The following is a 50,176-nucleotide window of genomic DNA, read 5'->3' as shown; positions in this document are numbered from 1 at the left end:
GGTCGTAATATATTTGTCAGCCTATCAGGATCTTCGAGAAATGTTTTTGCAGATAAACAATAACAGTTATAATCAGATTTAAAGCCATTATCTTTCATAAACTCATCTGTTATATTCTTAAAATCATTATACTTTTTATATAATTCCTTAAAATTATCTCCGGAAATTATTGCTCTTCTTAAAGCTTCATTTTTTCTTATCTCATAAGCCATTGTATAGACATCATTTGTAATCACCGATGTTTTATTATCTAAGTCCCAATAAAAATCAAACGATGAATAATTGCTATTTACTTTTTTTATTATTTTGGTAAATTTCTTGCTATTTAATACTGATGGAAATAAGGCATACTTAAATCTATCATAAGCAAGCTTTTGCAAAAGAGCATAACTTTCTTCTAAAAAATTTCCACAATCAGTTAATGTCATATTTTCAAAATTTAAGTGTTTGATTTCTTCTATTTTAGTTTCATATATATTCATAAAATCTTTGCACTTCTTATAACAGAACTCAAAATCTTTCATGTTCTTTAAGATATTAAAAAAATTGAAAATATTCTTTCCAATTCGCTTTCCTTCATCAGAAAAAGTTTGTATACCATCATCATCTATAATTGGATTTCTTGGTAAAATAATCCCACCTTCTGATAAAATGTTTACTTTCTGATCATTGATTGCCATCAAATAATCGAATTCAAGAACTCTATGTGCAAAAGGCATTTTTTCTAAAAAGAATGACATTACTTCTCGTGTATCCTTTTTGATTTTTTTGCCCTTTATATACTTCTCTATTAAATCATTGCCAATTATATCATTTTCAGAATTTTTTAATGTGGTAATCGCTCTCGCCTGTAAAATATATACAATATCATTTTTGATTGCCCATTCAATATCCATAGGCATACGATAATGTTTTTCAATCTTTAAACCACACTTCATAAGTTCAAGTAGTTCTCTATCATTTAATACACGAGTTTTTCTTTTATCAGAGCTTACTGCTACCTCAACAGTTTCCTTATCCCCATATATAATCTGTGTTTCCTTACTTCCAATATTTACTTGGGCTATTTTCCCTAATTTATCAATAATGTAGCTATCAGCTGTAACTCTTCCGCTTACAACGCTTTCTCCTAATCCAAAGCTTGCATTTATTTGCATTTCATTTTCTTTTTTGTTTACTGGATTTACGGTAAATAAAATTCCTGATTTTTCACTCTCTATCATTTCTTGAATAACAACTGCAATAGAAACTGAAGTTTGATCATAATCTTGATGAAATCTATAACTTACAGCTCTATTTCCCCAAAGCGAAGCATAACAATTACGCACTGCATTCAATACACTTTCAATACCTTGAACATTTAAATAAGTTTCTTGTTGCCCTGCAAAACTGGCATCTGGCAAATCTTCTGCCGTTGCTGAAGAACGCACTGCAACTCTTATATTATTTCCAAGATTAAAATATTTTTCTCTTATTGCATTCTCTAACCTTTTAGGAAATTTTCCAGACTTTATTTTTCTTCTAAAACGCTCAGATTCATTTAGAAGTTTTCTTTCATCATCTACTGATTTTTTTATTCCATTTTCAATGAGAATATCAATCCCATTTACTTTTAAAAAATCTCTATATGCGTCTGCTGTTATAACAAATCCACTTGGAACATTTATTTTAGCAGAAGTCATTTCTCCAAGATTAGCACCCTTACCTCCAGCAACTAATACATCTTCCTTTTTTATCTCATTAAAATTCAGAATCATTACTATCACCTTCATTTAAGCAATTAAATTTCTATATATTTAAAAACAATGCTTTGTATATAAATATTAAGCACTTCTTCAAAGGTATCTTTATTGAAATGGAAATAATTTGAACATATAACGAAGCTGCCAACAAAGGCATTTGATAAGCCTTGCTTATCTACGCTTTTTACTACATTATTTTTGTACCAATAATCTATTAACCTATCCAAAAAATCACCATATAGATTTTCTACTCTATTCACTTTCTTTGAATCTTGATTTGCAAATATTCTAAATGCCTCTTGATAAATTGGCTGGGTTTTAATTTTCTCAGTCATATCTATCGAATACTTATAAATTACCTCTGAAAGGAACTTTTTAGGATTCGTGAGTGAATTCGAAAATTCTCTTTCAATGTTTCCCAATTTTTGTATTGACCTATATGCCATTAAATCGATGATAAGAGATTCTTTGTCTTTCCAAAAATTATAGAAACTTCCTTGTGCTATCCCTACTCTTTTTGTCAATTCCGAAATACTAAGTGATTTTGTACCTTTATCATGAAATAAATCAAGAGCAGTTTCCATAATACTTTCTTTGATTTTTATCTTTTCTTCTTCTGTAAATGCCTTTGCCATTTTTAACCTCTAAACTTCTCAAACCAATCTGTGAATTTTTTATTTTTTATTCATTGATATTATAACACCCACAAATTCAAAAGCCAATGAATATTTTATTTTATATTCATTGACCTTGGATATATTATTTAGTTAAAAAACTCTGCATTTTACACATAAGTGGGGCTACTTTGTTATATCTAAAATTAGGTATATCTCATGTATCTCACTTATGTTTCTTACCATTTCATTATATTCACATTTTTATACAGTTCTTATCTGAAAGAAACCGAATAGATTAACTGCTGTCCCCAAAATTGGTATAGATATACAAAAAGTCCCCTGTACTGAACGCATCATTGCACTCAGTACAAGGGACTTTTCTATTACAACCATTCTGGAGGATCTACGATCATCTTACCACCTTCAATATCAATGGTTAATACCACTGTTTTCAAAGCTGGTAATAATAAATCTGGCTCCCCCTCTTTAGCGACTACGTACACATCGTTTGCACCAGGTTGTAGTACTTCTTTTACAATGCCTAAATCATTACCTTCTGTATCTTCTACGGCAAGGCCTTCGATTTCAAAGATATAATATCTATCTTCTGGCAATTCCACCAAATCTTTTCTTGGCACTTTAATTTCTTGCTTACCTAAACGCTCCACAGCTGTGCGATTAGGTAACTCTTTAAAAGTAGCCAAGATAAACTGTTTATGAAATTTTGCAGATGTAATATGGTATAGTTGACCATTGATGTAGCATTCATCCATTTTCATAAACCGCTCAGGAAAATCTGTTCTCGGTAATATACGAACATCGCCCCGCACACCGTGCGGAGCGACGATCACACCGATGGTAATCAGTTCTTGTGTATCCATTATTGACGGAATGCCACAACTTTGCCATCTTCTAGCAAAATTTCAGATCCCATAAGAGCATCTAAATTATCACCGATTTTCACAGTAATAGTTTGCTCCATTTGACCTTGGGCAATTTCAGAACCAATTTCAAGCTTTTCTGCTTCTTTCAAACGCTCTGCTACTTGAGCTTTGAAAGCTACGCGTTGTTGCTTTTCTTCCTCGATTTGTTGACGCAATTGGATTAAACCTTGTGCATCAATTTTTGCTTGTTCACTTAACAAACGTTTAGCTTGGAATTCGATTTGTTGTAAATCTTGATCTACCATATCCATTTGTTGTTGTAAATCAGCAATAATTTTGTTTTTTAAAGTGTCCGTAACCTTAGACTTAATTGCCACGGGTACGCGTAATGTCATTTCTTCCATGTTACCACCCTTTTAGACAATATCAACGGATATCTTCTTGTTCTCTTTAATAGCCGCTGCTTTAGCCACAGCGCGAATCGCTTTCGCAATCTTACCTTGCTTTCCAATTACTTTACCCATATCATCAGGAGCGACACGGATTTCATAGACTTCCACTTGATCGCGAACTTCCATAGTAACAGAAACGGCTTCAGGTTGCTTAACTAATGATTGAACAATTAATGTAATTAATTCTTGCATCACAGTACGCCTCTCTATTAATTATTTTTTAGCGTCAGCAAATTTTTGCATAACACCATGTTTTTTGAACAAGGAGCGAACAGTATCAGTAGGTTGTGCACCTTTACCCAACCATTCTAATGCTTTCTCTTCGTCAATATTAACGATTGCTGGGTTTTTAGTAGCATCGTATTGACCTACTGTATCAACTGGACGACCTTCGCGTGGAGCGCGGGAGTCAGCAACAACGATACGATAGAAAGGAGCTTTTTTAGCACCTAAACGAGTTAAACGGATTTTTAACATTCTTCTTTCACCTCCTTAAATAGAATATTATCCCATGAACGGTAATTTAGGGAACATCCCCTTCTTACCTTTGCTCATAGACTGCATCTGCTTCATAAACTTACGAGCATCCTCGAACTGTTTAATCAGTTGATTTACTCGCTGCACTGTAGTGCCAGATCCTGCCGCAATTCGTTTGCGACGAGATCCATTCAATATATTAGGATTCGTACGTTCTGCCATCGTCATAGATTTGATGATAGCTTCAATTTGACGCACTTCTTTATTATCTAAATCAAAACCTGCTAATTGGTCCTTCAATTTCCCCATACCTGGTAACATACCCAAGATATTTTGCAAAGGTCCCAATTTGCGTATTTGGTTCATTTGCGCTAAGAAATCATCTAAAGTAAAGCTATTTTTGGCCATTTTCTCAGCCATTTTTTTCGCTTCTTCTTCATCGATAGAACTTTGCACATTTTCAATCAACGTTTTGAAATCGCCTAAATCAAGAATACGAGATGCCATACGATCTGGATGGAATACTTCTAAACCATCCATTTTTTCGCTAGTACCGGTAAACTTAATCGGCGTACCTGTGACAGCTTTAATAGAAAGTGCTGCACCACCACGGGCATCGCCATCCATTTTCGTTAGAATGACACCATCAAGGCCTAGGTAATTATTAAATGCTTCGGCTGTGCCTACTGCATCTTGCCCAATCATGGCATCCACCACTAGCAAGATTTCATGCGGTTTTACTTCACCCTTGATATTAGCTAGTTCATCCATCAAGGTTTCATCAATGGCTAAGCGACCTGCTGTATCGATGATAACAATGTCTTTGAATAAGCGTTTTGCCTCTTCAATACCCGCTTTAGCAATCTCCACAGGATTCGCACCTGGCGTTTCATTTGCAAATACAGGAACATCGATTTGAGCTCCCACTACTTGCAATTGCTTAATCGCTGCTGGACGATACACATCGGCTGCTACTAGCATTGGATTCTTACCTTGTTTACGAAGATGTACAGACAGCTTACCAGCCGTAGTCGTTTTACCTGCCCCTTGTAAACCTACCAACATAATGATTGTGGGAGGTTTCGGAGAAATCATAATACGACTTTCAGTGCCACCTAATAACTCGGTTAATTCGTCATTCACAATTTTAATGACCGTTTGCGCTGGGTTCAAGGAACCAAACACTTCCTCACCCAAGGCTTTATCCTTGATACGGGCAATGAAATCTTTCGCTACTCCAAAGTTTACGTCAGCTTCTAACAAAGCAAACCGAACTTGTCGTAACGCTAGGTTAACATCTTCTTCAGAAATTTTACCTTTTCCTTTTAAGGATGCAAAGGCTTCTTGTAATTTATGTGTTAAATTTTCAAAAGCCATACTAGCCCTCCAATTGTGTTAATAATGATTGAATCGATTCAGATGTAATGGTAGCAGATACTAGCTCTTCTCTAATCTGTTTCACAATCTTTCGCCGTAGTAAATATTGTTCAATGAGGTGCAACTTTTGTTCATACCCCTCCATACTAGCTTTTGCTCGTTCAATATTATCATGAACAGCTTGCCTAGAGATATGCATTTCTTCTGCAATTTCACCTAGTGACATATCATCTTCATGATGTAAGGCATAACACTCTCGTTGTCGCTCCGTCAGCAAAGATCCATAAAAATCTAACAACAAACTAATTGTCATTCGTTCTTCCATGGTCCCTCCTTCTAAGCGTTTTGAAAGTATTATCTGTCAAGCAAAAAATATTTACACCCTATATTACCAATATTTACCTAACTTGTCAATAGTTGTAAAGTGAATTGCCTTTACACACAAAATAATCTATACCACAACATCTTATATTTTGTATTGCATCGCGTCTTATGGTAACTCATTTTTTATATTCTGTTTCCAATTTTCCAGCATACATGTTTCACCTATTCCTCAACAGGTACTGTAATTTTAGATAAATAGTCTTCACGTTTTGTCTCTGTCCAATAATTCCGTACTGGTTCTATATATACGGAACCTGCAATTTGTAATCCCTCATAAGATAAATAACTACTTACTTTATCGTACATCCACTGAGCCTGTTCTTCATAAAGACCCGTATAAAACATTTCTAGATACATCCCTCTAGGACGAGTAACAATCTCCATGTCACCTTCATAATCAAATCCTACATCTGTACAATAATGGCTGTACTTGATGATATCTCCCTGTTCATAGTCTTCTCCATCGATAGCCATACCAATTTGAATAGCTTTAAAAGGGACTTCCTCTATAAGCCTAGCTTGATGTTCTAATAAAGTAAATAACTTTTTCTTTCCTTTTTCTGTTGCATCATAAGGAGTTAGTGCATAGAAAGATTCTTCTTTCATACCAAAGAACAATCGATTTTTAGGTATTTTTAAATATCGTTCTAAGTTAAATAAGGTTCTCTCTAAATTCATTTTATTTGTATATAAATCATTAATCTCCCGATCAAAGCTATAGCGTGCATCTTCTAATAAGGTTTTCAACATATGCGGACCTCGATGTTCCACATAGTCTTGAATATCTTTCAAGGATAGATTTAGTTTTTTTAGGGTCAAAATAATCTCTAATCGATAGCACTCTTCTAATGTGTAATAGCGGTATCCATTATCTTCAATTTTTGCTGGCAGAAATAGTCCTAATTTTTCATAGTATAAGATCGTTTGTTTTGATATGCCATAAATTTTCGACACATCTCCAATCGTCATATAAATATTTCGCATAGATACTATCCTTTCTACTGTATTTCCAACAGGCATTTAGATTTTCTAATAGGTTACTACATTTAACACGTTTAACACATTTAATACATCTAACCCCTGTAATGCCTTTTATACTCATATTGCTTATAATACATTTACAATATTTGCAATCTCTGTATTATCTGTAATTTTTTTAACACTTCTTTTATTTCATTTCCTGTAATACATAAGTGTTTTAGCAAAACTAAACTACAGGCATATAGTTTTAACTACACCTATACTATAGCATAACTATGGGCTTTTTAATATATTGAGTTTCATTCATATATTTTTATCTATTATTAAATTAATTCTCATAAAAAAGTCTAGTCCAAAACCTTTCAAGTTCTATAAACCCTATACTATCAATGGTTAATAACAGATATGAAAAATTTTAAAAATAATTCTTTTTATTTGTTGACTCCACCACAACCATATACTTTATTATAATAACAGAGGACAGGTACTAGATGTACAGGAGTTCTCAATGAGCAAGTTAATAGGTATAAACTATATTGTAAAAGGAGGCTATTCCTATGGCATGTGGACACAAAGGTCGCGAATTTTACGCGAACGATCCAGAAAAATTAGCACGCTACGATATGGCAATGCGTCATATTGAAGCAGCTCGTGAAGAAGGTCAATCTTCCGAGGAAATCCATGCTATGTTCAACCGCATTATGAGCGGCAACACAGCTGGTAAATGTAAGCACAAAAAAGGTTGATTCAAATACGTACGCCCATACTATTAGAATATACCCCAACCTTTGAGTGAAATAGATAGGACGATGTCCGAAACAAAACCCCAACTCTTCTTCCCTTGAGTTGGGGTTCTATTTTTGTGTTAAAACTATTACTGATCACTCTTATATACATAATTCCAGCATTTTGTATAACATCCACAAAAAGGACTATAGCAAATCGTACCTAGTTCGTATTTGTTATAGTCCTTTTCTATTGTATGGCATACAGTGAATATTCATGTAAGCCCTATTACATAGATATTACAATAAAGTTATGAACTTCTCCGGATCATCATATAAGCCAATGATTACACTTTTGCACGTTTTAACCGCAATGCATTGCTCACCACCGTAACAGAGCTAAATGCCATGGCGGTTCCGGCAATGATAGGGCTCAAATACCCTATGGCTGCCAATGGAATACCAATGCAGTTAAAGATCAATGCCCAGAATAAATTTTGTTTAATATTTGTCATCGTTTTACGACTAATCGTCACGGCTTGTACTAAGGTGCGCAAATCATTTCGCACTAATACGATATCCGCCGCCTCTATGGCTACGTCCGTACCATGACCGATACCAAATCCAATATCTGCTAGCGCTAAAGCTGGCGCATCATTGATACCATCTCCCACCATGCCAACGGATTTTCCTTGACTTTGTAATGTGGCGATAGTATTTGCTTTATCTTGTGGCAGTACTTCCGCTACTACGTGAGTAATTCCTGCTTGGGCAGCTATATAGTTCGCTGTGCGCGCATTGTCTCCTGTGACCATCCACACATCGATGCCTTGCTCTTGTAAAGCCTTTACAACCTCAGGAGTTTCTGGACGCAATGTATCTGCTACAGCCCAAATACCGTGTACTGTGCCGTCTACTAACAAGACGGATACAGAATTACCTTGTTCTTCCAGACTGTGGATCTCCGCTTGCCATGGCGTGATATCAACACCTAGTTCTTGCATCCAGCGAGTATGACCAACCCGAATCAATTTATCCGCTATACGTCCTTCCAATCCTTTTCCTGGAATATCTTGAAAGTCTTTCACGATCATTTGTGGCACGCCTTTGCTAGCACCGTATTTAGCAATGGCTTGTGCAATAGGGTGAGTGGATCCTTTTTCAAGATTCACTGTGAAAGCCAAATTATACATTTCATCACCTGCTGTATATATCACTTTCGTAACAGATAGCTTTCCTTCCGTTAAAGTCCCAGTTTTATCCATGATGATGGCATTGATATGACCTGCTTTTTCTAAAAATTCTGCGCTTTTAATAAGCACACCATGTTCTGCCCCAAGGCCTGAACCTACCATGATGGATGTGGGTGTCGCCAAGCCCAAGGCGCACGGGCAGGCAATTACAAGCACAGCTGTGCCATATAATAAAGCTTCTCCTACCGTAGATCCTAATACAAAATACCAAATAATCATGGTAAGAATGGCAATACCGATGACTACCGGCACAAAATAGGATGCTACCACATCCGCGATACGCTGAATGCTCGCTTTAGATGCTTGTGCTTGTTCCACTACTTTGATGATTTGGGATAACATAGTTTCCTCCCCAATAGCAGTGGCTTTCATAATAAATGTGCCCGACATGTTAACTGTGGCGCCTATGACTTGACTAGACTGACCTTTTTCTACAGGTACGCTTTCACCTGTCAGCATAGCCTCATCCACTGTGGAATGACCTTCTAAAATAATTCCATCTACTGGCACTTTTTCGCCGGCCCGTACTTGGATTTTGTCACCTAGGACAATCTCCTTCGTAGGAATATCCATCCACTCCCCATTGCGTTCCACATGGGCCACGCTAGGTTGTAATGCCACTAATTTTTGAATAGCCTCAGACGTACGTCCCTTAGCAATTTCTTCCAATAATTTACCTAATAAAATAAAGGTAATAAGCCACGCAGAGGTTTCAAAATACACATCATGATTCCCTACTGCCATTTGATAGATACTAAATCCGTACGCTACGGACGTGCCTAATGCTACGAGCACATCCATAGTAAGCGTGCCACTGCGAATCGCCGCAAAAGCGCTAGTATAAAAAATCCAGCCCGCTCCAAATTGAGCGATCGTAGCTAAGACTAATTCAATTTCATGAGATAACATCGGCCAATGCCATAAATAGTGACCCATCATGGATACCATCATAGGGATCGCCATGAGAGCTGCCACACCTAAGCGAATATATTGCCCTTTATGAGATGGTTTTTCTACCTTCATATCCGCATCAGTAGCAATGTGTGCTTCAAAGCCAATCTTTTCAATAGCAGCAATGACCTCTGCCGCACCTATTGTGCTACCTTCTGTATACGTTACGGTTCCTTTATTGGTGAGCAAATTGACTTTCACATCTTCTACACCATCTAATTTGCTAACTGCTTTTTCTACACGCCCTACGCAAGCAGCGCAGTGCATGCCAATAATAGAAAATTCTTCTTTATGCATACTTCCTCCTCATGCTATATGCTTCTATGTGAAAGATACCTATATTTATTACTATGAATATATTAACATATATCCAACCTTTTTCATAGTATATACCCTATACAAATTTAACAGTATATTTCTTATACAAATCTTGCAGTATGTGGCTTACACCGATTTGATAGCTATCGATTGTCTAACCCACCGTATTTACACAAACTATTGTATCCAGTTTATGTTATGCTGTCCGAACATACAGGCCTAACACTCTATATTTCATATAGCAACAGTGTTCCACTAACTTATGTTATACTATAGATACACAAGGATTGTAAACTAATATTTATTATTCATATACAGGAGTTTCTATGTCAGATATCCCCCAATCTTATATCACTATAGCCAATGAATTTAGAACTGAATATAGTATCGAAAAGTCACGTTTCATTTCTACTATCGCTCCTGTTACTACTGAAGCAGAAGCACAAACATTTATCCAACGTATATCCAAAGAATTTTGGGATGCTACTCACAACTGCACCGCCTATGCTATCGGGCCTCGCCAAGAACAGCAGCGTTCCTCTGACAATGGGGAGCCATCTGGTACAGCCGGAAAGCCAATGTTAGAAGTGTTAAAAAAGACGGGGATCACCAATGTGGCTGTCGTAGTGACTCGCTATTTTGGTGGCATTAAATTAGGGGCAGGGGGCCTCATTCGTGCCTACTCTCATAGTGCAGCCAAGGTTGTTCAAGAAGGACCTAAACTACTCATTGCACCACGTCAAATTGTGACTATCTCCATAGATTATTCTAACTTTGGAGCCATAGAGCGCCAACTACAAACTCTAGAGCTTCACTATACAGCATCGTTTACAGATCTAGTATCTATCGAAATCTACGTAGAACCAGAAGCTGTGACTTCCTTAGAAACAGATTTGACCAACCTAACTGGAGGTAATCTAACTTGGCAATTGCAAGAAGTTCGCATGGTAGAATTACCGTATGTTGCTGATATAACTGAAAACTGATGTTTAGATGTCACATATATGCAATTGGTAATAGAATGGTAGAGTTACTGTAGCCCATCTCCTCTCACAACACATCAATCAGTTATGTAATAGACTAATAAAATTTCTGATCTAACTCTGATGAACAAATGATATGGGATTTTCCAAAAGAGCAACAAAAAACCACGGTGTCTTCCTTCACCGTGGTTTTTTGTGCTTCTTGTTGGAGTCCTCTATATAAAGGGAAAGTACGCTAAATTAATTGTTGCAGCATTCTGCTACAAATACTTCTACAACTTCTTCATCTTGCAATTCAGAAGTCCAAGGATGTGGCCAGCCTTTAATGCTATTATCTTTGCATTGGCTTGCTTCACATGCTTCTAAACGATGTTCTTTTAAATTTTCTATCCATGCTGATACTAAACTCATATTAGTTACTTCCTTCCTTGTCATAACACTCTACTCTTCCTGTTAAGTGTACTCTTATTGCATGTCTGTAGTATACAAGAGTCCAGAACATTTGTGAAATGACAGATAGTTATTATCTCATAAACTATTTTTTATAACACTTTTTATAGTATTTTTATTAAATCAAATTTAATCATAACTAACAAGCATGTTAGATATAACTTTTTGACATTTATTTGACGATTTTTGATAAAATAGAAAACAAAAAGCACACATGTATAACATATGTGCTCTTGTCCTGTGGCGGAGGATTAGGGATTCGAACCCTAGCGCCGGTAACCCGACCTAACGATTTAGCAAACCGTCCTCTTCAGCCTCTTGAGTAATCCTCCATGATACTTACTAAGAATACCATAGAAAGATTCAATTTGTCAATTCTTTTTTAAAGTTCATAGCCAACTTCTACAACTTCAACTTCTCCAGAGTTTGGATGCATCATTAGTCCATGGACTGCTACATCCTTTGGAATCAACGGGTTCATACGAAGCATGCTCACTGTTTCTTGTACATTATCTACTGGGTGAGAAAATCCATCAGCCCAATGCTCTAATTCGTGACGCACCATTTGAATCGCCTCAGGTGCTACACCCCGCAACAACATGGCTGTAGTCAAACTTTCAGAAGTAGTTTTCGCCATGCCACACTCATAATGGCCGATCACAAAAATTTCAGATACTCCTAATTCATAGATACAAACTAACAAACTACGTACCACGCTATCAAACATACCTGAAATGGAGTTGCCCGCCGATTTAATCACCTTTGCATGACCCCGTTCAATGCCGAGAGCTTGCTCCATAAAGTTCACTAATCGCGTATCCATACACGTCAAAATCGCAATTTCACGAGTTGGCACCTTACTTACTGTTGGTGGCTCATCCCCATGTTCTTTGGTCGTACTGTCTAGAAATTCTCGATTATGTCGTAATATTTCATTTAATAAATTCATCAGTCACCTCACATAAAATTATCGAATTCGTTTTTTATAATGTTGTGAATTACCTTGCTGTTTCCAACCTACACGATCACCAATAGACATAACGCGACGAGTTAAACACTCTTTACATTGGTCTGCATTATCATCCACACATGGCTTATTATCATATAATAAATACTTCGCACGATGCTCTGGTACTGTAATGATAGGCATTAAGATATTCGCTCCAGCCGCCAATCCTTTTTCACGACCTAGTTTGTCTAAAGCTTGCAATGCTGTGGTAGCTGCAATATTAACATCTTTTAAGAATAGACGTGTTAAGGCAATCATTTTTAATCCTAACTGCACCCGCTCTAGTTTACCCTCTTGTGAGTCTATGCCTAACTCCAAAGCACGTTGCCCTAGAGGAGTATCATGGTGTACCACATACGGTCCCATACCAATCATATCGATATCCATATCACGATAGAATAAAATGTCGTTGACAAGATCATCTAGTGTTTGTCCTGGTAAACCAATCATAACACCTGTACCGACTTGAAATCCTACCTTGCGCAAAGACTTCAAGCAATTCACACGTGTCTCAAAGGAGTGTAAGGCATCCTTTGGATGAATCATCTCAAATAAGTCTTTGTTCGTTGTTTCAATACGAAGAAGGTAGCGGTCAGCGCCTGCTTCACGCATACGTCTATACGCCTCTTCCGATTGCTCCCCTACACACATGGTGATGCCTAGCTCATTGTTGCTTAACTTTTTAATATCGCGAATTAAATCCACCACATAATCTACAAAGGCATCATCCGTACGTTCTCCGGACTGTAATGTTAAAGATCCATACTCATGGTCGTAGGCCCATTGTGCCATTTTTAATACGTCATCACGAGACATATCAAATCGTTCTGTCTTGCTGTTTTCATGACGGATACCACAATATAAACAGTTTTTGATACAACGATTGGAAAACTCAATGAGTCCACGGTAATAGGCTACCTTATCTACATAAGCAGCTTTTACTTCATAGGCTTTTTTATATATTTTTTGTAATTCTCCCTCATCCGTAATGGTCATGAGAAATCGTAACTCCTCCTCCGTTAACCACTCGTCACCGACAAGGTCTTTTTGTAAAATACTATCTACTGTCATAATTCCTCTATTAGAACACATGTAATACTTATAATTCCTTACGATAGGCAATGGTAATTGACCCATCTATAGCTATAGGCAATGGATCCAATACAAATCCTTTTAATTCTTTTGGTAACCGTGAAAGTTCTGTCACTTGATGTTCACAGATATAATGTGCCAATGAACCACGCATCTGTTTTGACGATGTACTAAGCTGCTTCCACACACCATTACGATGCTCTAAAAATTCTATGGTTACCATCTTAGGATGGTTAATCCATTTAGAATATTCCTTAGATGCCAAATTGATTATCCAATCTTCCTCACCTATAGCGGCATCCACTAAAGGTTGCCACCAGGCATAGAGATTTGTTTTTTCCTCTTTCAATACAGGATCAATTAAATCCAGCCGATATCCTTTGATACCACTATTAGGGGCTACTAAGCCATACAAGGCAGACCCTATCCATACATGGGTATTAGCGAATGCTTTTCCTTCCTCTGAAAGTCCATCATAATCTAAATTTTTGAAAGATAACCCGTCATAGCTAAGCGCCGCCATACCTTCTACTTCTTTGTCATAATTTTGATAAAAATCATATACTTCATCTAAGACTGTATCTTTTATTTTTAAAGCCTTCCCTAGACCTTCTTTTGATACACCTTGCATGTGTTTCACAATTTGTTCTGTCATGTGTGGTGCGAACATAGGTCCACTAGGTGTGCCTTTTATATCTTTTGTTTTACTAGGGGATATAATTAATTTCATAATCTCCTCTATTCTATTTATATCTAAACTTTATCTATTCATTATATCATATATCGAAAGTATTTAATATAAAATGACGGGCACAATACCCGTCATTTTAATACTATTTACCTTTTAATATTCTCTTAACATCATCTAAATCATCATCTTTTTTTGAGTTAGTCTCTTGTACTTCAGGCTCAAGCATCTCATGGCAATGTTTACATTTTTTTGCTACTTTAAGTACAGTTTCACCACAGTATGGGCAAACTTTATATTTATCTGGCTCTGCTTTAACCTTATTAGAAGACATCATGATAGAATGTATAATAGCAACTATCCATAACAATATTCCGTAAATAGCAAATAAACTAAAAGATTTGCCCTTTCTATGAGCAATATTGGCTGGTAGAAGCAATATAATGGAAAGTATAGCATAATCTGTTAAAATGCTACTAAAGAATATATGTCTATTAACACCTTGAAAATAAGGATCCAATACAAGTGCTGTAACACTAAATGCAATAATAAACCAAACTATATTCAATAATATGACCATAACGATTTCCTCCCTCTAATTTTCTGTAAGTATAGAATAATTTATAGCAACTATATTATAACACAAAACCCCTCGAACACGAATGTTCAAGGGGTTTTGACTAGCGAATCAATTATTTCAATTCAACTGTTGCGCCAGCTTCTTCTAATTTAGCTTTTAAAGCTTCAGCGTCAGCAGCAGCTACGCCTTCTTTAACAGCAGCAGGAGCGCCGTCAACGATAGCTTTAGCTTCTTTTAAGCCTAAACCAGTAGCTTCACGTACAACTTTGATTACGTTGATTTTGGAAGCACCAGCGTCTTTAAGAATTACGTCGAATTCGGATTTAGCGTCAGCACCGCCAGCAGCAGCACCAGCAGCAGCTACAGCTACAGGAGCAGCAGCAGTTACGCCGAATTTGTCTTCGATTGCTTTTACAAGATCATTAAGTTCTAAAATAGTTGCAGTTTCTAATTCAGCAACGATGTTTTCGATGTTCAATGCCATGATTGATATCCTCCATTTTTGATATATGTTTTCTTAGTTAATTGTGTTGCTATTATGCAACAGTTTCGTCTTTTGCTTCCGCAACAGCTTTTACTGCGTAAGCTACATTGCGAACTGGAGCTTGAAGCACGGAAAGAAGCATGGAAAGCATACCTTCGCGGTTCGGCAAGTTTGCAATTTCTTGTACTTTTGCAGCGTCAAGAACTTCACCTTCCACAATACCAGCTTTAACAGTTAAAGCTTCAGTTTTTGTGTCTTTAATGAAGTTTTCAAGAATACGAGCTGGAGCTACAGCGTCTGTGCTAGAAGTTGCTAATGCAGTAGGACCTTCTAAATGCTCAGAGAAAGCTTCGTAACCTAATTCATTAGCAGCGATGCGAGTCAAAGTATTTTTGATTACTTTGTATTCTACACCTTCAGCCAAGAATTTACGACGAAGATCTGTTACTTGAGCAACAGTCAAACCGCTATAACCAACTAATACAGCACCTTTCGCTTCAGAAAGAGTTTCTTTCATTTGAGCTACAACTGCTTGTTTTTGTTGAGTGACAGCCATTAGAATACCTCCTTGTAGATTTTTGGTGATTTTCTATGTACTATCTTAGCGTAAAAACGACCTCAACGAAGACGTTGAGGTCGAGAACCATTCCATAATAGATTGGATTCAGCCTCAGCGGGCGAGTTTCCTCATTAAATCAAATGATGCCAGCCGTCTACAGCTAAGAGAACATATATAATTATTGTTCCTTGCTAGTGCTTGTTAATTTAAACACGTTCATAGGAACGCCAGGACCCATAGTGGAGCTAAGTGTCACAGTTTTAATGTATTGACCTTTAGCTGCTGCAGGCTTAGCTTTAACAATAGTATCAACGATTGTACGGAAATTGTCAAGTAATTTTGCATCATCAAAAGATGCTTTACCGATAGGACAAGCAATGATACCAGCTTTGTCTGTACGGTATTCGATTTTACCTGCTTTAATTTCGATAACAGCACGAGCTACGTCAGGTGTTACAGTACCAACTTTAGGGTTTGGCATTAAGCCTTTAGGACCTAAAATTTTACCTAAACGACCAACTTGGCCCATCATGTCAGGAGTAGCTACAACAACATCGAAGTCGCTGAAACCACCTTGTACTTTTGCTACTAATTCTTCGGAACCAACGATATCTGCGCCAGCATCCTCAGCTTCTTTAATTTTGTCGCCTTTCGCAAATACGAGTACGCGTTGAGTTTTACCTGTACCATGTGGTAATACAACGGCACCACGAACTTGTTGATCAGCGTATTTAGGATCGACGTTCAAATTGAAAGCGATTTCGATTGTTTCGTCGAATTTTGCAGTGGCAGTTTTCTTAACTAATTCAATACCTTCTACTGGTTCGTAGAATTTATCTGCTTCGATAAGTTTTACTGCTTCAGCATATTTCTTACCTACTTTTGCCATTTTTATTCCTCCTTATGTGGTGTAACGGGATGTCCCTCCCACCGATATGTGAGTCACATACCGTACGCTAATTAATCAACGATTTCAATGCCCATGCTGCGTGCAGTACCTTCTACCATACGCATAGCTTGCTCAACAGTGTTAGCATTTAAGTCAGGCATTTTAAGTTCAGCGATTTCACGAACTTTATCGCGACCAACTTTAGCTACTTTATCACGGTTAGGTACTCCAGATCCTTTTGGGATACCTGCTGCTTTTTTCAATAAAACTGCAGCTGGTGGAGTTTTTGTGATGAAAGTGAAGCTTCTATCTTCGTATACAGTAATAACAACTGGGATGATAAGACCAGCTTGTTGAGCTGTTCTTTCGTTAAATTCTTTAACGAAGCCCATGATGTTAACACCTGCTTGACCCAAAGCTGGACCAATCGGTGGCGCTGGACTCGCTTTACCAGCCTCGCACTGTAATTTCACAACTTTACTAACTTTTTTAGCCATGGTGATTACACCTCCTTGCGTCAAAATGTGGTGGTAACGGAGCGAAATTGCCCCTCCCACTGGCAACCTCCCGGCTGCCTAAAAAGGTTAGAGTTATATAATATATTAAAGAATTTTCTCAACTTGAGAATATTCTACCTCTACTGGGGTTTCACGATTAAACATCTCTACATTTAAACGTAGTTTTGCATGATCGTGATTGATTTCAGTAATAACGCCTGTTCTATCTTCAAAGGCACCGGATGTAATTCGGACAGTTTCTCCTACTTCAACATCAAGAGTTTGTACTGGTTCTTGATCTAAACCTTGAGACTTCAAGATATAGGCTACTTCAGAATCAGATAGTGGCACTGGTTTTGTTACAGAACCAACAAATCCTGTAACACCTGGTGTATTACGCACCACATACCAAGATTCGTCATTTACTTCCATTTCTACCAGCACATAGCCTGGAAAGACTTTGCGTTTTACTACTTTTTTTACACCATCTTTTTCGTCGATTTCATCTTCCATTGGAATTAAGATGCGTGAAATCACATCTTCCATTCCCATAGCTTGAACTTTCAACTCCAAAGTGGTTTTTACTTTATTTTCGTAGCCTGAGTAAGTATGTAAGACATACCACTTTTTATCTGTTCCCATTAAAAAAGCCTCCTACTTTACAGCACTCTTTAACAACTTAAAAAGTTCTGCAAATACTGTGTCAACGATACCAATAATAACAGAAATTAAAATTACTGCTATAAATACGGCAATCGTATAGTTCACAAGCTCTTTTTTTGTAGGCCAGACTACTTTCCTGAGCTCAGATCGCACTTCACGAACGAATTTACCGTTACCATTTTGTTGTGCTTGAGCTTTTGAATTAGTTCCTGCCATGATATCACATCCTCACGTCAACAAATAATTAACAATTATTTTGTTTCACGGTGTAACGTGTGTTTACCACAGAATTTACAGAATTTATTCATTTCAATACGATCTGGGTTATTTTTTTTGTTTTTGTTTGTCTGATAGTTACGTTGCTTGCATTCAGTACAAGCCATAGTTACTGCGTTACGCATCAGTTTACACCTCTCTTTAAAGTGCCTAGACGGCTATTACTTCATAAACATACTAATATAGACTACCACAAGTGGAAGCCTATGTCAAATGCAATCTAAAAAAGCCAGGTTTTTCCTGACCTCTATATTATTACATAGAACATCTTAAATAGCAAGTAATTTCCTATGTTATTTATAAATTTTTCATTTACAAAATTGAATGATAGGACTATAATAAAACCATAATTTACCATGTTGCATGGAACACTAGCTCAGTTGGCAGAGCATCTGACTCTTAATCAGAGGGTCCAGGGTTCGAACCCCTGGTGTTCCACCACAGTTAGAACCGCACAACAGTGCGGTTCTTTTGTTATATAGACAGTCCTTTTACTTTATAACACCAATGCCCCTACGACACCACCTACTAGCAAGGTAATGTCATAGAATATAAATGTGGGCACACAAGTATCCCATATATGATTGTGTTGTCCATCTGCATTGAGTCCTGATGTAGGCCCTAATGTAGAATCCGATGCTGGCGAACCTGCATCTCCTAAGGCTGCTGCGATACCGATTAATAAGATGATAGCCGGCACTGAAAAACCTAAATGCAAACCCATAGGAATATATATGGATGCAATCACTGGAATGGTACCAAAGGAAGTGCCTATTCCCATAGTAATTAACAATCCCACAATAAGCATCACAATGGCACCTACTAATTTTGAATCAATAATAGTCACTGTGGCTGATACTAAATGTTCCACAGAGTTTGTTTCTCGCAATACGTTAGCATAACCTGCGGCTATCAACATAACAAAGGCTATGGTCCCCATCATGCGAATACCACCATCCACATCTTCATCCATTCTTGACCATTTGATAAGGCCTGTAGCAAAGAATACTGCCAATCCAGCTAACGCTCCTATGGGCAAAGATTTAAAATACAGCTGTGCCACAAAAGCCACCGCTGCTCCTGCTAATCCTTTCCAACAATTCGGCGTCATACGAGTTGTATGCTCTGTAGATTCTTCTTGCACCACCGCAATATCTTCATACTCACGACTTCGACTATAGTACACAATGGCAAGCAATAATCCTACCACCATGGATATACCACCAATCCACATGACAGAGGCAATATCAGAAATCGATACATTCACACCGTTCGCTACCATTTGATCTTTTATAATAGTCATAAACAGCAATCCAAAGCCAACTGGCAAAGATACATACGGCGCTTTTAAACCAAATGTTAAGGCACATGCCACCGCTCTACGGTCTAATTTCATTCGATTCATCACCACTAATAAGGGAGGAATCAAAATAGGAATGAAGGCAATATGCACAGGAATTAAGTTTTGTGAGAAACATGCTACGAAAGCGATGAGCAAGGTAAATGCTACTTTTTTCGTACCTACAATATTAGTAATCTTTTTGGTAACAACTGTGGCTAGCCCAGACCGTCCAATGACAATGGCTAAGGCTCCCAGTAAAATATAACTAAATGCAGTTTCCGAATTACCACCCATACCACCGATTAATGACTCAATCGTAGTAGTTACCGTCATCCCTCCTGCTAGGCCTGCCACTAAGGAAGCTACGATAACCGATAACAACACGTTAAATCGTAGCAAACACAGAATCGACATTGCGATGACTGATAGCACTATGGGGTTTAACACTATATCCATTTAGGATCTCCTTCTTTTGTACTTACTCAGCTTGGAGCAACTGTTCCAGGTACGTTCGTTCCCACACATCTCCATAGCCATCTAATTGTTGCAATGCTATTGTACCATAGGTAGCCAAACTTTTAGAAAAAGCTTGATCCACCTCTGCACTAGGATACTCAGTTTTGAGGAAACAAATAGCCCAATGCACACGACCAACTTCTTGTCCATGTTGCTCTACTACACCATGAGATTGGGCAGATTCCAAATAGGATACAGCTGTCTGCGTATCTCCTTTAATTCGGGCTAACAAACCAAGGTATGCCTCAATAGTCGGTCTTCGTCGACTTATGGTATATTGCAAGCATAATTCATAGGATTTTTGAAAATAGGTGGATGCTAATTCATATTGCTGCAATGCAAAAGCTGTCATACCCGCATTGGTGGCAAATACAATCCATGAACTATATAGTTCCGTTTGATCACAATAGTCCAGTGCTTTTTTGTACATCTCTAATGCCGTCTCCAGACGAGACCGACTTTTTTCAATATCTCCTAAGTAGTTATAGGCCGCCCCGATATTAATAGCATATCTACGAGCCACAGTTTGGGTTACCGAGAATAAGCGTATAGATTCCTCTAGGAGAGGAATGGCCTGTTCTGGCTGACCTTCCATAATGAAAGCCAACGCTTTCAGTCTTAATATAACCCCAATCTCCTTTTTGAAATGGTACTGTTCTGCCAACGCAAGAGCCTTTGTGGTATATTGATGTATCTCTAGAATATGACGCATTTGCAAGTGATAATAAATCATCTCTTTATAGGCTTTCAACTTATAATTCGATGCTTCTTGTTCCGTACTTTCCTCTAATAATTCTTGAAAGTATCCTAACCCTCGCTCCTTATCACCGATACTCATGTAATATTTACCTGCTCCGTATAGGTAAGGCAATTCTAGGGCCCGCACCTCTGGCACATCTCCATACAATGTGTACACATGAGCTAACTCATCTTCTATTTCCTGCAAGGCTTTACCCGTTACTTCTCCCATAAAATACCCTGCATAGACAGAGGATAATTCCCCTACCCCAAGTTCTGGAGAGGCATCTTTATTAAAGTTTAAATAATGCATAAAAGATTTTAATTTATACATTAAAGCTTTTTGGTATTGTACTGCTTCACGGAAATGAAATTCTAGTTGCTTATAGCGAATCATATCTTCCTTGGAGTGTGTTAACCGTTTCTCCCAGGCTTCCCCCAAATAGGCATGCAAAATTTGACGGCGATCGATAGCCATTTGATCTCGTAAATACTCTTTGCACTTGAATTGCTTTAAACTATATTGCACTTCACCATGTTGTGTACGGTAATCAATGAATCCTTTTCTTTCCAACTCCTCTAAAGTTTGCAACAGACGAAGTTTATCCAAGCCCATATATTGTTCAATCATCCCTAATGGTGCTTCATTATAGAATAAACTGATAAACTCTGCCAATTTACGTTCTTCTTCAGATAAAGTATCGCATTTCTTGCTATAGAGCAGTTCCATATCTTTAGTCAAACCATAAATGGAACCATATTCTTTCCATAGTTGCATGCTTTCTATCAGCACTAACAGATTGCCTCGACTGACTTCCACTAATTGATCCACTATATCTGTATCCTGTAACGTAGGTTCTCGGTCTAAGATAAAAGCTCGCATCCGCTCATCTGGTAAAGGCAACAAGGAAATACTTTGCAATGCTTTCTGCTGTTCTAAACTTTGCAAGGTTCGTTGATGCATGCCTTTTACTTCCTCTACATCAGTGACAATCATCATAAGCCGTTCAGACCTATGATGTAACAGCAATAAACTCAATAAAGAAAAACTTAAGGAGTCCATCCATTGCACATCCTCAAAAATCAATGTAAAAGGAATTTCTTCCGACACCTGTTCTAGCAGATTTGATACTGCTTGGTACACTACATCAAAAGGCAATGCTTCCGTTACTTCTAAAAAGCCCAAGTCTCGAGCCATACGTCTATCTAACTGTGGAAAGATTTCATAAATACGCCGTAATTCGATGTTTTCCAGACCTTGTAATTCGATTTCTTCCAGTATCTTTCCTACAATAGGAATCCACGCATGCAATAGTAAGCCTTGTTCCTCTTCATAACATTGGCTATCTAACACACATCGGTAGGGCTCTACTTTATCTCGTATATATTCTACGAGGCTCGTTTTACCGCTTCCAATGTCTCCTGTGATACGCAAAGCTAAGGGAGTATCTTCAAAGAAGTGCAAATACTTCTGCACCTCTCCTGCTTCTGCATCACGGCCCTTCAACATCGTATGTTCTACAAAGGACACCGCCTCTTGTTTTTGTGTCTTTGATAAATGCATAGCTTCTCGAAGAGAGTTAGGTACACTTTCATCTAAATCATCTGCGTAAATACATTGTAGTTGATGGTATAATTGTTTCCCCATAGTCGTGAAACCTTGGCTCATAATCAGTTCCAAAATCGCACTAAATCGCTCTTCGTTATAGGGGTCATAGGACAATAGGACAGGAATATATCGCTCAATACAGGCGATATTTTTTTCCTCAATCCCTGCATCTACTAAATCATAGACCGCCTCCATGTACATAGATTTAAGACGACTTCGTTCCCCTAAATACCAATCTTCATAAGCCACTGCATCTTTTACATAAAATCCTTGTAAAAATTCCCCTTTGTAAATATCTATATATTGTTTAGGGTTCCTTTGAAATTGATGTACATCCACATAGATTTGTGCCGTAGGATTCCATTGTAATACAGCGTTCCTCGGTGATACAAATACATCTGCCCCCAATAGCTTTTTTGCCTCATAAATGGCATTTCTTAAGTTTTTTCTGGCATTGACCTCCGATTTTTCAGGCCACAATAAACCGCTAATTTCATCTCGGAGGGCTACTCCTTTTACCACCATATAATAAATGAGCGCTTGTACTTTTCCATAAGTAAAAAAGATATCTTTCCCATCTACTTGTATCCGTGGTGTCCCTAATAAATGAATTTCTATCCCCATATGATTTCCTTCATTTCATTGTGATCGGTCTTATACCTTAGCAAGACCTAACAATCGTTGTTCCTCTGTATCTAACACAGCTTCTATCTCTTCCATGCTATCTGCCAATTGTTTCACAAACTCTGCATCTTGTATAGAACCTAAATTGATTTTCACATTTAAAAAGGCACTCTTTACAGCAGCTCTTGCATTAATCACAGCAATCATCCCATCCGTAATGGCATTGGTATTTCCTTTTACAATGACTGTTTCCGTCAAGGGTAATAAAGTATATGCTAATTTACCAATTTCATAAGGCACTAAGGCTGCTTGTTTCGTGGTACGTTGTATTTCAGCTTTACGAAATACTTTTTCTTCATCTGTTTCTTTTGGTAATTTGAAAGCTCCCATTAACTCCATAAAAGCAGCACTATCTTTATTAATATAGTGAACAAAGTCTTCTTTGTCTTGGCTTACTTCTTTTTGAATAGCCTTCATCTCCTCATGGACCGCTTCGTATTTTGCATTCCCAATTGTTAAATTCGCTACCATTTCAATTAAAGCGGCCGCCATAGCGCCATTCATCGCCGCCACACTGCCACCTCCTGGGGCTGGTGCACTAGAACCAAGGTCACGAATAAACTCTAATACAGATGCGTTATGTAATTCCATCATTCCTCCTAAAACAATCCTTTAATAGTCCCTTCTGCTGTTACATCCATACCAAGAGCGGCTGGTTGTTTCGGTAACCCTGGCATGACCATAATATTGCTTGTTTGACACACAATAAATCCAGCCCCATTGGCAATTCGTACATCTTGCACAGTAATCGTAAAGTCTGTAGGGGCTCCTAGTAACTCCGGATTATCACTTAAGGAATATTGTGTTTTTGCCACACATACCGGTAAGTCTGCCAATCCCCATTCTTCCAATTGAGCAATTTGCTTTTTCGCTGCACTGGTAAATTCTACACCATTGCCACCATAAATTTCTTTTACAATAGCCGTTAACTTATTAGGAATACTATCTTTCACATCGTATAAAGCAGTTGGCTTGATATCTGTTCCTTCAAGCATACCCATCACTTGTTTTGCCATATCAATACCGCCGGCTCCACCTTTTTCCCAGCATTCATTAAGGCTTACATCTACACCGTAATGATCACATAATTGCAATAATGCATCGATTTCAGCTGGTGTATCCGTAGCAAATTTATTAATACTCACTAATACTGGTAACCCAAAGGCTCTCATATTGGCGATTTGTTTCCCTAAATTCACAAAGCCTCGTTCTAGTGCTTTTACATTTTCTTTGGTCAACTCTGATTTTGGCACTCCTCCATGCATTTTTAAGGCACGGATAGTGGCTACGATGACCACTGCATCAGGGAAGATATCTCCATAATGACACTTAATATGTAAGAATTTCTCTGCTCCTAAATCCGCCCCAAATCCCGCTTCTGTAATGACTACATCGCCTAATTTTAATCCTAGCTTGGTAGCAATGATAGAGTTACATCCATGGGCAATATTCGCAAATGGACCACCATGGATCAATACTGGTGTATGTTCTAACGTTTGTACTAAGTTAGGTTTGATAGCATCTTTCATGAGTAACGCCATCGCTCCTTCACAACCTAATTGATGAACAAATACAGGGTCTCCAGATAGGTTTGTACCAATTACAATACGACCAAATCGTGCTTTTAAATCTTCTAAATCACGAGCCAAGCATAAAATAGCCATGATTTCAGAGGCTACTGTAATCATGAAATGATCTTCCCTTGGTACACCACTCATAGGGCCACCCATGCCAATGACCACATTACGTAAAGCACGATCATTCATATCTAATACGCGTTTCCAACTAATACGACGCACATCGATTTGTAGTGCATTACCTTGGAAAATATGATTATCAATCATTGCTGATAACAAGTTATTAGCTGCCGTTATGGCATGCATATCCCCTGTAAAATGAAGATTAATATCTTCCATTGGCACTACCTGCGCATAACCACCACCAGCAGCACCACCCTTGACACCGAATACTGGTCCTAAGGATGGTTCGCGCAATACAGCAATACTGTTCACACCAATTTGTTGTAAAGCTTGTGTCAATCCGATAGTAGTGGTAGACTTGCCTTCTCCTGCTGGTGTAGGTGTGATGGCTGTAACTAGTACCAGCTTACCATTCGGTGTATCCTGTAATCGTTCCATCGCATCAAAGGACACTTTTGCTTTATATTTTCCATATAATTCTAATTCATCTTCTGCTAAATTGCATCGTTTTGCAATTTCCACAATAGGTTCCATTTGTGCCTGTTGGGCAATTTCAATATCACTTAACATGAGTTTCCCTCCTTATACATCGCTATGCACTTGCATGACCATAACGCAGGTTACAGCAATTCTTTACTGTTCAAGAATTCCAACACTTTTCACTAGTACTATAGTAAAGAAATAGTCTATTACGAACATCATACAACGATTTACCATATTTCGTCTATCAATAATTACACTTAAAGCACTTTTCTTTTCTATAACAAGTTATAAAAAAACACCATATATCCAGAACTGGTATATATGGTGTTTATTTACATTCTATTATGCATGCGCATCTGCCATAGCTTCCAAATGTTTTTGTTCTAGAGCCGATACTTCTTCATCTGTTAGTGGGTGATCTATATATCGTTTTAAATCTTCTGCAGATACTTCTTGTTCCCATCGCCCCACAATAGCTGCAGCGATGCAATTACCTAACAAGTTACATACGGTACGACCCATATCTAACACACGGTCTATCCCCAAAATTAAAGCTAAGCCTTCCACTGGCAGTCCAAAGGCTGCACTTGTAGCTGCCACCACAATTAAGGAGCCACCTGGTACCCCTGCAATTCCTTTAGTGGACAACATCAACGTAATCATCATTAAAATTTGTTGATCAATCGGAAATGGAACACCATAGACTTGTGCAATAAAGACAACCGCCAATGCAGAGTACAGCGTAGAGCCATCTAAGTTAAATGTATATCCCAAGGGAAGTACGAAGCTTACAATATGATTGGGAATCCCCATCTTTTTCAATTTCTCCATAGCAATTGGTAATGCTGCCTCTGATGCGGCTGTGGTAAACGCTAAAATAGTCGGCTCTTTCAATGCGATGAATAATTTAAATAAGTTCACTTTTGTTAAAGCCGATGCGATACCCAATACGATGGCAAGGAACACAATTAGCCCGGCATATAAAGTAAATACTAATTTTAATAATGGAATCAGCATTTCAACCCCAAAGGCACCAACTGTATACGCAATAGCACCAAGAATACCGATAGGAGAAATATACATGACATAATGGGTTACTCTAAACATGATGTGGGCTATACTTTTTGATAAGTCTACAATTTGTTTTCCCTCTTTACCCAAACTTGCTGCTGCAATAGCAAACATACAGCTAAAGAAGATAATTTGTAACATATCTCCACGAGCCATGGCGTCAATAATATTTGTTGGAATAATATTCACTAACATTTGCACATGGTCCATTTGACCTTTAGAGGCTGCTTTGTTAACGATATCCGTAGCGCCACCACTAGCTGTCAAATTCACACCCACTCCGGGTTCTACTACATTCACAGCAAACAATGCAATAAATAACGCCAATGTAGTAGCTAATTCAAACCATAGAATCGCTTTTCCCCCAAGACGGCCTAATTTTTTAAAATCCCCTGTCCCAGCGATACCCATTACTAGGGAGCTAAAAATTAAAGGGACTACAATCATTTTAATCATGCGAATAAATACATCACCTAAAGGTTTTAATTGTTTCGCAAAATCTGGTGCCACTGCACCTACTAGCACACCAGCCAAAAGACCAATGCCTATCCACCCGGACAGTCCAATTTTCTTTAACATAGTATAGAATCTCCTTTTTACATACCAATACTTGCTTAGGTTATATAAAAAGAGGCGATGGTGTACAAGTACAGAATGTCTCTTTCAGAACCTATTCTAAAATTCTATAGAAAGCATTATAACAAATCCTTTACAGAGATACAATAGTACAATTAATGTATACAAAAAATATAAAAATCTTTTTTCAAAAAATTTTTAATAAAAAGTTTTATATTTTGACATTCTTTTGACGCTTCTAGTTTATACTACACATAAAGAGTAGCAACACTATGATACTCTCTTTCTTGTGAAGTGATGTACGTATATTATAAACTCCTCAACTCCTTTATAGGGCCTAATAATATATGTATGCGACATAACCAGCTACCTCTACCATGCTACCTCTACGGTATGTCGCACATAAATACACATCCTTCATTCACATCTTTAGGTCTTCTCCTCTACTCTTCCCTACAGATGGCCTAAAGAACTCTATCAACGAATACCATGAGCATCTATTAGATGTACATGGTATTTTTTCTTTTTTGCTGCACTTATACTATTATATAATCTTAAGTATTTCGACAACATTAATACTCTCATCACCGTATAGTGAAATACAAAAAAAGACTGCTTACATAGTAAATGTAAACAGTCTTTTTTGTATTGCAACGATCTCAGTGTAATTAATTATGCTTGTTGTTCACCTACGTGTTCAAAGCTTGCTTGTTCTAAAGCTTCCACTTCTTCATCAGTCAAAGGATGTTCCATTAATTCTGACAAACGCTCCGCAGATACTTCGTTTTCCCAACGCCCTACAACAGCAGCTGCTAAACAGTTACCAGATAAGTTACATACAGTACGCGCCATATCTAATATACGGTCTACACCAAGGATTAATGCTAAGCCTTCTACTGGCAATCCAAAGGCCGCTGCTGTACCAGCAATAACAATCAATGATGCTCCTGGCACTGCTGCAATCCCTTTCGTGGACAACATCAACGTTAATACCATTAATAATTGCTGTTCTAATGGAAATGGCACACCATACACTTGAGAAATAAATACTACCGCTAAGGATGAGTACAACGTGGAGCCATCCAAGTTAAATGTATATCCCAAAGGTAGTACGAAACTTACGATTTGGTTAGGAATACCAACCTTTTTCAATTTTTCCATGGCAATTGGCAATGCTGCTTCAGACGCCGCTGTAGAGAAAGCCAACACGATTGGCTCTTTCAATACTTTACCTAGTTTAAATAAGTTTACTTTTGTAAAGAAAGAAGCGATAGCAATGATAAGGATTAAGAATAACGCCAAACCACCGTACAAGGTGAATACTAACTTCATCAATGGCACTAGCATACCCAAGCCAAAGTTACCTACTGTATATGCAATGGCACCAAAGATACCGATAGGAGACACATACATTACATAGTGCGTCACTTTGAACATAATATGAGCCAAGTCTTTGGAAAGTTCAACAATTTGTTTCCCTTCTTTACCAATACTTGCTGCTGCAATAGCAAACATACAGCTAAAGAAGATAATTTGCAACATATCACCACGAGCCATAGCGTCTACAATGTTCGTTGGAATGATATTTACCAACATTTGTACGTGGTCCATCTCGCCTTTTGCTGCTGCTTTATTAGCAATGTCTACGGCATTACCTGTAGCTGTTAAGTTCACTCCTACGCCCGGTTCAAATACATTAACTACAAATAACCCTACAAATAATGCTAGTGTAGTCGCAACTTCAAACCATAGAATAGCTTTGCCCCCTAAACGGCCTAATTTTTTAAAGTCCCCCGTACCAGCGATGCCCATGACAAGGGAACTGAAAATCAATGGTACTACGATCATCTTAATCATGCGAATAAATACATCGCCCAGTGGTTTTAATTGTTTTGCAAAATCTGGGGCTACTGAACCTACTAATACACCTGCTAGTAAGCCAATGACAATCCAGCCAGATAAGCCAAGTCTTTTTAATACTGCCATAGAATCTCCTTTTTCATAAATACTACCCTTTAAAGTCCATATAAAAAGAGGCACAGGGTACATGTACGATGTGTCTCTTTGTAGACCTTACTTATAAAATTCTATAGAATTATTATAGCAGATTTTTTCTAATTCTACAAGATTAACCCCCATAAAACAGGGTATTTATTCACATTTTTGTTTCTTTATTCTTTTTATCGAGTAAACGGCAACACTTTTACTAATGTTCCTCTCTCTAATCGATCGCTATTTCCTGGAATTTTAATCAAACCATTAGCTACCGATAAAGATTTTAAACCTCCCGATGTCATCCCTAAGTTAGGGTATGCCCAACAAGAACCAGCTTCGTACCTAATATGCCCTTGATAATAGCGGTCAAGAGGATGTTTTCTATCTGCCACTTCACCTAGGTAACATTCTATCCACCTAGTCATTACCGTCTGTCCAGACAACCGCTCTAACACAGGCAGCACCAATAAATAGAACTGATTCATCGCAGCCGTAGGATTACCAGATAAGCCCATGCACCATATACTATGGTCATCAATCGTAATGATACCACCGAAGGATGCAGCACCTGGGCGCATATGTAACCGTCGATACAATGCATTAGCCCCTAATCGTTCGTACAATTCAGGCATAGTATCATAGTCACCTACAGATACACCTCCGGTGCTGATAATCATATCCACCGGTCCCAATGTATCTAGCATATGACGTACGGTAGCAATATTGTCATCTACTGTACCTGGCGCATCCGATAGATGGGCTACTCCCACTACATCAACACCTAAAGCATGTAAGGTGCCTTCTAGTAAATACCGATTAGAGTTATAAATATGCCCCACTCGTAGTGGCTCTGATGGATCTTGTACTTCACGCCCTGTGGTGAGCACAATAACTCTTGGCTTACGATACACTGAGACTTCACTATATCCTTGCCCCGCTAAAGTCCCAACTTGCTCCGCTTCCAATACAGTACCAGCAGGCAATAATTCTTGACCGATTTGTATATCTTCCCCTTCGAGGATAATATGTTGCCCCCGTTCTATGCGACTAGGTACAGTCACCTCCATATCGTTATTCCAAGTAAGAGCTTCTTTTACCACCACCGTATCTGCAGTGTCTGGTACCATGGCACCCGTCATAATGTGAATCCCTTCACCAGGCTCTAATTGACCTTGAAAGACTTCACCTGCACCAATAATCTCTAGTATACGATATGTCCTTGTATCTTCTGCATATCGAATGGCAATACCATCCATAGCCGAACGCCTAAAGGGAGGATAATTCATCTTAGCTAAAGCCGTCGTTTCTAGTACTCTACCATAGGAGTGTCCAATGGATACAGATTCCCTCTCTATTTTATATCTATTTTGGGTAAAAGGAGTTTCTAGCAACTGTAAGCCTTCTTCTACTGTTACTACTTGCATTATAACAACTCCTTCAATATCCAATCTGCTAATCGATCCATATCTTCATCCCTGAAACTAAATTGCTCGCAAATGGTATTCCCATCTAATGTATCATCTATATCTGTAACTACTGCCACAATATCTTCTAATTGCTGTAACCGTGTATCATTATGATTGGCACGGACCACTTCAATAATAGGTGCCACCCCATGACTTCTACTTTCTAGGAGCACCAAATCCACTGGCATTTCATTGGCCAAACGAATGAGTTGCTGTTGTCGTTGCATACTTTCACCATGTACTACCATGGCATATCCATTGGGTCCAGCTATCGCCACCGCTTTAGCCCCTGCTTGACTAGCCTTCCATGTATCAGTACCTTCCTGATCCATGCTAAATCCATGACCGTCACTTTTCACCATCCCCACCACGATGCCTCGTTGTGAAAGGCGATTGATGAGAGACGTAGCCACCGCCGTTTTACCCGACTTAGATTGGCTCGCACTAATGGTCACAATGGGAACAGAGCGTTCACGATTAGCAGATTTAGCTTTTGCCAACTTATAGGATAATCTAGTATTCACATTGCTATATAGCTCTGCTTCTTCAATCATATCCATTTCCATATAAGGAATCTTATCTAATACTCCGTGCATAGACACATCTTCACCTTCTAGGGATTCTTGAATCGTATCTAGCACCGATCGTTTATAAATGGCCGCTAATGGCTCATATTCCTGTAATCCTACATAGGGAACCATAGCTAATAATTCGCCTTGTAAAAATGCATCTATATGCACTTCCCAAGACGGCAACCAGTGAAAGGAAAACCATGGCATATCTGCAGACACTACGATATAGGCTTCCCGAGTACCTACTGAAAGGGCTGATTGCAGTCCACTAAGAGGGCCTTTCATAGCAATTGTATCTGGCACTAATTGAATATGTCGACCAAAAGAACGAGCCTCTTCAATAATATGTGCCTCTGATTCTTCTAATTCGCGATTAATGGAGACTAAAATTTCTCCACATTCTGTGAGGACCGCCTTACGGAGCATTTCCCCTAATAAAGTGGTACTGCCCCATGGTAATCTCGTTTTATCCGTCCCCATACGAGTGCTAAGTCCACCCGCTAACACAATAATTCCTAATTCAGAAATCATAGATATCTCCTGTCTAGATATTTTCTTATTTATGGCTTGGTGTCACACGACCTAGTCCACGCATCACTGGCACATACAACAATGCCAATACTACAAGATTAATCACCATATCTGGCAACATATATGTTGCATTATACGTTAAGGAGTAAATCCAAGGACTTATCCCTTCTGGCGCATAAGAACCAAACACAACCACACCACTAATGGCAGATATGGCAAAGCGTGTTAAGATTGCATAAATTGCGCCAAAGAAGGCTTTCACAGTACCAGAACCACCAAAAAATCCTGCCATACCGATGGCACCATACGCCAAAATATAGTCCAAAATAATGCTCATGTAATGAATGGAAAATTTAAATCCCACTAAAAAATGGACAATCCCATAGGCGACTCCCGTTAGCATGCCAGCACGACCACCCCAACGATACGCATAAATTAAAAGGGGTACTAAATTAGCTGCTTTCACAGCACCACCTTGCGGCATTTGGTAAATCACATACATGCTCAGAATTTGTGCCATAGCGATGACTAGACCGCCTTCTACTAGCATTTTTGTTTTTCTTGAACTTGTATAACTCATATCTATCTCCTTTTTAGATTACGATACATTGAAATATATTATCAAATTCTCTATTATATTTCTTTTTATTGTATCACTTTTAATCTATTTTTATCTATATATTTTTTCACAAAATACAGGATTCCTTTAGTACAAATTAGCATATCAAAAATGACTAAGTATATCCTTCCTATTGTTGCCAAGATAAGAGGTCTTATGTATAATAGATAAGGATTATGTCGTAATCCTAATTCTGTCTATTTAGGGGGCAATAAATAATGATCAATACTACAAACATTTTCGATTATGAAGACGTGCAATTGATACCGAATAAGTGTATCGTATCCAGCCGTAGCGAATGTGACACAACGGTGAAACTGGGAAATCATACATTCCGCTTACCAGTTGTGCCAGCTAATATGCAAACCATCATCGATGAAAAATTAGCAAAACAATTAGCGGCTGAAAACTATTTCTACATCATGCACCGCTTCCAACCAGAAAAACGTTTGGACTTTGTAAAAGACATGCATGAGGCAGGTTTATTTGCATCTATTTCCATCGGTGTAAAACCAGAGGAATTTGAATTCGTTAAGGAATTAAAAGAAGCAAATCTATGCCCAGAATATATTACTATCGATATCGCTCACGGTCATTCCAACAGCGTTATCGACATGATTCAACACATTAAACGTGAGCTTCCTGAAAGCTTTGTTATCGCTGGTAACGTAGGTACTCCAGAGGCCGTTCGTGAACTAGAAAATGCTGGTGCTGATGCTACTAAAGTAGGCATCGGACCTGGTAAAGTATGTATCACAAAACTAAAAACTGGTTTTGGTACTGGTGGTTGGCAATTATCTGCTGTTCGTTGGTGTGCAAAAGCAGCCACAAAACCTATCATCGCAGACGGCGGTATCCGTGATCACGGTGACATTGCCAAATCCATCCGCTTCGGAGCTTCCTTTGTTATGATTGGCTCTTTATTCGCTGGTCATATCGAATCCCCAGGTAAAGAAGTGACTATTGACGGCGTAGCTTATAAAGAATACTTTGGCAGTGCTTCTGAACACCAAAAAGGGGAACGGAAAAATGTAGAAGGCAAAAAAATCACAATCCAATCCAAAGGCAGTATCTTCGACACATTGACTGAAATGGAACAAGATTTGCAATCTTCTATCTCCTACGCTGGTGGTACTACACTACAAGCCATCAAAAAAGTTGATTATGTCATTGTTAAAAACTCTATCTTTAACGGCGACCGGTAATCACATATACACGAGGACTCTTCTCTAGGAGGGTCCTCTTTATATTGGAATACTTTTGAACCATGCATCTTATTTTATATACGAACAGAATATCCCTTACGAGATGTACCTTCTCCAATGCAAAAAGAGCTATTATCGACCTTATTTAGTCGTAATAGCTCTTTTTTCACATCCTCAGATGCACTATTTAAATTTAGGTCGTCTTCCTTCAGCAAAAGCACGCACACCTTCACGGAAGTCTTCTGTTTCTCCTAAGGAATTTTGGATTTTCACTTCTAATTCCGCATATTCCTCAAAATTTGTAAAGAAACTAGCCCACATCATTTGTTTCATCGCTCGGAAAGATTGAACTGGCCCTTTCGCCAAGCGTTGCACTAAACGATTCGTTGTGCGTTCCAAAATCTCTGGTTCACACACTTTATAGACAAAGCCATATTCCTTACCTTTTTCAGCTGTTACCGCTTCTCCTGTCATAGCCAGTTGCATAGCTCTGTTGATACCTACAGCACGACTCAACAAATACATACCACCTGCATCAGGTGCTAGTCCCACATTGACAAAGGCTTGAATGAAACGACTATTTGTTGAAGCTACGCACATATCTGCTGCCAACACCATATTGAAAGCCGCCCCTGCCACAGCACCATCAGTACACATAACAACAGGTTTTGGCAAATGCTTCATAGCTAAAGAAATTTCCATCACCAAGTGAGTAATCTCAAACAAGGACTCAGTATCATCTTCTTCTACAGCTCGTTTCATTTCTGTTAAGTCACCACCTACAGAAAAGACCTTACCTTCTGCTTTAAAGACTAATACACGGGCCTCATCAGTTTCCTTTACCACACGGATAGCATCCAGAATTTCTTGGCACATAGGCACATTAAAACCATTTTGTACTTCTGGACGATTAAATGTTATGGTCGCCACATTACCTTCGATGCTAAATATAATATTTTGATACGTCATACTTCACCTATTTTAATGTTTTCGTAGGATCTGCATCTACATCTTCTGGTTCTTCTTGTAATGTAAATGGTTTACCTACCCCATCATTACGCAAGCGATCTGCTTTAATTTTTGCCCAGTCGATAGGTTCCCCTTTTTCTAAGGCTTGACCTGTCACAGCATCTACTTTTACACTATATTCTTTTTCATCTTTATCTTGTGTGCGCACCATATAATGCACTTCATTATTTTCCGCTTTAATTTCCCATCCTCTAGTGAAAGAACCTTCTCCTACCAAAGCACGAGCTGCTACTTCTGCTTCTTTTGGGGAAATGACTTTCAATGGATTAAAGACTTTAGACGCTACATCTTTTGCTTTACTAGAACGGAATTCACGCACTACTTTACCAGTAATTACGTCTACATCAATGGTAATTTTTTGTTTCGGTGTATACCCTACCACCACATACTGATAATTACCTTTTGATGGATCCAGTGTAATAGAGCTAACGGCTGCTTTTACATAACGGCCCACAAAGATACCTGCTACTTCACGCATGGACAATACCATGGATTGACCAGGTTGGCGCACCACCACTGTTTTATCATTTAAGTTAGAATATTCATTGATTTCAGCATGTGCTTGTGGCGCTACTGCAAAGGTTGTAGCAAATGCCATAGCTCCTACTAAGGCTAATGTACTTTTTTTCATTGGACTCTCCTATATATACAATTCTATGAACAAAACTTACATGACTATACTCCACGAAGTTTGCATTCTCAATCTTGAGATATCTCTTTCATTATACCGTATCTATGCAATTTCTTCAATATAATACATAGTTACTCAAAGTAAAAACGCTCCTACCTAAGTAAGAACGTTTTTATATACATTATAGATATTTACTAATTACTGCTTGTAATGCTTCTGGTTGTTGATCTTTCCATGTGTCAAAATCTTGTCCTACTGCTTCCAGTGCTTTCACAAGGTCAATGAAGAAATGAGGAATGTCTTCCACTGTGACTACACCCACTTCATCAGACATACGTGGGCCTTCTAATTCACCATTACCGTTGATGAACACTTTAAAAGCTGGTTGCGGTTTACTATCCACTAGTTTAGTAAAACCATGAAGCCCTAAGGAGCCTACTTGATGTGTACCACAAGAAGATAAGCATCCAGATACATGTAATTGTGGCAAACGATCGGTAGATAAACCGGCACCTTCCACTGCTTCTTTGATGACTTTCACAAGTCCAGAAGAATCTTGGAAACCGATTTGACAAATGGTTGCACCTACACAAGATACAGTGTGCTCGAAGTTATTTTTCGCATGAGTATCAGCGATAATAGCCGCTACTGCATCCGCTTCTTCTCCTGTTAAGTTTACGATGTACACAGATTCATCACCACAAATACGGATTTCTGTTTCTTCTAAACCGCCTACGTAATCAAATAATTTTACGAATACGTCGATTGGCGGTGTACCTACTAATGGTTTGTATTGGATGTAGTACAAGCCTTCTTGCTTTTGTGGCTCTGCCAACGGTGTAGCCGGTGTTGTGGTACCTACTTTTTTCACTTCATAAGGCGCCACAAACAATGTCAAATCATGGGCTGCTTTAGATTTTTCTAAATATTCATGATACGCTTTACGGAACTCTTCTTCCCCTAAGCGTTGTGCAATGAAACGAGAACGTGCTTTACCACGATTGTTAAAGTCACCCAATTCATGATACAAATGCAACATGCCATCGATATGTTGTAATGTTTCTTTTGGATCTACATTTTCTGCTACTAACACGCCGAATGCAGAACCACCACCCATGCCACCACCAGCATAGACATCAAAGGTACCATTTTCTTTTGCCAAAAATCCTAAATCTTTATAATTTGCATGGCCCTCATTGTCTACCACAGAGAAACCAATTTTATATTTACGTGGTAATGCTAAGGTACCAATTAAAGATACAGCATACTCACTAGCTGCTTGCAAGTAAGGAGTCACTGCAAATGGCTCATCAGGATGTACCCCATGTAATGGGCTTGCCGTTACATTACGCAAGTTATCTCCACCAGTACCACGATTATAGATGTCATGTTCAAAACAGTCTTTATACAACTCTAAGATTTGTTCACCTTGTAATTGATGGAATTGAATACATTGACCTGTTGTGAAATGTACATATTTTAAATCGTATTTCTTTACAGAATTTACCAAGAATTTCATTTGGTAAGGAAGAATACGAGATCCCAAGAAACGCAAACGCAACATTGCACTTTCATGTCCGCGTTCTGCATAACTACCAAATCCTCCACCAATGCCTTTGAAATCCTTTGGGGCAATTTCCTTCTTAAAGAAACCTTCAATCCCTGCTTGGAACTTTTCAAACTCTCCCGCAAATCGTTGTCGTACTTCTTCTGAAATAGCCATTATACTTTCTCCTCTCCTGAGCACTCGCTCAATAGAAAACTCTTCTTCCCAAGTATAACAGATATTAAGGCGGATTTCTATAGATTGAAATCCGCCTCTTTTCATAGGTTATATCACTTAGTTATACAGTATAATAACCGCTTTCTATTCATTTTTCTATTCGATGAAAGCCACAACTCCATCAGTCAATTCATTCTGCAATTCATTAGAACGATCTTCAGAGTCAAACGTATCATCAAACGTCACTGCCATACGACGAGCTTTTGCTTTCATGCCTTGTACAAGACGCATAAACATCTTTTTAGTTCCTTCATCATCGCTATACACAATATCCTGCACATCATCCACTAATAATAAATGTAGCTTACAGTATTCTTCCATATAATCTGCCACTTCTCCATAGGTCACACTGTCATTGTATTCTTTAATGAATTGCGCTCCTGTCACATAACGAACACGGATGTTAGGGTTTCCTTTTACCGCCTCTTGTTCCATGGCTTTCAATAGATGCGTTTTACCCACATTAGCTTGGCCAAATAGAAATAGTACTGGCTCAAAGCACTTTGTAAAATCAGTCATCGCCAACGCAGAAGCCATAGCGAATTTATTTTTCTCTGTTACCTTGAAAGTTTCAAATGTTTGCATAATTACTCCTTATTTCCTAGCCACAATGGAAAAGAGTGGCACTGGATTGTATAATTCATCTTCTTCATCATAGATACGGCTACTCACTGCCATATCTAGATACACTCTGGAAAAACCTGCTTTCCGAATCATATGCACATCCCAATGGGGGCGATCCATACGACTGATAGATAGTCCTTCCGTAATAGCAATGCATTCTTGCATAGTCTCATTCGATACTGTCTCATGAATATGGTGCTGTGCCACCACAGGCACTTTGAGTTCTACTCCATAATCACCATCGATATTGATAAGCACCCCTTTCGGCGCAAGCACACGGTACCATTCCTTATAGGCTGCTTCCACATCAGGCAAGGTCCACGTCAGATTGCGCGCTAAGATGACATCGAAGGACGCATCTGCATATTCCAGTTGCATAGCATCCATACAGTGAAAGTCCACCGTACCTTGTAATGAGTCCTGCAATACCAACACTTGCTCCTTCGCCACCGCAATCATGTCTTCCGTCAAATCAATGCCGGTCACCGAATAGCCCTTTTGGGCCAGTAAAAAGGCAAAAAAGCCTGTACCCGTGCCCAAATCTAAAATCCGTTGATGGGTGTCCTTAAGATGCGGAGTAATCTCTCGCAACCATCGTGGCGCTAGATTCGATTGTAATTCCTTCATGCGCAGTGCTCCAAAATCATCGCTTCGCCCTTTCCAATAGGCCATAATTCTATCTCGTATCTGCATATACCCTCCTTGCATCGTATCGTATTATACCATGAGGAACATAGTTTTGTATGTATCTTGAGTCACGAACAGATGGATAAAGGCCTACTAAAATACCTTGAGATTCCACACTAAAGTACGTGCTCCGCAATGTGGACATACTTGCTCAGCTACTGGCATTTCAAGTGTGAAATGAACAGATCCGTCCTCATTTACTCTTGTATGTTTGATATATTCCTCTTTAATTTTAAAGATAATTTCTGTATAATTAACTGTAGACATATATGACTCATCCTTTCTTAATTGAGTGGTTGCTTTTAATGATACGGTTTGAGTTTGTATATGTCTATTTTATTGCAACAAAAAAATGTTGGTGGCTACTCTTATATGAGTAGCCCCAACATTTAGTATAGAGCCCTTATAATAACTACAAGATCTATAGAGCGTGTTTGTATACTTAACTACAAATTATAATTTATCAAAAAGATAAACTATTTTACTTCAGCCCAACCTAAAGCAGCGCGTTTTTCATCCATATCTGCCAAGATTTTCTCAGCTACTTTAGCAGGATCAGTATTTACATACATAACAGAGCCTAATGTGTGTTTAGTGTCTTCTTTCAACCATTTTGTTACAGCATCAGAGCCTTGTGTAGGTGGCTCAACGCAGTGGTAAGAGTTAATCCCCATTAGGCGGAAGCCAAGGGATGCATCGATACCTTTTTCGTTAGACCATTCAGGACTAGACATTGCAAATGGCATTTGTGGTAAGTTAAGACCTAATTCAGCCGCAATACCACCAAAGATACCAGAAGAACGAGCATTATCTACACATTCACCAACATGCCATACTGGTGGTTGATCATCACCCAAGAACTCTTGTAATGCAGGGCTACATTTTTTAATAGCATCTGTATTACAGTAACCAAGTTTCATCAATGGGAAGGATGCACAACCATTTGTTAAGATGATACAACCATTTTTAATAAGTGTATCAACGATATCTACAGTAGCTTTTTCGTAGATAACGCGAGGGTTAGAACAACCTACTACGTTAACGATACCACGAACTTTACCAGATTTTAAAGCCTCTGCCAATGGTTTGAAGGAACCATAATGTTTAACAGTAGATTCTGGAGAGAAGCCAACTTCTGCAGTGATTTCGTATGGTGGAATGAATACAGGCATACCTTTACGCAATTCATGCGCTTCAAGAGCACGATCCAAAATTTTGCGCGCCAATTCTTTTGTCTCAGACAAGTTAGTATGGTGATGATCGTAACCGATATGCTCAGCACCTGGCAAACGAGCTGCATCAGATGTAGTAATAACTTTTGTGTTAAAGCAACGTGCTACGTCCATGATAGCAGGATATACGTCTTGAACGTCAGCTACCCAGCAATCAAGAGCGCCAGTACCAAGTACAAGTTCAGCACCGATAGCATTACACAATGGAATTACATTTTCATAACGGTACATACTGGATAAGCCAGAGCAGCAAATACCGTAGAATTGGATGCCTTTAGCACCGATAGCTTTTGCTTTTTCTAAATACTCTTCGGACGCACCAATTGTACAAATTTGAGAAACCAATGTTGGTAAGTGACCATGAACAGCTATATTAACATAACCTTTTTTCAAAGCACCAATATTAACTTTGGATGTACGGCGACCGCCTTGACCGAATAATGCATCAGTAGCGATATCTGCAGCTACTACACCAGTAAATGTGAAAGCAAGACCACAACGCAAGAATTGTTTCATATTACTTTCCCAATCGCCATCTGTACCTACGGTTGTACGATGATATGCATCAAAGGCTTCATTGTATGCGGAAACAGGCAAGATATCCAAGTTTTTCCAAACTTCGCGACGCTCTGCAGGAGCCAACGCTGTAATTGTTTTATATTCACCTGGCAATGCACGGCTCAAATCTTCGAGCAATACATCCGCTAAATCATTAGCTACTTCTTTTAAAGAACGACCTTCTTCAGGGATGTTGAAAGCCTTACATACAGTACGGATTTTTTCTTCCCCTAAAATCGGAATATCCAATTGGTCATTAGCAGCAGCTTTCAAAGAAATCAAAATTTCACGAGCATGCGCACCATGTTGAGTCAAACCACCTGCAGCAGCACGTGTCATATTACGAGCTACGATGAGGTCAGCATCCGCACCGCAGACACCGCGAGGACTCTTAGGTGTAATTTTACAAGGGCCCATGAAACAGATACGACAACATATACCCGCAATACCAAATGTACATTGTGGTTGTTGTTTATCAAAACGATCAAATACTGTATCGCAACCAATTTGCTCCATGCGGAGAATCATTTCGCGCACAGCAGGATCTGGTGTTTGTTCGATAACATCTTGTTTGGTAGGCCATGTTTTTCGATATTCAGCAACGGCTTTCATGTAGTCATTTACACCATGTTCATGAGGCACGCCTGGTTCATGAGTGTGTGGCACCCATTTATCCGTTGGTAGTGCTTTGTCATGACTGTGATCATGGTCGTGATGGTGACCGCCACAATGGCAATGGTCATGATGATTGTCATGATCATGATGGTGATGATGTTCGCCATGGCTATGGTCATGGGTATTTTTGTTTTCCACATCTTTACTCATAATGAACCTCCTAGGGGCCTACATAGGCCAACCGTCAATAACATGAAAACATATTCTACTTTTATTTCGATTTTTAAAACACTATACTTGTAGGTTTTAAACCCTACTCCTAAATAGGTTTTAAATTACCTTAAGTATATTCTCTGACTAGACATCTGTCAATTACTTTTTGAGATTTTTTTGACTCATTTTTATCAAGAAAGGCTGCATTTACTATATTTATCAAATCCGATATTTTCAGTTTTCCTTCACAAAGCAAAAGAGTTTAATTCCCGTAAATTTCAGGAATTAAACTCTTTAATCGATAGAATAATATAACTAGCAAGATTTGCTCATCAAGTACGGGATAGCTTTCAAGAGCTTGAGAATAAATAGGTGCCGGGAATAGTCCTACATCAACTAAACCATCACAAATTTGTTGCTCCAAGAAATGAGATTCTCCTTCTATCACATGGAACTCCCACGACAGGTGTATCGTCCAATCTTTCATTATCCTTTACTTATTAGACGCATATCTTTACTTTTTTCCATAAATCTTTACTTTCTATCCTTAAATCTTTACTTTTTATAGTATTTTTTATATGATAAGTAAAGATGAAAGAGGTGCCATATGTATAATTATCAAGGATTACTCCGCCTATTACAAGAACATAACCTACACAAATCTCATTTAACGCAATTACTTCACATATCTTCAAGAACTATCGCAAAAATTTCTAAAGGTGAAAAACTTTCATCCTCGGTCATACGCAAGTTATGTGAGTACTTTTTTTGTTCCCCAGCAGATCTCTACACACTAGAGCCTGACAACCCTATCCTTAAGCAATTGCGAGAAGAAAAAGAGCATGGAATCTCTGGTGGACTTTACCATGAACTCCAAGTGCGTATGACCTATAACTCGAACCATATCGAAGGAAGTAAGTTGAACGAAGATCAAACTAGACATATCTTCGAAACCAACACAATTCACGGAGAAGAGAGTCTGTCCGTTGATGATATCATCGAAACCGTCAACCATTTCAGAGCCATTGATTACTGCATTGATATCGCAGAAGATACATTAACAGAAAAATGTATCAAACACCTTCACTATCTATTAAAAAATAATACTAAAGACGAAAAACTTTCTTGGTTCAAAGTAGGAGACTACAAAACACGGCCTAATGTAGTCGGTGGCCGAGAGACTTCAACACCTGAGCAAGTAGCAGGAGATATACAAAATTTACTAACATGGTATACTAGCAAACAACATATTTCATTTGAAGATATCGTGGAATTTCATTTCCGTTTCGAACGCATCCATCCATTTCAAGATGGAAACGGCCGAGTAGGTAGACTCATTGCCTTTAAAGAGTGTCTAAAACACAATCTAATCCCCTTTATCATCGAAGATAGCAAAAAATATTTTTATTATCGAGGCTTAACAGAATTTTTGCGTGAACCAGGATACCTCATCGACACCTGTTACGATGGACAAGACACGATCAATCGCCTATTAGAATACCTTGAGATTCCCCACAAGGAACACCGTTAGCCGTAGCAGCCTTTGTGGCGGTCCTTACTACCTAAATCACACAAATACAAGAAGCCCATGGCGTGCTCCTGAACAAACATTATGAAATACCGTATGAGAAGGAGTATGCCATGGGCTTCCCTTTATCATATTCAGTTATCAACGCTACAGACTGCATAGCGTTACAAGAAACGTCACTACCGCATCACTTTCTCCAATAACGCTTGATAACTATCCACCACATTATAGACCACATTACCAGAGCTAATGGTCTTGAAATGTTCTTTTGCGCAATGAATTTTAGATTCTTCAATACGGCGCAGCTGCATAGAGTTCATGGACCCTTTTGTTTCGGCTATAAAATAGATATGCTTAATATCACCTTCATGGAAAGCAATGGCCCAGTCAGGGTTATACCGCCCCACTGGCGTTGTAATATAGAACCCATCTGGCAACTTCACATAGACCGCTACATGCGCATCAGAATCTAACTCTTTAGCAAAATTCAACTCATTCGTAGAATCATATACTACATGGTCATACAAATGTTTCTTCGCCTTCATCGCATTCGCGTCTAAGCGACCTTTAATCGTCACATCAGTAAACAAGGATGTGTCATAACTTTCATCTAGCACATTATAGGTAATATGCTCGATGATGGCCGTTGCTTTTTCATCGTTAATTAAAGACGATGCCCGAAGGATAAATTCCTCTGGGTTCCATTGAAATTGGTTAAATATATCAGGTCGAATCTCCTGTAATATCTGAATCACGGCTTTTCGTGTTAATCCAGTTTCCTCCACTAATTTGCCAATCAAATCGTATTTGACGCTGGAGCTCGCCTCTACATTAAACTTACGGCGCTTGGTTCCATCTTCATGAAACGCTGTTCCTGTCAGTAACGCCTGCTTTGACTCAATGATATCCATGCTACCTTCCTCTACATTCACATAGATTGGTGGCACATGCAATTTCATATTTAAGGCATGTATAGATTTTTGCACTAATTCATCCGTATCAAAATCAACGATATACACAGATTTGGCGTTAATCTTCGACCACAGTGCCTGAAACTCTGGCATAGCTAATTTATCTTCATCTACTGAAAGTTCCACATTATTTTGACGGGCATTGTCTGGCATCATCGTACGACTATCATAGATCGTATCTAACAGTTCTACAATACTTGGTACTACATCATCAAAATCGTCGCTAAAGGACAGGTTACCTTCTTGTTTATCAGTATAGTACACATCTGTAAGGGCCCCTTCACGATCCACATACTCTTTTTTAATTAAGTCAAAATAAAGCTTGTCTGCCCTATCAGCATCTATGGTCTTTGTTTCACCATTGTCCGTGACTAATACTTTATTAAGGAATAATTCTGCCGTTACCTTAACTGGTCTATCTCCGATGGCCTCGGCTAATTCATTTTGCAATCCTTTGGCAAAGCTATCGTAACTTTCACTGGCGATAACGGTGAGCACATTCACAGCGTGCACATCCTTGCCTAGGATATTCTCATCCATCCGTTCCCCATCTTGGTTCACGCAGAGACGAAGACCACGGCCTACTTCTTGTCGTTTACGGACCTCACTAGAACTTTGTTTCAACGTACAAATTTGGAATACATTGGGATTATCCCAACCTTCTCGTAAGGCAGAATGGGAGAAAATGAACCGCACAGGAGATATCTCAGGATTTCTATCCAACAAGAGTTCCTTGTTCTTCATAATCAAATCGTAGGCACTCACATCATCTGTAGTAGTTTCCTTTCGAGTCAACTTTGAATTTACCATAACGCCTTGCTTGTCTACGGAAAAATACCCTGCATGGGTTTTCTCTGGAGCAATGGCATCCAAATAACGCACATAGTCATCTTCCCCAAACCGAGTTTGCAGATGTCCTACAATATCTTTGTATTCCTCTTCAAACATATCTGCATAGATGCCGTTGAAAGGTTCCTTTGCCTCATTATATTGCTTGTACTTCGCTACTTCATCAATAAAGAACAAGGACAAGACTTTAATTCCTTTATAGAATAACTCCCGTTCCCGCTCAATATGAGACAGGATCGTTTCTCGGATTTGAATACGACGAATTTGCTCTTCGCTAACCTTACCAATCACATCGCCTGCATAAAGCTTGATACCGTTAATAAACTCAATGGAATCATCACGGCCATCAATTCGCGACACAACGAAACCTTCCTTGTATTCTTCCATATTCCCAGAATGGTCATACAGATTATACCCTTCCTTAACAGTGCGAGTAATCTTACGAATACTAGAGGCCCCTTTGCAATCGAATTGGATCATCGCCGTCGGTGCAGCCTTGGATAGATTAATCTTTTCCAAATAGACATAACTATCCGTAGCCGTACTACCTGATTCGCTAATACCTTTCACGGCAATTTTTTTCACCAATCGCTTGTTATAGGCTTCCATCGCATCTAGACGATAGACCATGTTGTAAATACTATCACTCTTATGAGTCGCCGAATACCGTAACGTCATAAGGGGGTTAAAGTTCTTCAAATTCTCCTTTGTTTTCGTTCCCTCCACAGATTGCGGTTCATCAATGATGACAATGGGGTTCGTTTTCGCAATGATATCAATAGGCCTACGAGATCGAAACTCATCCAACTCCATGTAAATTCGTCGTGCATCTTTACCTGACGCATTGAAAGCCTGTGCATTGATAATCATCACATTGATGCCACTATCCGAGGCAAACCGGTCAATATCTGTGAGCTGCTTCGAATTGTAGATAAAGTAGCGAATTTTCTTTCCATACTCTTCTACAAAATGATCTTCTGTCACCTGAAAGGATTTATAGACCCCTTCTCGAATAGCTACGTTGGGAACGACGACAATAAACTTGGTCCAACCATAGTGACGATTTAGCTCATACATAGTCTTGATATACGTATAGGTCTTACCTACACCTGTTTCCATTTCCACCGTGAGATTATAGCGATTTTCTAGTTTATCAGAAACTGTAATTTGGTGGCGTTTTTGTATCTCCTGTATCCGCTTTAATACAATCTCATCCGTCATCGCTGGTATTAGCGGTTCATTGCGCCAACCAGTAAAATCTTCTTCAATAAACCCTGGTTCAGCTGACTTAACAACACCTGCATCCATCATATAGGACTGTGTTAAGTAAGGTTGACCCGCAAAGACATCCACCACCGCTTTCGTTGCCTCTGTTTGAAATCGTTGATGTTTAAATCGTAATTTCATAACACCCTCCTAGATGACCTTAATCCGAGTATCTGGCGCCAAGGATTTAAAGATTTCCCCTACATTAATCTTAGCTGGACTATCAATAAAGCTATTATCACGAAATACGACCCTAAGTGGTTGTAACTTTGCCATATATCGAATCACATGATCTGGAACCGCTTTATCAAAACACGCTATCAGATCTCCATTATTGTAATTATGGATAGTATAGTCATCAACAATATCAGAACTATACGGCATAGATAAGGGTAATCCCCATTCCAATAAGCATCCAAATAGCAAATCCAAACCCGTCCGATCTTCCTTCACATTTTCCGCTAAATTAAACAAGGCATCCTGTGTATATTCTTGAGGTGCATAGTACACATCCTTCATATTCGTATCGTCTAGTTTAAGCACACGGAAACCGATGTCTAGATTTTCAATCCCTTGATTCTCTGAAAGAATCTTTTGACCTGCCCGGCGTATACGTTCCTTGCCAATTTCGGTAAGAACATGAGGCACATTAAGTGTCTCTAAATATTCAATAGCAACTTTTAGTGTATTAACTGCATCCTTTTGCGCTTTAGATAATGCAAAATCCAAATCCTCTTGAATTTGAACTAGAATAAATTTTCTGTTCGCTCCATCCATAGCATTAGATAAAAATGTTGAATGTGCTGTAGTCCCAGATCCTGAAAAGAAATCTAGTATAATATCGTCATCACTTGTAAATCTTCTTATAAAATCTAGTAGCATCTCAATGGGTTTTGGCGAGCTAAATGGAGGTTCATCCAATTCAAACAATGTAGCAAGAGCATTGGATGCAGAAGCTTGTGTTCCGAAATTACATGTTGTTTGCGGTGATTCAACTCCACGAATTTTTTTTACCTGTATTTTTCCTGTAGAGTTAAAGAAGAACTCTACAATTTTTTGACCATTTGAATCAACAAGTTTTTCTTTATCGCCATAAAAGTACTGTTTCATCTGATTTATTTGTGTAAATCCTGCCTCAATAGTAACATCTTCAACAAGCTTATTATTCTTAGCAACCATTTTTCCATCAATTATATTAAAGTTTATCGTATCTCCTACTTTACCCGATAAAGTGGTGCCATCAGGAGCATTAAACTTGGTTCCCTTGGGAAATGTAAATAAAGAAGCTGGATGTCTACCTGAAACTTTTTTTATAGCTGCAGCTTCAAATTCATCATTATCAAGAGATCTAGGAACCTTAATATTTTTGATATTTTTTGCAATAGCGAGAATATATTCATGATAAACCTTGTAAATGCCAGACTGTGCACTAACACTTTTATCCCATATTAATGTTGCTATAATATTTTCTTGTCCAAAAACCTCACCACATATGTTTATTAAAGAACTCAACTCACTATCGTTAATTGAGATAAAAATAATTCCATCATCACATAACAAATTACGTGTTAGTAATAATCGTGAATAGATCATAGAACACCAGTCAGAATGAAATCTACCATTAGCATCTACATTCTTAAACATACGATTTCCTTCTTCATCATATTCACCCATTTCTTCTGAGTAATCATCTCGATCCATTTTAAAGTCATCGTTATAGATAAAATCATTCCCCGTATTATATGGTGGGTCAATATAAATCATCTTTACTTTGCCAAGGTAACTTTCTTGCAATAATTTCAACACTTGCAAGTTATCGCCTTCGATATACAAGTTTTCTGTCGTATCCCAGTTCACACTGTCTTCCTTGCAAGGGCGTAGCGTTTTACGGATGGGCTTGTTTGCCTCTACGATGGATGCTTTCTTGCCCACCCAAGTAAACTCGTAGGCTTCCTTTCCATCCACCACGTCTTCCGACAACATTTGGTGCAACAGTTCAAAATTAATGGCCCGTTTCAACTGACCATTTTCATCCTTAGATTCAGTAATGCAATTCGGGAACAATTCCCCAATACGCTCTACATTATTCGCTGCTACATTCGCAGTCTCTAACTTCATCTTTTCCATTAGAAAAGCTCCTTTTTAGACTTCAAGATTGATTAGTCTCTTATATTATAAAAAAACATTCAACTAGTTTATCTATACATTCGACCATAATTTTATTAAATTTGCGTTGTCACTGGATGGTGATTTTTCTTTAGATAATTTATCCACTTGAACGAGCAACGGCATATCAAAGCTAGTTCCAGTAATTATACATTGACCGGGAGCAAGATTAGGTATTTGTTGCTTTGATACACTATCTAAAGAATTAATCGTATTTCCTATCATCTTTAAATCTTGATCATTCACTAACCTATGAATAAAATAATTATGAACTTGTGAAATAATTGTAGGAGAAATATCATAAGGTCGCTGACTGGCTAAGGTAAGATAAAATCCAAATTTTCTTCCTTCCTTTATAATCTCCTCAAAAACCTCTAGCCTATAATCTTTCCAAAATTCTTCTTCTCTTGTAGATTGTAGAGATAAAACATTATGTGCCTCATCTATGATTAAGTGAATTGTAGAGTTAATATTATTGTCATCAGAACTTTCTTCTTTATGACGATTATATAACTGTTTAGCAATTAAAAGAGGTAACATTTTTTTCGCCTCTAAGTTGCAATTCCTAAGAGAAATAACATTCACTAATGACCACGGTTTCTCTTCATCACAAACATAAATGGTTTTTTCTATGAAACTAGATCTGGCAATTATCCTTTGAATTAATGGATTAATATGTTCAAAATTAACTCGACCATATGCCAAACAATATATTAAATGTAAGTTTACTATTATCTTTAATTTCTCTGTTATAGTTAAATGATCAATATTATTTTTGACTTTAGGTTCTAGCAGCTTCGCTTTTAATTTTTCTTCATGCTCTCGAATCTCTTTATCATTAACATCATTCATATATAAACTATCAAGATAATATGTATTATATTTTGAATGCCATTTAGCCTGTAACCAGGTCTGACTGTCACTTATCTTTTCATAGTTCCTTTCACATTCACGCTCGACCTTAGACTCAATAACTTCCAATGATTTGTGAAGTAAATGCAACATTTCTTTATTATTATTTTGTTTAAATATATTATAAAATGATTCTCCTATGCGTTCTATTATTCTATCCGTTGTAATCTCTATCCGACCAGCTTTAATATAACGCTTTACCGCTCCCACTAAAAATGGTTTTTGTGTCTTCTCTGTTGCAGAATATAAAATTGAAAGCGTTTCAATATCCCAAAACACACTTTTTTCTAATGGTAGCTTATTACTATTGTCTGGACTATTCTTTCGAGTTGATAACTCTAAGGTCTTCTTCTCTTTATGTAAAACTCCATCCCTAACATATTCACCATTAAAATCAATGACAAAAAATTTACTTGTATTATTAAAATTCTTACAAATCTTTTTATTTTCCAGACTAAATAATTCTGTATATAATTTTGTTAATGTGTTTGATTTTCCACTGCCAGTATTGCCAAAAATCCCTATATGTGTATTAAATAAATTTTCTCCAGATAACTCCATAGGTATATCATTAGTAACACTTTTTCCTAAAAGTAGTTTATATTTTATAGCAGATGAATTTCTTTGTAAGATGATTTTAATTTCATTGTCACTCAATAAAACTACTTCATTAAAAATCATAGGAAACCTTTTTATACCATACTCAAATTTTCCTTTATACATATCACCAATTAAACTCACTTCGATATGGCGTCTAAATCTTTCCCTTAAAAATTGATGGTTATACGGTTCTTTATCAACATCTTCAAGAAACTCTTTTTCTATCCTACCAATAATTTTATGACTACCTCTAATTATTCCAATATAACTACCAATAGAAACACCATCATAAAATACGCCATCATGATGAAATGATTCTAAATTAGAATGCTCATTCATCAATATGTTTATTCTCATTCCTTCTATGGATACCACATTTCCTACTACATAATTATTTTCCATTATCGGCACCTAACAATCTCAACAAGTATGAAAAATTACCATTTACTTTTTGTTTTTCTTCTGGTAAAAATATTATGTTTTTGTATCCTCCGAAAGTTTGTTTTAACTTATCTTGTCCTTTTTTTGAGTAGGATATGATGATAACTTGTAATTCAGGATTTAATAAAGATCTCTCAAAGATATCTTTTATATGTTCATCCGCAAATGAAAATCCAAATACTATAAGTACTGCCTGTTTTTTCTCTAATTCGTAACTAAACGATCTTATTAGTTGGTAATAATGCTGTTCAGAAACTGTTTCAAAAAATTTATATTTATCTGGATTAATTATTGGTAGCTTTAAATACTCTGTATAAAATTTATTTAAATCTTTGTTGAAAAAGTCTCCTAGAGTATCTTTAAAATCTAAAAACTCCTTAACACTCTCATTAATATTTTTTATAAATTCATCTAGATCTTGACTTATAGAATCCTTAATAATATCCTTAACATCCTTTTTCTTAATCTTCATATTCCTTATCATAGCTTTTAGTGTTCTTATAAGGGTATTTTTTTCTTTAATAACTATATGATTTTCTTCAATATCCCAGGAAATAGACCCATGCATTTTAAATAAATTGATCGTTGGAACTTCTTTTATATAGGTATCATTATACCCACTGTGTGTAATAT

At 37.9% G+C, this 50,176-nt stretch carries 46 protein-coding genes, 2 tRNA genes and 1 pseudogene; 5 read left to right on the top strand and 44 right to left on the bottom strand.

Features of this window, described 5'->3' with window-relative positions:
• The 9 genes from EO111_RS07815 to EO111_RS07775 form a co-directional block, all read right to left on the bottom strand.
• Positions 1-1,757, bottom strand: a 1,757-nt coding sequence (locus EO111_RS07815) for a PEP/pyruvate-binding domain-containing protein (RefSeq protein WP_127011207.1), incomplete at its 3' end; no start/stop codon positions are given.
• A gap of 23 nt (positions 1,758-1,780) precedes the next feature.
• Entirely contained in the window at positions 1,781-2,377 is a 597-nt protein-coding gene (locus EO111_RS07810; RefSeq protein ID WP_009353333.1) for a TetR/AcrR family transcriptional regulator, read from the bottom strand.
• A gap of 365 nt (positions 2,378-2,742) precedes the next feature.
• Entirely contained in the window at positions 2,743-3,240 is a 498-nt protein-coding gene (gene rimM, locus EO111_RS07805) for a ribosome maturation factor RimM (RefSeq protein ID WP_127011206.1), read from the bottom strand.
• Positions 3,240-3,647, bottom strand: a complete 408-nt coding sequence (locus tag EO111_RS07800; RefSeq protein ID WP_009353329.1) for a YlqD family protein — start codon at positions 3,645-3,647, stop codon at positions 3,240-3,242. The genes rimM and EO111_RS07800 overlap by 1 nt, the downstream gene beginning before the upstream one ends.
• 12 nt (positions 3,648-3,659) lie before the next feature.
• A complete protein-coding gene (locus tag EO111_RS07795; RefSeq protein ID WP_009353402.1) occupies positions 3,660-3,887 on the bottom strand; it encodes a KH domain-containing protein in 228 nt (75 codons plus the stop codon).
• 21 nt (positions 3,888-3,908) lie between these two features.
• Entirely contained in the window at positions 3,909-4,172 is a 264-nt protein-coding gene (gene rpsP, locus EO111_RS07790; RefSeq protein ID WP_009353289.1) for a 30S ribosomal protein S16, read from the bottom strand.
• A 27-nt stretch (positions 4,173-4,199) separates the two neighbouring features.
• Entirely contained in the window at positions 4,200-5,549 is a 1,350-nt protein-coding gene (gene ffh, locus EO111_RS07785; RefSeq protein WP_009353265.1) for a signal recognition particle protein, read from the bottom strand.
• Between the two features lies 1 nt (position 5,550).
• On the bottom strand, positions 5,551-5,874 hold the full coding sequence (gene ylxM, locus EO111_RS07780) for a YlxM family DNA-binding protein (RefSeq protein WP_009353321.1): 324 nt from the start codon (positions 5,872-5,874) through the stop codon (positions 5,551-5,553).
• Between the two features lie 221 nt (positions 5,875-6,095).
• Positions 6,096-6,917, bottom strand: coding sequence for a MerR family transcriptional regulator (locus EO111_RS07775; protein ID WP_164727626.1), 822 nt, complete (start codon positions 6,915-6,917; stop codon positions 6,096-6,098).
• Positions 6,918-7,471: 554 nt separating this feature from the next.
• Here EO111_RS07775 and EO111_RS07770 point away from each other — a divergent pair.
• Complete coding sequence (locus EO111_RS07770) at positions 7,472-7,660, top strand: hypothetical protein (protein ID WP_009353434.1); 189 nt, start codon at positions 7,472-7,474, stop codon at positions 7,658-7,660.
• A gap of 326 nt (positions 7,661-7,986) precedes the next feature.
• Here the strand turns inward: EO111_RS07770 and EO111_RS07765 are convergent, their stop codons facing one another.
• Positions 7,987-10,140 (bottom strand): cation-translocating P-type ATPase, encoded by a 2,154-nt coding sequence (locus EO111_RS07765; protein ID WP_127011204.1) that lies wholly within the window; start codon positions 10,138-10,140, stop codon positions 7,987-7,989.
• Positions 10,141-10,487: 347 nt separating this feature from the next.
• On the opposite strand from EO111_RS07765, the gene EO111_RS07760 reads away from it, so the two are divergent.
• On the top strand, positions 10,488-11,147 hold the full coding sequence (locus tag EO111_RS07760; RefSeq protein WP_127011203.1) for a YigZ family protein: 660 nt from the start codon (positions 10,488-10,490) through the stop codon (positions 11,145-11,147).
• A gap of 237 nt (positions 11,148-11,384) precedes the next feature.
• Here EO111_RS07760 and EO111_RS08335 read toward each other — a convergent pair whose 3' ends face one another.
• The 13 genes from EO111_RS08335 to rpmG all read right to left on the bottom strand — a co-directional run bounded on the left by EO111_RS08335 (position 11,385) and on the right by rpmG (position 18,456).
• Positions 11,385-11,555: a hypothetical protein gene (locus EO111_RS08335; RefSeq protein WP_164723833.1), complete on the bottom strand. Its 171-nt coding sequence runs from the start codon at positions 11,553-11,555 to the stop codon at positions 11,385-11,387.
• A 280-nt stretch (positions 11,556-11,835) separates the two neighbouring features.
• Positions 11,836-11,926, bottom strand: a tRNA-Ser gene (locus EO111_RS07755).
• Positions 11,927-11,976: 50 nt separating this feature from the next.
• Positions 11,977-12,543, bottom strand: coding sequence for a carbonic anhydrase (locus EO111_RS07750; protein WP_126940375.1), 567 nt, complete (start codon positions 12,541-12,543; stop codon positions 11,977-11,979).
• Positions 12,544-12,561: 18 nt separating this feature from the next.
• Positions 12,562-13,674: a [FeFe] hydrogenase H-cluster radical SAM maturase HydE gene (gene hydE / locus EO111_RS07745; RefSeq protein ID WP_126940376.1), complete on the bottom strand. Its 1,113-nt coding sequence runs from the start codon at positions 13,672-13,674 to the stop codon at positions 12,562-12,564.
• A gap of 28 nt (positions 13,675-13,702) precedes the next feature.
• Positions 13,703-14,425 (bottom strand): YaaA family protein, encoded by a 723-nt coding sequence (locus EO111_RS07740; RefSeq protein WP_127011202.1) that lies wholly within the window; start codon positions 14,423-14,425, stop codon positions 13,703-13,705.
• Between the two features lie 103 nt (positions 14,426-14,528).
• Positions 14,529-14,963 carry a hypothetical protein gene (locus tag EO111_RS07735; protein WP_127011201.1) on the bottom strand — a complete coding sequence of 145 codons (435 nt, stop codon included), beginning with the start codon at positions 14,961-14,963 and terminating at the stop codon, positions 14,529-14,531.
• 112 nt (positions 14,964-15,075) lie between these two features.
• Positions 15,076-15,447 carry a 50S ribosomal protein L7/L12 gene (gene rplL / locus EO111_RS07730; protein ID WP_127011200.1) on the bottom strand — a complete coding sequence of 124 codons (372 nt, stop codon included), beginning with the start codon at positions 15,445-15,447 and terminating at the stop codon, positions 15,076-15,078.
• Positions 15,448-15,499: 52 nt separating this feature from the next.
• Positions 15,500-16,003 carry a 50S ribosomal protein L10 gene (rplJ, locus tag EO111_RS07725; RefSeq protein WP_009353339.1) on the bottom strand — a complete coding sequence of 168 codons (504 nt, stop codon included), beginning with the start codon at positions 16,001-16,003 and terminating at the stop codon, positions 15,500-15,502.
• 181 nt (positions 16,004-16,184) lie between these two features.
• Entirely contained in the window at positions 16,185-16,895 is a 711-nt protein-coding gene (rplA, locus tag EO111_RS07720; RefSeq protein WP_127011199.1) for a 50S ribosomal protein L1, read from the bottom strand.
• A 71-nt stretch (positions 16,896-16,966) separates the two neighbouring features.
• Positions 16,967-17,392: a 50S ribosomal protein L11 gene (gene rplK, locus EO111_RS07715; RefSeq protein ID WP_062401677.1), complete on the bottom strand. Its 426-nt coding sequence runs from the start codon at positions 17,390-17,392 to the stop codon at positions 16,967-16,969.
• Positions 17,393-17,497: 105 nt separating this feature from the next.
• Positions 17,498-18,034 carry a transcription termination/antitermination protein NusG gene (gene nusG, locus EO111_RS07710; protein WP_009353394.1) on the bottom strand — a complete coding sequence of 179 codons (537 nt, stop codon included), beginning with the start codon at positions 18,032-18,034 and terminating at the stop codon, positions 17,498-17,500.
• A 12-nt stretch (positions 18,035-18,046) separates the two neighbouring features.
• A complete protein-coding gene (gene secE / locus EO111_RS07705; RefSeq protein WP_127011198.1) occupies positions 18,047-18,271 on the bottom strand; it encodes a preprotein translocase subunit SecE in 225 nt (74 codons plus the stop codon).
• Between the two features lie 35 nt (positions 18,272-18,306).
• Complete coding sequence (gene rpmG, locus EO111_RS07700) at positions 18,307-18,456, bottom strand: 50S ribosomal protein L33 (RefSeq protein WP_062401675.1); 150 nt, start codon at positions 18,454-18,456, stop codon at positions 18,307-18,309.
• A gap of 240 nt (positions 18,457-18,696) precedes the next feature.
• Here rpmG and EO111_RS07695 point away from each other — a divergent pair.
• A tRNA-Lys gene (locus EO111_RS07695) sits at positions 18,697-18,772 on the top strand.
• Positions 18,773-18,827: 55 nt separating this feature from the next.
• On the opposite strand, the gene EO111_RS07690 is transcribed toward EO111_RS07695, so the two are convergent.
• The 9 genes from EO111_RS07690 to thiT form a co-directional block, all read right to left on the bottom strand.
• Complete coding sequence (locus EO111_RS07690) at positions 18,828-20,129, bottom strand: Na+/H+ antiporter family protein (protein WP_127011197.1); 1,302 nt, start codon at positions 20,127-20,129, stop codon at positions 18,828-18,830.
• 22 nt (positions 20,130-20,151) lie between these two features.
• A complete protein-coding gene (locus EO111_RS07685) occupies positions 20,152-23,160 on the bottom strand; it encodes an AAA family ATPase (protein ID WP_127011196.1) in 3,009 nt (1,002 codons plus the stop codon).
• A 30-nt stretch (positions 23,161-23,190) separates the two neighbouring features.
• On the bottom strand, positions 23,191-23,811 hold the full coding sequence (locus tag EO111_RS07680; protein ID WP_127011195.1) for a cyclodeaminase/cyclohydrolase family protein: 621 nt from the start codon (positions 23,809-23,811) through the stop codon (positions 23,191-23,193).
• An 8-nt stretch (positions 23,812-23,819) separates the two neighbouring features.
• Positions 23,820-25,490, bottom strand: a complete 1,671-nt coding sequence (locus tag EO111_RS07675; protein ID WP_009353428.1) for a formate--tetrahydrofolate ligase — start codon at positions 25,488-25,490, stop codon at positions 23,820-23,822.
• A 255-nt stretch (positions 25,491-25,745) separates the two neighbouring features.
• Positions 25,746-27,053: a dicarboxylate/amino acid:cation symporter gene (locus EO111_RS07670; RefSeq protein ID WP_062401666.1), complete on the bottom strand. Its 1,308-nt coding sequence runs from the start codon at positions 27,051-27,053 to the stop codon at positions 25,746-25,748.
• A gap of 669 nt (positions 27,054-27,722) precedes the next feature.
• Positions 27,723-29,036 (bottom strand): dicarboxylate/amino acid:cation symporter, encoded by a 1,314-nt coding sequence (locus EO111_RS07665; RefSeq protein ID WP_062401663.1) that lies wholly within the window; start codon positions 29,034-29,036, stop codon positions 27,723-27,725.
• 194 nt (positions 29,037-29,230) lie between these two features.
• Positions 29,231-30,469: a molybdopterin molybdotransferase MoeA gene (locus EO111_RS07660; RefSeq protein ID WP_127011194.1), complete on the bottom strand. Its 1,239-nt coding sequence runs from the start codon at positions 30,467-30,469 to the stop codon at positions 29,231-29,233.
• Positions 30,469-31,614, bottom strand: a complete 1,146-nt coding sequence (locus EO111_RS07655; RefSeq protein WP_127011193.1) for a molybdopterin-guanine dinucleotide biosynthesis protein MobB — start codon at positions 31,612-31,614, stop codon at positions 30,469-30,471. The genes EO111_RS07660 and EO111_RS07655 overlap by 1 nt, the downstream gene beginning before the upstream one ends.
• A gap of 25 nt (positions 31,615-31,639) precedes the next feature.
• The gene (gene thiT, locus EO111_RS07650; protein ID WP_127011192.1) at positions 31,640-32,194 is read right to left on the bottom strand and encodes an energy-coupled thiamine transporter ThiT; all 555 of its coding nucleotides are present in this window, start codon (positions 32,192-32,194) and stop codon (positions 31,640-31,642) included.
• Between the two features lie 257 nt (positions 32,195-32,451).
• On the opposite strand from thiT, the gene guaC reads away from it, so the two are divergent.
• Positions 32,452-33,438: a GMP reductase gene (gene guaC, locus EO111_RS07645; RefSeq protein ID WP_062401653.1), complete on the top strand. Its 987-nt coding sequence runs from the start codon at positions 32,452-32,454 to the stop codon at positions 33,436-33,438.
• 183 nt (positions 33,439-33,621) lie between these two features.
• On the opposite strand, the gene EO111_RS07640 is transcribed toward guaC, so the two are convergent.
• From EO111_RS07640 to EO111_RS07610, 8 genes are all read right to left on the bottom strand, one after another.
• Positions 33,622-34,407, bottom strand: a complete 786-nt coding sequence (locus EO111_RS07640) for an enoyl-CoA hydratase (RefSeq protein WP_009353363.1) — start codon at positions 34,405-34,407, stop codon at positions 33,622-33,624.
• A gap of 7 nt (positions 34,408-34,414) precedes the next feature.
• The gene (locus EO111_RS07635; protein WP_009353293.1) at positions 34,415-35,098 is read right to left on the bottom strand and encodes a PepSY domain-containing protein; all 684 of its coding nucleotides are present in this window, start codon (positions 35,096-35,098) and stop codon (positions 34,415-34,417) included.
• A 181-nt stretch (positions 35,099-35,279) separates the two neighbouring features.
• The gene (locus EO111_RS07630; protein WP_164727625.1) at positions 35,280-36,821 is read right to left on the bottom strand and encodes a nitrite/sulfite reductase; all 1,542 of its coding nucleotides are present in this window, start codon (positions 36,819-36,821) and stop codon (positions 35,280-35,282) included.
• Positions 36,822-36,977: 156 nt separating this feature from the next.
• On the bottom strand, positions 36,978-37,466 hold the full coding sequence (locus EO111_RS07625) for a DnaA ATPase domain-containing protein (RefSeq protein WP_126940387.1): 489 nt from the start codon (positions 37,464-37,466) through the stop codon (positions 36,978-36,980).
• Between the two features lie 9 nt (positions 37,467-37,475).
• Positions 37,476-38,198, bottom strand: a complete 723-nt coding sequence (locus EO111_RS07620; protein WP_164727624.1) for a class I SAM-dependent methyltransferase — start codon at positions 38,196-38,198, stop codon at positions 37,476-37,478.
• Between the two features lie 87 nt (positions 38,199-38,285).
• Complete coding sequence (locus tag EO111_RS08330; RefSeq protein ID WP_156439334.1) at positions 38,286-38,459, bottom strand: hypothetical protein; 174 nt, start codon at positions 38,457-38,459, stop codon at positions 38,286-38,288.
• Between the two features lie 209 nt (positions 38,460-38,668).
• The gene (gene cooS, locus EO111_RS07615) at positions 38,669-40,807 is read right to left on the bottom strand and encodes an anaerobic carbon-monoxide dehydrogenase catalytic subunit (RefSeq protein WP_062401644.1); all 2,139 of its coding nucleotides are present in this window, start codon (positions 40,805-40,807) and stop codon (positions 38,669-38,671) included.
• 265 nt (positions 40,808-41,072) lie between these two features.
• A complete protein-coding gene (locus EO111_RS07610; RefSeq protein WP_240642263.1) occupies positions 41,073-41,258 on the bottom strand; it encodes a hypothetical protein in 186 nt (61 codons plus the stop codon).
• 159 nt (positions 41,259-41,417) lie between these two features.
• Between EO111_RS07610 and EO111_RS07605 the strand changes: the two genes are divergently transcribed.
• The gene (locus tag EO111_RS07605) at positions 41,418-42,341 is read left to right on the top strand and encodes a Fic family protein (protein ID WP_127011189.1); all 924 of its coding nucleotides are present in this window, start codon (positions 41,418-41,420) and stop codon (positions 42,339-42,341) included.
• A gap of 176 nt (positions 42,342-42,517) precedes the next feature.
• Here the strand turns inward: EO111_RS07605 and EO111_RS07600 are convergent, their stop codons facing one another.
• The 4 genes and pseudogenes from EO111_RS07600 to EO111_RS07585 all read right to left on the bottom strand — a co-directional run.
• Positions 42,518-45,565 carry a type III restriction-modification system endonuclease gene (locus tag EO111_RS07600; RefSeq protein WP_127011188.1) on the bottom strand — a complete coding sequence of 1,016 codons (3,048 nt, stop codon included), beginning with the start codon at positions 45,563-45,565 and terminating at the stop codon, positions 42,518-42,520.
• A gap of 9 nt (positions 45,566-45,574) precedes the next feature.
• On the bottom strand, positions 45,575-47,551 hold the full coding sequence (locus EO111_RS07595; RefSeq protein ID WP_127011187.1) for a site-specific DNA-methyltransferase: 1,977 nt from the start codon (positions 47,549-47,551) through the stop codon (positions 45,575-45,577).
• A gap of 72 nt (positions 47,552-47,623) precedes the next feature.
• Positions 47,624-49,504 carry an ATP-binding protein gene (locus EO111_RS07590; RefSeq protein ID WP_127011186.1) on the bottom strand — a complete coding sequence of 627 codons (1,881 nt, stop codon included), beginning with the start codon at positions 49,502-49,504 and terminating at the stop codon, positions 47,624-47,626.
• Positions 49,494-50,176, bottom strand: a pseudogene (locus EO111_RS07585) (SIR2 family protein); the annotation flags it as partial. The pseudogene EO111_RS07585 and the gene EO111_RS07590, both read right to left, overlap by 11 nt.

The sequence above is a fragment of the Veillonella sp. CHU594 genome (genome assembly GCF_003992265.1).
Lineage (GTDB): Bacteria > Bacillota > Negativicutes > Veillonellales > Veillonellaceae > F0422.
The sequence above is the reverse complement of the archived record's forward strand: the minus strand, read 5'-3'. Positions and strand labels throughout refer to the sequence as shown.

Bases quoted from the DNA above. Each gene is read 5' to 3' on its own strand.
- EO111_RS07595 (WP_127011187.1), bottom strand. From the start codon at position 47,551: ATGGAAAAGATGAAGTTAGAGACTGCGAATGTAGCAGCGAATAATGTA.
- EO111_RS07800 (WP_009353329.1), bottom strand. From the start codon at position 3,647: ATGGAAGAAATGACATTACGCGTACCCGTGGCAATTAAGTCTAAGGTT.
- rimM (WP_127011206.1), bottom strand. From the start codon at position 3,240: ATGGATACACAAGAACTGATTACCATCGGTGTGATCGTCGCTCCGCAC.
- EO111_RS07665 (WP_062401663.1), bottom strand. From the start codon at position 29,036: ATGGCAGTATTAAAAAGACTTGGCTTATCTGGCTGGATTGTCATTGGC.
- EO111_RS07770 (WP_009353434.1), top strand. From the start codon at position 7,472: ATGGCATGTGGACACAAAGGTCGCGAATTTTACGCGAACGATCCAGAA.
- EO111_RS07735 (WP_127011201.1), bottom strand. From the start codon at position 14,963: ATGGTCATATTATTGAATATAGTTTGGTTTATTATTGCATTTAGTGTT.
- EO111_RS07690 (WP_127011197.1), bottom strand. From the start codon at position 20,129: ATGGATATAGTGTTAAACCCCATAGTGCTATCAGTCATCGCAATGTCG.
- rpmG (WP_062401675.1), bottom strand. From the start codon at position 18,456: ATGCGTAACGCAGTAACTATGGCTTGTACTGAATGCAAGCAACGTAAC.
- secE (WP_127011198.1), bottom strand. From the start codon at position 18,271: ATGGCAGGAACTAATTCAAAAGCTCAAGCACAACAAAATGGTAACGGT.
- EO111_RS07680 (WP_127011195.1), bottom strand. From the start codon at position 23,811: ATGGAATTACATAACGCATCTGTATTAGAGTTTATTCGTGACCTTGGT.
- EO111_RS07775 (WP_164727626.1), bottom strand. From the start codon at position 6,917: ATGCGAAATATTTATATGACGATTGGAGATGTGTCGAAAATTTATGGC.
- EO111_RS07660 (WP_127011194.1), bottom strand. From the start codon at position 30,469: ATGCAAGTAGTAACAGTAGAAGAAGGCTTACAGTTGCTAGAAACTCCT.
- EO111_RS08335 (WP_164723833.1), bottom strand. From the start codon at position 11,555: ATGAGTTTAGTATCAGCATGGATAGAAAATTTAAAAGAACATCGTTTA.
- thiT (WP_127011192.1), bottom strand. From the start codon at position 32,194: ATGAGTTATACAAGTTCAAGAAAAACAAAAATGCTAGTAGAAGGCGGT.
- nusG (WP_009353394.1), bottom strand. From the start codon at position 18,034: ATGGGAACAGATAAAAAGTGGTATGTCTTACATACTTACTCAGGCTAC.
- rplL (WP_127011200.1), bottom strand. From the start codon at position 15,447: ATGGCATTGAACATCGAAAACATCGTTGCTGAATTAGAAACTGCAACT.
- EO111_RS07605 (WP_127011189.1), top strand. From the start codon at position 41,418: ATGTATAATTATCAAGGATTACTCCGCCTATTACAAGAACATAACCTA.
- hydE (WP_126940376.1), bottom strand. From the start codon at position 13,674: ATGACAGTAGATAGTATTTTACAAAAAGACCTTGTCGGTGACGAGTGG.
- ylxM (WP_009353321.1), bottom strand. From the start codon at position 5,874: ATGGAAGAACGAATGACAATTAGTTTGTTGTTAGATTTTTATGGATCT.
- rplK (WP_062401677.1), bottom strand. From the start codon at position 17,392: ATGGCTAAAAAAGTTAGTAAAGTTGTGAAATTACAGTGCGAGGCTGGT.
- guaC (WP_062401653.1), top strand. From the start codon at position 32,452: ATGATCAATACTACAAACATTTTCGATTATGAAGACGTGCAATTGATA.
- EO111_RS07795 (WP_009353402.1), bottom strand. From the start codon at position 3,887: ATGCAAGAATTAATTACATTAATTGTTCAATCATTAGTTAAGCAACCT.
- EO111_RS07640 (WP_009353363.1), bottom strand. From the start codon at position 34,407: ATGACGTATCAAAATATTATATTTAGCATCGAAGGTAATGTGGCGACC.
- EO111_RS07810 (WP_009353333.1), bottom strand. From the start codon at position 2,377: ATGGCAAAGGCATTTACAGAAGAAGAAAAGATAAAAATCAAAGAAAGT.
- EO111_RS07670 (WP_062401666.1), bottom strand. From the start codon at position 27,053: ATGTTAAAGAAAATTGGACTGTCCGGGTGGATAGGCATTGGTCTTTTG.
- EO111_RS07760 (WP_127011203.1), top strand. From the start codon at position 10,488: ATGTCAGATATCCCCCAATCTTATATCACTATAGCCAATGAATTTAGA.
- rplJ (WP_009353339.1), bottom strand. From the start codon at position 16,003: ATGGCTGTCACTCAACAAAAACAAGCAGTTGTAGCTCAAATGAAAGAA.
- EO111_RS07765 (WP_127011204.1), bottom strand. From the start codon at position 10,140: ATGCATAAAGAAGAATTTTCTATTATTGGCATGCACTGCGCTGCTTGC.
- EO111_RS07620 (WP_164727624.1), bottom strand. From the start codon at position 38,198: ATGCAGATACGAGATAGAATTATGGCCTATTGGAAAGGGCGAAGCGAT.
- EO111_RS07630 (WP_164727625.1), bottom strand. From the start codon at position 36,821: ATGGCTATTTCAGAAGAAGTACGACAACGATTTGCGGGAGAGTTTGAA.
- EO111_RS07750 (WP_126940375.1), bottom strand. From the start codon at position 12,543: ATGAATTTATTAAATGAAATATTACGACATAATCGAGAATTTCTAGAC.
- EO111_RS07625 (WP_126940387.1), bottom strand. From the start codon at position 37,466: ATGCAAACATTTGAAACTTTCAAGGTAACAGAGAAAAATAAATTCGCT.
- EO111_RS07655 (WP_127011193.1), bottom strand. From the start codon at position 31,614: ATGATTTCTGAATTAGGAATTATTGTGTTAGCGGGTGGACTTAGCACT.
- rpsP (WP_009353289.1), bottom strand. From the start codon at position 4,172: ATGTTAAAAATCCGTTTAACTCGTTTAGGTGCTAAAAAAGCTCCTTTC.
- EO111_RS08330 (WP_156439334.1), bottom strand. From the start codon at position 38,459: ATGTCTACAGTTAATTATACAGAAATTATCTTTAAAATTAAAGAGGAA.
- rplA (WP_127011199.1), bottom strand. From the start codon at position 16,895: ATGGCAAAAGTAGGTAAGAAATATGCTGAAGCAGTAAAACTTATCGAA.
- EO111_RS07600 (WP_127011188.1), bottom strand. From the start codon at position 45,565: ATGAAATTACGATTTAAACATCAACGATTTCAAACAGAGGCAACGAAA.
- EO111_RS07590 (WP_127011186.1), bottom strand. From the start codon at position 49,504: ATGGAAAATAATTATGTAGTAGGAAATGTGGTATCCATAGAAGGAATG.
- EO111_RS07675 (WP_009353428.1), bottom strand. From the start codon at position 25,490: ATGTTAAGTGATATTGAAATTGCCCAACAGGCACAAATGGAACCTATT.
- cooS (WP_062401644.1), bottom strand. From the start codon at position 40,807: ATGAGTAAAGATGTGGAAAACAAAAATACCCATGACCATAGCCATGGC.
- ffh (WP_009353265.1), bottom strand. From the start codon at position 5,549: ATGGCTTTTGAAAATTTAACACATAAATTACAAGAAGCCTTTGCATCC.
- EO111_RS07635 (WP_009353293.1), bottom strand. From the start codon at position 35,098: ATGAAAAAAAGTACATTAGCCTTAGTAGGAGCTATGGCATTTGCTACA.
- EO111_RS07685 (WP_127011196.1), bottom strand. From the start codon at position 23,160: ATGGGGATAGAAATTCATTTATTAGGGACACCACGGATACAAGTAGAT.
- EO111_RS07740 (WP_127011202.1), bottom strand. From the start codon at position 14,425: ATGAAATTAATTATATCCCCTAGTAAAACAAAAGATATAAAAGGCACA.